Annotated in this window: 44 protein-coding genes and 1 rRNA gene; 28 read left to right on the plus strand and 17 right to left on the minus strand. The window is 38.4% G+C overall.

From position 1 onward, the window contains the following. Window positions 1-523: 523 nt before the first annotated feature. Window positions 524-853, plus strand: a complete 330-nt coding sequence (locus ACVYAD_RS23540; protein WP_349661327.1) for a YuiB family protein — start codon at window positions 524-526, stop codon at window positions 851-853. A gap of 249 nt (window positions 854-1,102) precedes the next feature. Here ACVYAD_RS23540 and ACVYAD_RS23545 read toward each other — a convergent pair whose 3' ends face one another. Next, window positions 1,103-1,585 carry a divergent PAP2 family protein gene (locus ACVYAD_RS23545; protein WP_323648097.1) on the minus strand — a complete coding sequence of 161 codons (483 nt, stop codon included), beginning with the start codon at window positions 1,583-1,585 and terminating at the stop codon, window positions 1,103-1,105. Between the two features lie 113 nt (window positions 1,586-1,698). Between ACVYAD_RS23545 and ACVYAD_RS23550 the strand changes: the two genes are divergently transcribed. The 7 genes from ACVYAD_RS23550 (at window position 1,699) to cysI (ending at window position 9,325) form a co-directional block, all read left to right on the plus strand. Beyond that, window positions 1,699-3,207, plus strand: a complete 1,509-nt coding sequence (locus ACVYAD_RS23550; RefSeq protein WP_476428134.1) for a leucyl aminopeptidase — start codon at window positions 1,699-1,701, stop codon at window positions 3,205-3,207. 67 nt (window positions 3,208-3,274) lie between these two features. Further along, window positions 3,275-3,481 (plus strand): uroporphyrin-III methyltransferase, encoded by a 207-nt coding sequence (locus ACVYAD_RS23555; protein ID WP_197144264.1) that lies wholly within the window; start codon window positions 3,275-3,277, stop codon window positions 3,479-3,481. A gap of 272 nt (window positions 3,482-3,753) precedes the next feature. Continuing rightward, window positions 3,754-4,530: a uroporphyrinogen-III C-methyltransferase gene (cobA, locus tag ACVYAD_RS23560; protein WP_349661325.1), complete on the plus strand. Its 777-nt coding sequence runs from the start codon at window positions 3,754-3,756 to the stop codon at window positions 4,528-4,530. Between the two features lie 12 nt (window positions 4,531-4,542). Continuing rightward, window positions 4,543-5,283 (plus strand): sirohydrochlorin chelatase, encoded by a 741-nt coding sequence (locus ACVYAD_RS23565; RefSeq protein ID WP_349661324.1) that lies wholly within the window; start codon window positions 4,543-4,545, stop codon window positions 5,281-5,283. After that, window positions 5,283-5,432 carry a YezD family protein gene (locus ACVYAD_RS23570; protein ID WP_079561519.1) on the plus strand — a complete coding sequence of 50 codons (150 nt, stop codon included), beginning with the start codon at window positions 5,283-5,285 and terminating at the stop codon, window positions 5,430-5,432. Before ACVYAD_RS23565 ends, ACVYAD_RS23570 begins: the two co-directional genes overlap by 1 nt. Window positions 5,433-5,704: 272 nt before the next feature. Then, on the plus strand, window positions 5,705-7,492 hold the full coding sequence (locus ACVYAD_RS23575) for an assimilatory sulfite reductase (NADPH) flavoprotein subunit (RefSeq protein ID WP_476428135.1): 1,788 nt from the start codon (window positions 5,705-5,707) through the stop codon (window positions 7,490-7,492). A 111-nt stretch (window positions 7,493-7,603) separates the two neighbouring features. Then, complete coding sequence (gene cysI, locus ACVYAD_RS23580) at window positions 7,604-9,325, plus strand: assimilatory sulfite reductase (NADPH) hemoprotein subunit (RefSeq protein WP_476428136.1); 1,722 nt, start codon at window positions 7,604-7,606, stop codon at window positions 9,323-9,325. A 426-nt stretch (window positions 9,326-9,751) separates the two neighbouring features. On the opposite strand, the gene ACVYAD_RS23585 is transcribed toward cysI, so the two are convergent. From ACVYAD_RS23585 to ACVYAD_RS23600, 4 genes are read right to left on the minus strand one after another with little or no spacing between them, the layout of a single operon-like run. Further along, window positions 9,752-10,822 (minus strand): sulfate/molybdate ABC transporter ATP-binding protein, encoded by a 1,071-nt coding sequence (locus ACVYAD_RS23585; protein WP_476428137.1) that lies wholly within the window; start codon window positions 10,820-10,822, stop codon window positions 9,752-9,754. Between the two features lie 16 nt (window positions 10,823-10,838). Next, window positions 10,839-11,714: a sulfate ABC transporter permease subunit CysW gene (gene cysW, locus ACVYAD_RS23590; RefSeq protein WP_476428138.1), complete on the minus strand. Its 876-nt coding sequence runs from the start codon at window positions 11,712-11,714 to the stop codon at window positions 10,839-10,841. A 9-nt stretch (window positions 11,715-11,723) separates the two neighbouring features. After that, entirely contained in the window at window positions 11,724-12,557 is an 834-nt protein-coding gene (gene cysT, locus ACVYAD_RS23595) for a sulfate ABC transporter permease subunit CysT (RefSeq protein ID WP_386830618.1), read from the minus strand. An 11-nt stretch (window positions 12,558-12,568) separates the two neighbouring features. After that, the gene (locus tag ACVYAD_RS23600) at window positions 12,569-13,618 is read right to left on the minus strand and encodes a sulfate ABC transporter substrate-binding protein (protein WP_476428139.1); all 1,050 of its coding nucleotides are present in this window, start codon (window positions 13,616-13,618) and stop codon (window positions 12,569-12,571) included. Between the two features lie 740 nt (window positions 13,619-14,358). Here ACVYAD_RS23600 and ACVYAD_RS23605 point away from each other — a divergent pair. From ACVYAD_RS23605 to ACVYAD_RS23625, 5 genes are all read left to right on the plus strand, one after another. Continuing rightward, entirely contained in the window at window positions 14,359-15,060 is a 702-nt protein-coding gene (locus ACVYAD_RS23605) for a phosphoadenylyl-sulfate reductase (RefSeq protein WP_476428140.1), read from the plus strand. A 12-nt stretch (window positions 15,061-15,072) separates the two neighbouring features. After that, a complete protein-coding gene (locus ACVYAD_RS23610; protein WP_476428141.1) occupies window positions 15,073-16,137 on the plus strand; it encodes an inorganic phosphate transporter in 1,065 nt (354 codons plus the stop codon). A 322-nt stretch (window positions 16,138-16,459) separates the two neighbouring features. Next, window positions 16,460-17,599: a sulfate adenylyltransferase gene (sat, locus tag ACVYAD_RS23615; protein WP_476428142.1), complete on the plus strand. Its 1,140-nt coding sequence runs from the start codon at window positions 16,460-16,462 to the stop codon at window positions 17,597-17,599. After that, entirely contained in the window at window positions 17,596-18,189 is a 594-nt protein-coding gene (cysC, locus tag ACVYAD_RS23620) for an adenylyl-sulfate kinase (RefSeq protein WP_476428143.1), read from the plus strand. The genes sat and cysC overlap by 4 nt, the downstream gene beginning before the upstream one ends. 175 nt (window positions 18,190-18,364) lie before the next feature. Beyond that, window positions 18,365-18,835 (plus strand): GNAT family N-acetyltransferase, encoded by a 471-nt coding sequence (locus ACVYAD_RS23625; protein ID WP_349661313.1) that lies wholly within the window; start codon window positions 18,365-18,367, stop codon window positions 18,833-18,835. A 45-nt stretch (window positions 18,836-18,880) separates the two neighbouring features. Here the strand turns inward: ACVYAD_RS23625 and mnhG are convergent, their stop codons facing one another. The 7 genes from mnhG to ACVYAD_RS23660 are packed head-to-tail and all read right to left on the minus strand — an operon-like array spanning window position 18,881 to window position 24,639. Beyond that, window positions 18,881-19,249 carry a monovalent cation/H(+) antiporter subunit G gene (gene mnhG / locus ACVYAD_RS23630; RefSeq protein ID WP_386830608.1) on the minus strand — a complete coding sequence of 123 codons (369 nt, stop codon included), beginning with the start codon at window positions 19,247-19,249 and terminating at the stop codon, window positions 18,881-18,883. Beyond that, window positions 19,233-19,514, minus strand: coding sequence for a Na(+)/H(+) antiporter subunit F1 (locus ACVYAD_RS23635; protein ID WP_079561532.1), 282 nt, complete (start codon window positions 19,512-19,514; stop codon window positions 19,233-19,235). Before ACVYAD_RS23635 ends, mnhG begins: the two co-directional genes overlap by 17 nt. Beyond that, window positions 19,511-19,990 (minus strand): Na+/H+ antiporter subunit E, encoded by a 480-nt coding sequence (locus tag ACVYAD_RS23640; RefSeq protein WP_349661311.1) that lies wholly within the window; start codon window positions 19,988-19,990, stop codon window positions 19,511-19,513. The genes ACVYAD_RS23635 and ACVYAD_RS23640 overlap by 4 nt, the downstream gene beginning before the upstream one ends. Before the next feature lie 4 nt (window positions 19,991-19,994). Next, window positions 19,995-21,482: a Na+/H+ antiporter subunit D gene (locus ACVYAD_RS23645; RefSeq protein WP_349661310.1), complete on the minus strand. Its 1,488-nt coding sequence runs from the start codon at window positions 21,480-21,482 to the stop codon at window positions 19,995-19,997. Beyond that, the gene (locus ACVYAD_RS23650; RefSeq protein ID WP_053593262.1) at window positions 21,475-21,816 is read right to left on the minus strand and encodes a Na(+)/H(+) antiporter subunit C; all 342 of its coding nucleotides are present in this window, start codon (window positions 21,814-21,816) and stop codon (window positions 21,475-21,477) included. The genes ACVYAD_RS23645 and ACVYAD_RS23650 overlap by 8 nt, the downstream gene beginning before the upstream one ends. Beyond that, entirely contained in the window at window positions 21,816-22,238 is a 423-nt protein-coding gene (locus ACVYAD_RS23655) for a Na(+)/H(+) antiporter subunit B (RefSeq protein ID WP_049669152.1), read from the minus strand. Before ACVYAD_RS23655 ends, ACVYAD_RS23650 begins: the two co-directional genes overlap by 1 nt. Continuing rightward, window positions 22,225-24,639: a Na+/H+ antiporter subunit A gene (locus ACVYAD_RS23660; RefSeq protein WP_476428144.1), complete on the minus strand. Its 2,415-nt coding sequence runs from the start codon at window positions 24,637-24,639 to the stop codon at window positions 22,225-22,227. The genes ACVYAD_RS23655 and ACVYAD_RS23660 overlap by 14 nt, the downstream gene beginning before the upstream one ends. Before the next feature lie 154 nt (window positions 24,640-24,793). Here ACVYAD_RS23660 and ACVYAD_RS23665 point away from each other — a divergent pair, with 154 nt between their 5' ends. Continuing rightward, on the plus strand, window positions 24,794-25,357 hold the full coding sequence (locus tag ACVYAD_RS23665) for a DUF5366 family protein (protein ID WP_349661308.1): 564 nt from the start codon (window positions 24,794-24,796) through the stop codon (window positions 25,355-25,357). 605 nt (window positions 25,358-25,962) lie between these two features. On the opposite strand, the gene ACVYAD_RS23670 is transcribed toward ACVYAD_RS23665, so the two are convergent. Further along, complete coding sequence (locus ACVYAD_RS23670; protein WP_476428145.1) at window positions 25,963-27,813, minus strand: transglycosylase domain-containing protein; 1,851 nt, start codon at window positions 27,811-27,813, stop codon at window positions 25,963-25,965. 182 nt (window positions 27,814-27,995) lie between these two features. On the opposite strand from ACVYAD_RS23670, the gene ACVYAD_RS23675 reads away from it, so the two are divergent. From ACVYAD_RS23675 to ACVYAD_RS23685, 3 genes are all read left to right on the plus strand, one after another. Further along, window positions 27,996-28,511, plus strand: coding sequence for a hypothetical protein (locus ACVYAD_RS23675; protein WP_476428146.1), 516 nt, complete (start codon window positions 27,996-27,998; stop codon window positions 28,509-28,511). A 131-nt stretch (window positions 28,512-28,642) separates the two neighbouring features. Next, complete coding sequence (locus tag ACVYAD_RS23680; RefSeq protein ID WP_349661306.1) at window positions 28,643-29,230, plus strand: peptidylprolyl isomerase; 588 nt, start codon at window positions 28,643-28,645, stop codon at window positions 29,228-29,230. 22 nt (window positions 29,231-29,252) lie between these two features. Beyond that, on the plus strand, window positions 29,253-29,465 hold the full coding sequence (locus ACVYAD_RS23685) for a hypothetical protein (RefSeq protein WP_476428147.1): 213 nt from the start codon (window positions 29,253-29,255) through the stop codon (window positions 29,463-29,465). Between the two features lie 258 nt (window positions 29,466-29,723). Here ACVYAD_RS23685 and ACVYAD_RS23690 read toward each other — a convergent pair whose 3' ends face one another. Next, window positions 29,724-30,893: a MalY/PatB family protein gene (locus ACVYAD_RS23690; protein ID WP_476428148.1), complete on the minus strand. Its 1,170-nt coding sequence runs from the start codon at window positions 30,891-30,893 to the stop codon at window positions 29,724-29,726. A gap of 72 nt (window positions 30,894-30,965) precedes the next feature. On the opposite strand from ACVYAD_RS23690, the gene ACVYAD_RS23695 reads away from it, so the two are divergent. The 5 genes from ACVYAD_RS23695 (at window position 30,966) to yugI (ending at window position 34,275) form a co-directional block, all read left to right on the plus strand. Continuing rightward, complete coding sequence (locus tag ACVYAD_RS23695) at window positions 30,966-31,226, plus strand: DUF1871 family protein (RefSeq protein WP_079561543.1); 261 nt, start codon at window positions 30,966-30,968, stop codon at window positions 31,224-31,226. Between the two features lie 256 nt (window positions 31,227-31,482). After that, a complete protein-coding gene (locus tag ACVYAD_RS23700) occupies window positions 31,483-31,611 on the plus strand; it encodes a hypothetical protein (protein ID WP_476428149.1) in 129 nt (42 codons plus the stop codon). 13 nt (window positions 31,612-31,624) lie between these two features. Beyond that, window positions 31,625-32,173: an RNA polymerase sigma factor gene (locus ACVYAD_RS23705; RefSeq protein WP_476428150.1), complete on the plus strand. Its 549-nt coding sequence runs from the start codon at window positions 31,625-31,627 to the stop codon at window positions 32,171-32,173. Continuing rightward, the gene (locus ACVYAD_RS23710; protein WP_476428151.1) at window positions 32,166-33,809 is read left to right on the plus strand and encodes a hypothetical protein; all 1,644 of its coding nucleotides are present in this window, start codon (window positions 32,166-32,168) and stop codon (window positions 33,807-33,809) included. Before ACVYAD_RS23705 ends, ACVYAD_RS23710 begins: the two co-directional genes overlap by 8 nt. A gap of 88 nt (window positions 33,810-33,897) precedes the next feature. Beyond that, window positions 33,898-34,275 (plus strand): S1 domain-containing post-transcriptional regulator GSP13, encoded by a 378-nt coding sequence (yugI, locus tag ACVYAD_RS23715; protein WP_349661300.1) that lies wholly within the window; start codon window positions 33,898-33,900, stop codon window positions 34,273-34,275. Between the two features lie 73 nt (window positions 34,276-34,348). Here yugI and ACVYAD_RS23720 read toward each other — a convergent pair whose 3' ends face one another. Further along, window positions 34,349-35,659, minus strand: a complete 1,311-nt coding sequence (locus ACVYAD_RS23720) for an AAA-type ATPase lid domain-containing protein (protein ID WP_476428152.1) — start codon at window positions 35,657-35,659, stop codon at window positions 34,349-34,351. 337 nt (window positions 35,660-35,996) lie between these two features. Between ACVYAD_RS23720 and pruA the strand changes: the two genes are divergently transcribed. The 4 genes from pruA to ACVYAD_RS23740 all read left to right on the plus strand — a co-directional run bounded on the left by pruA (window position 35,997) and on the right by ACVYAD_RS23740 (window position 41,810). Beyond that, complete coding sequence (gene pruA, locus ACVYAD_RS23725; RefSeq protein WP_349661298.1) at window positions 35,997-37,541, plus strand: L-glutamate gamma-semialdehyde dehydrogenase; 1,545 nt, start codon at window positions 35,997-35,999, stop codon at window positions 37,539-37,541. Window positions 37,542-37,835: 294 nt separating this feature from the next. After that, on the plus strand, window positions 37,836-39,029 hold the full coding sequence (locus ACVYAD_RS23730) for an ornithine--oxo-acid transaminase (protein ID WP_476428153.1): 1,194 nt from the start codon (window positions 37,836-37,838) through the stop codon (window positions 39,027-39,029). A gap of 83 nt (window positions 39,030-39,112) precedes the next feature. Next, on the plus strand, window positions 39,113-40,357 hold the full coding sequence (locus ACVYAD_RS23735; protein ID WP_197144309.1) for a Glu/Leu/Phe/Val family dehydrogenase: 1,245 nt from the start codon (window positions 39,113-39,115) through the stop codon (window positions 40,355-40,357). Window positions 40,358-40,646: 289 nt separating this feature from the next. Next, on the plus strand, window positions 40,647-41,810 hold the full coding sequence (locus tag ACVYAD_RS23740) for an iron-containing alcohol dehydrogenase (RefSeq protein WP_476428154.1): 1,164 nt from the start codon (window positions 40,647-40,649) through the stop codon (window positions 41,808-41,810). A gap of 173 nt (window positions 41,811-41,983) precedes the next feature. Here ACVYAD_RS23740 and ACVYAD_RS23745 read toward each other — a convergent pair whose 3' ends face one another. Together ACVYAD_RS23745 and ACVYAD_RS23750 are read right to left on the minus strand one after the other, a co-directional pair. Then, window positions 41,984-42,979, minus strand: a complete 996-nt coding sequence (locus tag ACVYAD_RS23745; RefSeq protein WP_349661295.1) for a cation diffusion facilitator family transporter — start codon at window positions 42,977-42,979, stop codon at window positions 41,984-41,986. Window positions 42,980-42,994: 15 nt separating this feature from the next. Next, complete coding sequence (locus ACVYAD_RS23750) at window positions 42,995-43,714, minus strand: MgtC/SapB family protein (protein WP_476428155.1); 720 nt, start codon at window positions 43,712-43,714, stop codon at window positions 42,995-42,997. Between the two features lie 331 nt (window positions 43,715-44,045). On the opposite strand from ACVYAD_RS23750, the gene ACVYAD_RS23755 reads away from it, so the two are divergent. Together ACVYAD_RS23755 and ACVYAD_RS23760 are read left to right on the plus strand one after the other, a co-directional pair. Further along, the gene (locus ACVYAD_RS23755; protein ID WP_476428156.1) at window positions 44,046-44,945 is read left to right on the plus strand and encodes a DMT family transporter; all 900 of its coding nucleotides are present in this window, start codon (window positions 44,046-44,048) and stop codon (window positions 44,943-44,945) included. Between the two features lie 284 nt (window positions 44,946-45,229). Then, a 16S ribosomal RNA gene (locus ACVYAD_RS23760) occupies window positions 45,230-45,431 on the plus strand; the annotation flags it as partial.

Raw genomic sequence — 45,431 nt, forward strand, 5'->3', positions numbered from 1 at the left:
AAAACATTTGCCGCTGCCGCTTCGCTTTCGCGCAGATAAAACATTTGCCGCTGCCGCTTCGCTTTCGCGCAGATAAAACATTTGCCGCTGCCGCTTCGCTTTCGCGCAGATAAAACATTTGCCGCTGTCGCTTCGCTTTCGCACAGAAAACATCCGTTTCGCTGCAGGGGCTCGGGCCAACAGATGTTTTTTGCGCGAAAGCGTAGTGCTAACGTAGCGGCAGTAGCAGGATGTTCACAGGATGTGATGCTTTTAGTCTTCGTTCCTCTATATCGCTAATCCCCAAGGAGTCGCCCAGTCGGAACGAAGATTAACTAATATACATAGCAAAAGTTAGTTACCCCAAAATTGGCGATATTTTTGCTACTTCGCAAACACACCTTGCCACGAGAGGCGTCTCTGTAATGGAATATACTTAGTGATTGTCCTAAATATGACGAACAAGCGAAATCAAGGATATGTTCATTGAAAGCGTTGTAGTAATCATGTAAACTAATGAGAGGAAAACGGAGGTTATACATACATGGATGGTCCAGTTTCATTAGTACAGTTAATCATTTCAATTTTGTTATTTTTCGTTATGTTCTTTGGTATTGGATTTTTATTGAATATGCTTCTACGAATGACATGGTTAATGGCAATCGTGTATCCAATTGTTGTTATTTTTATTGTCGATGATGTAAGCTTTTTAGATTATATTTTCAAGCCAGGTTCTGCATTTCCAGCACTTTTAGATAAGTTACAAGCATTGCACCTTGTTGATGTGTCCATTTTATCGGGTGGCTTTGTTGGTTCAATTGTTGCGGGAATTGTCATGATTTATTTACGTAAAAGCGGTTATCGAATGTTTTAACTACTTTCAGCAGATGTCTAAACACCAGCTGAAAGTAGTTAAAGCCTCCGGCGGATGTCACGGAATCGGAAATGAGTGCTTTGTGCAAGCACAAAGCCGATTCCGGACGCAATTATGCCGAGGCATAATTGATCTTCTTTCAGCAGATGCTTGGGCATCTGCTGATTTTTTATTGAATTTTTCCGATAAATCACAAAAATGTTCCGATAAATAAAAAAACACAGCCTCGGCATGAGGATGTGTCTATTTTTACAAAATAAACTGGTATGTGATGATGGCGATAAAGATTCCAGTTAATGCTCCAAAAAATACCTCGCTCCGTTTATGGCCTAGTAATGTTTTTAGCTCCTCCATTTTTTCTTGGCCATCCATTTGCGGCCATTTTTTTAAATCATGAAGCAGTGTTTCAAAGTCCTTTCGTAGTTGATTTAATACTGCTGCATGTTGACCTGCCTGGAAACGTACTCCACTCGCATCATACATGACGATAAATGAAAACATAGCGGCTACGGCAAAAATTGGGGAATCTAATCCTGTTTCATAGGCTATAGAGGTTGTTAGTCCTGTTACGGAAGCGGAGTGTGAACTAGGCATACCCCCGGTGGAAGTAAATAATCCCCAGTCAATCTTTCGAGTCATTAAAAAATGAATAGGGATTTTTACAAACTGTGCGAAGAGAACAGCAAAAAGGGCAACGAGTAAAGGGGTATTTTGAAGTAAACTCATGATCATCACAACCTTCACTTATAATTGCTTTTATTATAACATTCATTATTTTCTAAAAGCCAAATATTACGCGTTTTCTGAAATTTAGGTATAATAGAATACTGAATGGAGGAATGTACATGCATATTGTAAAAGAAGCAAAAACATTTGAAACGATTTCTACTGAAGTGTTAGTAGTAGGCGTCCCTAAACATCGTGAACAAATGCAGGAATGGGCAAGCTTTTCATCATTTTATGGAGAATCTATTGATGCGTGGATTAGTGCAGGGGATGTATCTACTGCGTTAAAAAAAATGACGAAATTGCCATTTTTGAAGAGCCACGCAAATCTTAAACGCATTTTATTTGTTGGTTTAGATGACCGTAAAGACTTAACAGAAGGCGATATTCGTGCAGCATTTGGGTTGCTTGGGAAGGAACTAAGGGACTTAAAGGTTAAAGAATATTCCATTTGGCTTGAATCGTTTACGACAGAGTCGATTACTGTAACAGATGTTGCATTTTTAGCTGGTGAAGGAACTGGTCTTGGTTATTATGCAATTCCTCATTATAAAACAACATCAAATGAAGTAGATAAACGTATTGACGCGATTCATCTTGTAACTACTGCTAATGATTTAGATGAAGTGGTGGCAAGCTTTGAGGTTGGCGCTATTTATGCAAATGCTGTAAGCGAAGCACGTAGCTTAATTAATTTACCACCAAACTTACTGACAGCGACAGACTTAGCCAATTACGCAGAGTCTCTTGCGGTCGATTACAATTTTGAAGTGGAAATTTTAGATAAAGCACAATTAGAGGAGCTTGGAATGGGCGGTATTTTATGTGTCAATCAAGGCTCCCATGAAGAACCTCGTTTAATAACATTAAAATATAAAGCGACTGAAGATTTTGATGATCCAATTGGTCTTGTTGGCAAAGGGGTTACGTATGATACAGGTGGCTATTCCTTAAAGCCAAAAGATTCAATGGTAGGCATGAAGGGCGATATGGGCGGTGCTGCAGCTGTGCTAGGTGCTATGAAAATTATCGGTGAACTACGTCCTAACAAAAATGTCTTAGCTGTTATTGGCTCTACCGATAATATGGTATCTGAAACAGCATTTAAGCCAGATGATGTCATCACGACGTATAGTGGTAAGACGGTCGAAGTGTTAAATACCGATGCGGAAGGACGCTTAGTATTGGCAGACGCTACTACATATGCTAAACAACAAGGAGCTACTTCCCTGATTGATGTTGCAACGTTAACAGGTGGAGTGATTACAGCACTTGGTATGGATAAAACAGGTGCACTTTCTAATGATGATGAATTCTTTGCAGCTTTCATGGAAGCTGCACTGGAGACAGATGAATTTGTGTGGCGTATGCCTTTAACAGAAAATGATAAGAAACGAATTCGTAAATCAGACGTCGCTGATTTAAATAATTCTCCTGGTCGTGATGGTCACATGATTTTTGGCGGAGGCTTTGTTGGTGAGTTTGTTGGTGATACACCATGGATTCACTTAGATATTGCAGGAACGTCCGATGCGATGGCTGTACATGACTTAGGTCCAAAAGGTGGTACAGGTGTAATGGTACGTACACTAGCAAATTTTGTGCAACGTTTAGGAGAAGAAAAATAGAATAGGCGATGGACGTGTGATATATGCATCCCCCTACATACGATAGAGTAAAAAAGGGAGGAAGCTTATGACATTCTTCGGAGGTTATCCAGGAGGTGGCTTTTGGCCAATCGGTGGGCCATTTTTGGGAGGTTTTTTAGGAAGTTTTCTTGGATCACAGTTTGGCCCATCTCCATTTTATCCGCCTTTCTATCGCCCATTTCCACCGTTTTACCGACCAGGTCCACCATTTTTCCGACCAGGTCCACCGTTTGGAGGGCATCGTAGATATTAATTCAAATAAAATAGATCTCAAAAAACCAGATGTCAGTAAGCGACACCTGGTTTTTTCTTTAATAGATTAAATAAATATCTTATTCTAGGTATTAAATAAAGTGTTGACAGAATATACTAAATTATTTATTATTCTTATTGTATTAGTAAGAATTAAATATGTAGCTGACTAGTAAACTAGAGGCTCTTATTATTCACAGGCATTGCTTTTGCCTATGGATAATTTGAGTCTTTTTTTTATCTCTAAGAAAAGAGGGAAGGGAGTGAAATCAAATGGGGAAAGTTTTTATAGTGGGTGCTGGACCTGGTGATGTTGATCTTATCACAGTAAAAGGATTAAGGTGTATCGAATGTGCTGATGTCATCCTGTATGACAGACTCATTAATAAGACCCTACTATCCTATGCTAAACAAGAGGCTAAACTCATCTTTTGCGGTAAGCTACCTCAGCAGCACGCCATGATTCAAGAGCAAATTAATCAAGCACTTGTCAGCTATGCACAGCAAGGATTGATTGTGACGAGATTAAAGGGAGGGGATCCATTCGTTTTTGGAAGAGGAGCTGAGGAAGCAGAGGTGCTAGCACAGCATAATATTCCATTTGAAATAGTGCCTGGCATCACTTCAGGGATAGCGGCACCGGCATATGCGGGAATTCCTGTTACACATCGTGACCTAGGCTCAAGTTTTGCGATGGTCACTGGGCATATGAGAGAGGGCAAGGATGATGGAATCCAATGGGAAAGTCTTGTAAAAGGGATTGATACGATTGCTATTTATATGGGGGTCGGTAACCTTCCCTATATCCGTCAGCAGCTGCTCAAGTATGGGCGAGATAAGGAAACCCCAGTAGCACTCATCCATTGGGGTACATTTTCTCAACAAAAAACAGTCACGGGAACTTTAGCTAATATTGAAGACCTAGTCCAGCGAGAAAATATACAAAATCCAAGCATAATTGTAGTAGGAAAAGTTGTTACTTTGAGGGAAACAATTCAATGGTTTGAGCAAAACATTCCGCAGCCACAGTTAGCAGAAGTTTCTGTGTAAGGATGTGGGTTCATGCAAGCCATTTTATATATCGCTCATGGAAGTAGAGTAAAGGCGGGAGTGGAGCAAGCCGTTACCTTTCTAAAGAGCGTACAACAAGAGATTGAAATACCGATTCAAGAAATTAGTTTTTTAGAACTCGCGACTCCGACAATTGCTGAAGGGATCGCAAGCTGTATTAACCAAGGGGCTACAGCTATAGCGATCGTACCTATTTTATTGCTTGCCGCTCAGCATGCAAAGCACGATATTCCAAGTGAGATTGACAAAGCAAAAAAACAGCATCCGCAAGTGCGATTTACATACGGTGAACCACTTGGTGTCCATGAATTATTAATTGATACATTACAGACTAGAATTTTAGAAGCAAGGTGCCCGTCTAACGATGCAAGTGTTTTACTTATAGGTCGCGGGAGTAGTGATCCTGCAGTACAGAGTGATTTAGCCAACATTGCAACAAGATTACGTGATAAATACGCTTATGAAGCTGTAGACACGTGCTTTCTATATGGAATGGGTCCTACTTTTGAAGATTGGTTACAACAAGAGCAGAATAGGGACAATCAAGTATTTATAGTGCCGTATTTGTTGTTTACTGGGATTTTGCGCCAAAGCATAACAAGGCGATTACAAGATTATGGGAATCAGAACGTTGTTTTATGTGAAAGTTTAGGCTATGACGACAATGTAAGGGCAGTTTTAGTGGAACGTATTTATCAATTATTAAAATTTACTAAGAAAGGTGTTTTGTAATGGTAGATAAAAGGACTGAAAATGTAAATCTAGCATTAGATAATGTACGCCAAATTTTAAATACTGTGAACCACGGATCAATTACATTGATTGTGCAAAATTCCTATGTGGTTCAAATTGAAAAGAAGGAAAAAATACGACTTCGATAATTTTAACTTTTAACAGCGGGTGTCCAAACAACTGTACCAGCCGCTACGCTTTCGGTACAAAAGACATCCGCTGATATAAAGGAACTCAGTCTAAGAACGCCACATCCAGCGACAATTTATTTGTGTGAAAACGAAGCGACAGCAATAGGGTTATATCTGTGCGAAAGCGAAACATCAACATACGACTGAGTGACCAATATCATGCCGAGGCATAATTTAGCAAGACAAATTATCAACAGAAGAAAATGATACGAATACGTGAGGTGGCAAAGTTGAAACTGCAAGTAGTAAATAGTCCATTTAATGAGGAGCAGGTAAAGCTGTTAAATGAGCTGCTCCCAAAACTAACAGGAGAACAGAGGATATGGTTAAATGGCTTTTTAAGTGCACCACTAGTAACTATCGATCCTGTTGTCGAAGAAGTATCTCCGATAGTAAAAACAATCACCAAAACAGTAACGATTTTATATGGTTCACAAACTGGAAATAGTCAGGGGTTAGCTGAAAAATATGCCTCAGCTTTGAAAGATAATGATGTGGACGTAACAATTTCGTCGTTAGCAACATTTAAACCAAATAATTTAAAAAAGGTAACAAATCTTTTACTCATTGTTAGCACACATGGAGAAGGGGATCCACCTGACCAAGCGATACAGTTCTACGAATTTTTGCATAGCAAACGAGCTCCTAAGTTAGAGCAGCTTTATTATTCAGTGCTAGCCTTAGGCGATAGCTCCTATGAATTTTTCTGTAAAACAGGAAAGGATTTTGATGAACAGTTTGCAAAGTTAGGAGCAACTCGAATCGTACCTCGCACAGATTGTGATGTGGATTATGATGTCGAGGCAGCACGTTGGTTCTCAGCTGTTCAGCAGGAGCTGCTGCAACAGACAGATGTAGCTGATATAACGACTACACAAAATAAAACAGCACAAGGAGACACTACATATTCTCGTAAAAATCCGTTTTATGCTGAAGTACTTGAAAACATTAATTTAAATGGCAGAGGATCAAATAAAGAAACACGTCATATTGAATTATCCATCGAAGGTGCAAATTTTTATTTTGAACCAGGAGATAGTATCGGTATTCAACCGGAAAATGATGAAAGATTAGTCGATGCTTTAATCACAGCGTTACAGTTTGATCCACAAACTGAGGTAAACGTCTTTGAAGAAACACTGCCATTAAAGGATGTATTGCAAACAAAACTAGAAATTACAGTGTTATCTAAGCCATTGTTAAAAAAAATTGGTGCCTATACGGTCCATCAGGAATTTACAAAGCTATTAGAGGACTCTAATTCTTGGAAGGACTATGCAAAAGGAAGAGATTTACTTGACGTTGTGGAAGACTTTGCACCATTTACATGGGATGCGCAGCAATTTGTAGATTTACTACGTAAAATTCCAGCACGTCTATATTCTATTGCTAGTAGTCAAAAAGCAAATAGTGAAGAGGTACATTTAACAATTGGGAAAGTAAGCTATAAGACGAATGGACGTCAACGTCTTGGCGTTTGCTCCGGAAGCGTAGCAGAACGTATTCAAATTGGTGACACATTACCGGTATATGTTCATAAAAATCCGAACTTTAAACTACCAGAGCATGAGGATACACCGATTATTATGATTGGTGCTGGAACAGGTGTTGCCCCGTACCGTGCATTTTTAGAGGAGCGTGAGGAATTAGGAATCGGAGGGAAAGCTTGGCTAATTTTTGGTGATCAACACTTTGTCACAGACTTTCTTTATCAAACAGATTGGCAAGGTTGGCTTTCTTCAGGCACACTAAGTCAATTGCATGTCGCTTTCTCACGTGATACAGATAGAAAAATATATGTTCAACATAAAATTGAGGAAAATGCTTTCGCTTTTTATGAATGGCTAGAGCAAGGAGCTGTCATTTACGTCTGTGGCGATAAAGAGTCGATGGCGGCTGATGTTGATGCAACAATTCGTCGCGTTATTGAACAACAGGGACAAAAAACGCCAGAGGAAGCTAAAGCCTTTGTCAATGAGCTAAAACAGCAGAAACGCTATCAACGTGACGTTTATTAACTTCTATCGACAAGTGTTTTATGTAGCGACAGCTACAAGTGTTTTCTGCGCGAAAGCGAAGCGACAGCGGCAATTATGCCGAGGCATAATTGATTAAAGGAGCGATAACAAATGACAGGGAAAATTATTTTACCTCCACAACCGGGGAAGCCTAGTGATGTAGAGCGTATTAAAAACGATAGTAATTATCTACGCGGAACATTAGAGCGTACGATGAACGATCCATTAAGTTCAGGTATTCCAGAGGATGATAACCGTCTAATGAAATTCCATGGTAGTTACTTACAAGACGACCGTGATCTTCGGAATGAACGCCAGCGCCAAAAGCTTGAGCCTGCCTACCAATTTATGGTGCGTGTCCGTACACCGGGCGGAGCAGCAACTTCAGCACAATGGCTAGTAATGGATGAAATGGCGAGAAAGTATGGTAATGGCTCCTTAAAATTAACGACACGTCAGGCATTTCAAGTGCACGGCATTTTAAAATGGAATGTTAAAAAATATATGCAGGAAATTAATGAGGTGTTATTAGATTCTCTTGCAGCCTGTGGAGATGTCAATCGTAATGTGATGTGTAATGTGAATCCAAATCAATCCGCATTACATGAGGAAATTTATAATTGGTCTGCCAAATTAAGTGAGCATTTACTACCTAGAACACGAGCTTACCATGAACTATGGCTAGATGGCGAAAAGGTAGTTGATAGTCAGGAAGAAGAAGTTGAACCTATATATGGTGCGCAATATTTGCCACGGAAATTTAAAATTGGTATTGCGATTCCGCCAAGTAATGATGTGGACGTATTCTCACAAGATATAGGGCTGATTGCAATTGTGGAGGAGGATAGGCTAGTAGGCTTTAACGTAGCTGTTGGTGGAGGAATGGGCATGACACATGGCGATCATGAAACATACCCACAGCTTGCTCGCATAATTGGCTTTATCACACCTGATAAACTACTGGAAACAGCGGAGAAAATTATTACGATTCAGCGCGATTATGGGAATCGTTCGGTTCGTAAAAATGCACGTTTTAAATATACAATTGATGCAAGAGGACTTGAGTGGTTTAACGAAGAACTAACTCGTCGTCTAGGTTGGACTATTCAAGAGGCCCGTCCATTTACGTTTAATCGCACGGGTGATGAGTTTGGTTGGATTAAAGGGGCAGAAGGTCAATGGCATTATACATTATTTATTCAAAATGGTCGTATTAAGGACTTTGAAAATTATGAGCTGTTAACAGGATTACGTGAAATTGCGAAAGTGCATTCAGGTGATTTTCGCTTAACGCCAAACCAAAATTTAATGATTAGTAATGTGACGCCGCAAAAGAAGAAAAAAATTGCTGCTATTATTGAGCAATATAACCTTACAGATGGAGCGCACTATTCTGCATTGCGCCGAAATTCGATTGCTTGCGTATCATTACCAACATGTGGTTTAGCTATGGCAGAAGCCGAGCGTTACCTGCCTTCTCTAATTACAAAAATAGAAACAATTATTGAAGAAGCGGGCTTAAACGATACAGAAATCGTTATTCGCATGTCAGGCTGTCCGAATGGTTGCTCGCGTGCAGCAATGGCCGAGATTGGGTTTATCGGTAAAGGTCCAGGGAAATATAATATGTATTTAGGAGCAAGTTTTACTGGTGAGCGTCTCAATAAAATATATCGTGAAAATATAGGTGAGGAGGAGATATTAGCGGAGCTTCGACCAATCCTGCTCCACTATACGAAGGAACGTCTAGATGGTGAGCATTTCGGTGATTTTGTTATTCGTACGGGTTATGTAACAGCTGTGTACGACGGACGAGATTTTCATCATAAATAAAATAATGACCCTGTAGCAAACTTTCTCTGCTACAGGGCTTATGTTGTTTAAAAACTAGAGTGTTAAAAATTAAGGTGTCATATAAAATAAAATAAGTCTCTTCTACAAAACGAGTGGTTGATACATTGCTGAAGTTCCGTTCTATCACTATACATGCCAGAAGATACACTCTATGTGAAGTGGTTGATTGGAGTGGAGACTGGGCGACTCCTTGGGGATCAGCATCACAGATGAGACCCTGGAGCGAGCAACGTGAGTGAAGCGGCTCATCGGACGCCCCCAGGAAAGCGCCCAGTCGGAACGGAAATCAACCCCTCGTTTTGCAGGAGAGCCATACTATATTTAGTGGGGCATCTAAATTTCAATGACATAATAGTTTTTTAATAACATGAGCCGTGTAGCAAAGAAATTTGCTACACGGCTTTTTTAAATGGAAAAGTCTTCGGGGATAAAGACTTTTAATTGTTTTGGTTTGACAAATACATGGTCACCAACCTTAAGCTGAAGATTAGTAAATTGTTCTTTAGTCAGTTCTGCCTCTAAAAATTCATCCATATCTTCACGATGTAGCTCAACCTGCACGATAGGTCCGAGCAAATGAATATGGCTTACTTTGACGGGGACAGTACCAGATACATTTGTTTTCTCAATATGAATATCATGGGGACGTACATAGCCTACTGCATGATCCTCTGTGTGTACCTGTACGTCAGGTACATCAATCGCAAATTCACCATGTAGGAGCTTCCCATTATGTAACCGTCCTTTAAAGAGATTCACATTACCTAAAAAATCATAAACAAAAGGGCTCTTTGGATTTGTGTATACGTCGTCTGGGCTACCAATTTGCTCTATCTTGCCGTTGTTCATCACGACAATTCGGTCTGCAACATCAAGTGCCTCTTCCTGATCGTGTGTGACAAAAATACTTGTAATATGAAAATCATCGTGAAGCTTTCGAAGCCAACGACGCAATTCCTTGCGCACTTTAGCATCCAATGCTCCAAAAGGTTCATCTAATAAGAGCACCTTGGGCTCCACGGCCAGAGCTCTGGCAAGTGCGACTCGCTGACGTTGCCCACCCGAAAGCTGTGTTGGATAACGATCAGAAAAATTTTCTAGTTTGACGAGTCTTAGAAGCTCCATCACTTTGTTCTTTATTTCTAATTTAGATGGTCTTGTTTGACGAGGACGTACTTTAAGACCGTAAGCGACATTATCAAAAACTGTCATATGGCGAAAAAGTGCATAATGCTGGAACACAAAGCCAACATTGCGCTCCTTTGGATGGCGATCGATCATCGATTGGCCGTCAAATAAAATCTCTCCAACATCTGACGTTTCAAGCCCAGCAATAACTCGTAGTAAAGAAGTTTTGCCAGAACCAGATGGGCCGAGAAGGGCAACCAGTTCACCTGATTGAATATGAAGAGAAACATCTTCTAAAGCTTGAAAGGAACCGAATTTTTTCGATACATTTTTAATGTGGATACTCATGCTGACAATACCTCCTTTAAGTAGATTTTGATTTCCAAGCAACAATATCTTTAACGATAAGTGTAATAATAGCGATCACGCTCATCAGTGAAGCAACGGCAAAAGCTGCTGCAAATTGATACTCATTGTATAAAATTTCAATATGAAGAGGCATTGTATTTGTCATTCCACGAATATGCCCTGATACAACAGAAACAGCGCCAAATTCACCGATTGCCCGAGCATTACAAAGTATAAGGCCATACAATAAGCCCCATTTGATATTTGGCAATGTCACATACCAAAATGTTTTAAAACCATTAGCACCAAGTGAAATGGACGCCTCTTCTTCGGAAGTACCTTGTGTCTGCATAAGAGGAATGAGCTCCCGCGCAACAAAGGGCAATGTGACAAAGATAGTAGCTAGGACAATACCAGGTAGTGCAAAAACAATTTTTATGTCATGCTCAAATAGCAAATCCCCAAATAGCCCCTGTGAGCCAAATAACAAAATAAACACTAAACCTGCAATAACGGGAGATACTGCAAAAGGAAGATCGACGATTGTAAGTAATAGATTTTTCCCTTTAAAGTTGAACTTTGTTAAAGCCCAAGCAGCCATAACGCCAAAGATTGCATTTAATGGTACGGCAATCGCGACGACAGTTAAGGTTAACTTAATAGCTGCCAATGCATCTGGATGTGTGATAGCTGCTACATATACGTCGACTCCTTTTTGAAAGGCAGTGAAAAAAATGGATACTAGTGGAAGCACAATGAAAAATGCTAAAAAAGCTAGCGCAATAAATGTTAGCGTATATCGGACAAAACGTGGCTCTTGTAAGGCAGCAGACTTTGTCACTGCATTATTTTTTTCAGGAGCAACTTGCTGAATAAATGTAGACTGTCCCATAAATACCTCCTAATGTACAAAGCGACGATTTGCCAACCATTGTATTAAATTAATGCTAAATAATAGGATGAAGGACGTGACAAGCATCACCACTGCAATAGCAGTTGCACCAGCATAGTCATATTGCTCGAGCTTAGTCATAATGATTAATGGCGTAATTTCAGTCTTCATCGGCATATTACCTGCGATAAAAACAACAGAGCCATACTCTCCTAGTGCACGTGCAAAGGCTAATGAAAATCCTGTTAAAATGGCAGGAGCAAGCTCTGGAAAAATCACTTTACGAAAGGTTTGTAGACGAGTCGCTCCAAGGCTTGCAGAGGCTTCCTCAACCTCAACGCTAATATTTTGTAAGACAGGCTGCACAGTACGAACGACAAATGGTAGCCCGATAAATGTAAGGGCAATGATAATGCCGAGTGGCGTAAAGGCAATTTTAAAATTAAAAAATTGACCAATCCAACCATTTGGCGCATAGAGTGACGTTAAGGCAATTCCAGCTACAGCAGTTGGCAAAGCAAATGGTAAATCGACAAGTCCATCGATGATTCGTTTAAACGGAAAGCGGTAGCGTACAAGCACCCATGCAATGATTGTGCCAAAAATAACATTTAATAAACCAGCAGCGAGTGCAGTACTGAAACTTACCTTATAGGAAGCGACTGCACGAGGAGCGGTCACAATATGAACAAACTCCGCCCAGCTTAAGGACATTGTATGAATAAAAATCATCGATAGCGGCAATAAGACTAGCAAGCTAACATATAGCATCGTATAGCCCAAGGAAAGGTGGAAACCTGGAATAATGCGGCGTGTTTTTTTATTAACAGTTAAACTACTCATCACATGCCTCCTTATTGAGGTACATAAATTTCATCGAATGTACCACCATCTTTAAAATGCTTCGTTTGGGCTTCTCCCCAACCACCGAAATCATCGATTGAAACGAGTTCAAGTTTTGGGAATTGCTCTTGATAATTTGCTAGAATTTTTTCATTTCGTGGTCGATAGTAATTTTTTGCAGCAATTTCTTGGCCACGCTCACTATATAAATGCTTTAAATAAGCCTCTGCTACTTCGCGTGTACCTTTTTTATCAACGATTTTGTCAACGATTGCCACAGGTGGCTCAGCTAAAATACTTAAAGAAGGTGTAATGATATCAAACTCGTCACCCAATTCATGGAGCGATAAATATGCTTCATTTTCCCATGCAATTAAGACGTCACCAATTTTACGTTCAACAAATGTTGTTGTAGCACCGCGTGCACCAGAATCCAGTACTTCTACATTGCTATATAGAGCTTTCATAAATTCTTTTATTTTTGCCTCATCATTTTTATATAATTTCCCTGCATAGGCCCAAGCGGCTAAATAATTCCACCGTGCACCACCAGATGTTTTAGGATTTGGTGTAATGACAGATACATCGTCATTTGTTAAATCACCCCAGTCTTTAATGCCCTTTGGATTGCCTTTGCGTACTAAAAAGACAATAGTTGATGTATAAGGAGTAGAGTTATTTTCAAATTCTGTTTGCCAATCTTTATTTAATAGGTCTCGAGCTTGTGCAATCTCATCAATATCGTAAGCTAGTGCTAGTGTAACAACATCTGCCTCTAGACCATCAATTACAGCTCGCCCCTGTTTACCAGAGCCCCCATGTGATTGTTTTATCGTTACATCTTGACCGGTTTCATCCTTCCATTTTTTTATAAAATCTTTGTTGAATTCCTCGTAAAGCTCACGTGTTGGATCATAGGATACATTTAATAGTTCTACAGATTTTTTTGTATCCTGAGCACCTATATCTTTTTCAGAAGAGCTGCTACCACAACCTGTTAATGTTAGAGCTAATGCAGAGATAAGTACTAACGATTGGAAAAGATGTTTCCTTTTTTTCATAAAATTACGCTCCTTTTTGATTTAGGAAATACAAAAGACCATCTACCAGAACGAATAATAATCGTCTTAAGTAGATGGCCTTCAGATCCTCTGATCAGCATTTTTATATTGGTTTGATTCAAAGCTTAGTTATACATTAAACATATATTTCCTATTAGTCAACAAGGAATTAAAAATACTTCTTTTGATTATCATCATATGCAAGAGTACAGTATAAAAATTTGGGCTCATTGAAATGAATTATTTGTAAAAAACCTAGTTGACTACTAGGTGTGCTTTAGTATATATTTGGTAATAAGAAAAATGATTGTAGAACGTGGTAGCCAATACTAGTGAACAATCAATCAATTATGCCTCGGCATAATTGCGTCCGGAATCGGCTTTGTGCTTAGTCCTGCACGAGGGCCGACACGATGTCGGTCATTTCGGTAATGCCACAGGACGTGGCGTTTTTACCGATGCAGGTCAGTTAGCCGTTATCGCATGGATGCGATGATTTTAGGCTAACATCCTTTGCGAACTCCTTTCCCATCCGCCGGAGGCTTTAACTTATTTCAGCGGATTTTTGGATACCGCTGAAAAGTGACTTAAAACTGCATTCATCTCACCACCTATATAGGTGGGAAACTTCTACTGAAAGAAGTTAAATAGCTGGCTAGTCAAACTAGAGGCGTTTTAACGAAGACATGTCTATATATGTCTTTCGTTAGAACGCCTTTTTTCGTTAAGAGGGGGATTATATGTTAACATATGCAACTTGGCATGAGCCAACATTGAATTTTCAGGTAGACGAAACCTATAAGGCTGCACTAGAGGTTTTACAGTGGAGTTACGCTGAATATGGCGAGGATATCGTCTATGCATGTAGCTTTGGGATTGAGGGAATTGTCTTAATTGACCTTATTTCAAAGGTAAAGCCCGATGCTACGATTATCTTTTTAGATACAGATGTTCATTTTAAGGAAACATATGAAACGATTGATAAAGTAAAAGAAAAATATCCGAAGCTGAACATTATTATGCAAAAACCAGAACTTACTCTCGAACAACAAGCAGCTCAATATGGTGATGAATTATGGAGTTCCAATCCAAATAAATGCTGTGAAATTCGCAAGATTGTGCCGTTACATGGAGCGTTGGCGGGCGCAAAGGCTTGGATATCAGGGTTACGTCGTGAGCAATCACCAACCCGGCAAAATACGAACTTTATCAATCGTGACGATAAGTTTCAATCCATTAAAATTTGTCCACTTATTCATTGGACTTGGAAGGATGTCTGGCGCTATGTCTCAAAGCATAGTTTACCGTACAATCCATTGCATGACAGAGGCTATCCAAGCGTCGGCTGCCAGCACTGTACAAAACCGGCATTTACAATGGATGATTTACGTTCAGGCAGATGGCAAGGGTCTGGTAAAACGGAGTGTGGATTACATGAATAAAGGAGTTTTACCATGCTTGAATATATAGCAATAGCGATTAGTTTATTTTTTGCGATGAACATAGGTGCTAGTGGAGCGGCAGCCTCAATGGGAGTTGCTTACGGAGCAGGTGCCATCAAAAAAGCTTGGCAAGCATTGCTCATTTGCTCAGTTGGTGTTTTTTTGGGGGCAGTCCTTGGAGGTGGAGAGGTAGTAAAAACAATCAGCTCCGGCATAATGCCGCAGGAGTACATTACAGTAAAGATTGTCATTATTATTTTGATTTCTGCGACAAGCTCACTATTTCTCGCCAATCTTTTAGGCATCCCATTATCGACAAGTGAAGTGACAGTAGGAGCAGTTGTAGGTGTAGGGATCGCCTACAAAGTGTTATATATTAAATCATTGCTCGTCATCATATCATTTTGGGTAATAGTGCCAATCATAGCGTTTATCATTGCATTTGTCTTTGGGAAGTGGCTGTATAAATTAAGTGTTAAGGGTTGGTTAAAAGATCATTCAATATTAACGATCCTACTTGTGTTCGCTGGATTTTTCGAAGCGTTTTCAGCAGGGATGAATAACGTAGCAAATGCAGTTGGACCTCTCGTTGGTGCAGGAATGATGAGTGTAACAACAGGAATATTGCTTGGTGGGGCATTTGTAGCGCTTGGTGCCATGCTACTTGGAAAACGAGTGCTTGAAACAAACGGGAAAAAAATTATGCGCTTTGAGAAAGCAGAAGGGATACTAATATCGAGTACAGGTGCATTACTAGTCGGTATAAGCTCTATCTTTGGACTTCCCGTGCCGTTAACACAAGTAACATCCTCTTCAATTATCGGTATGGGGATGGCCAAAAACGGGAAACAAATTTTTCATAAGCATATTGTGAAAAAAATAATCCGCATTTGGATTGTTTCTCCAATTCTTTCTTTAGCCATCTCCTATTTTTTAGTACAGCTATTCTTAGAGAAAGATTTCTATATCATCGTACTAATTGGCAGTGTTATTGTTGGAACGCTTGGTGTCATTAGCTTAATGCGAACAATGCGTGAAGAAGAGCGCTCAATATACGATGCTGGTGAAGGAATTTAAATACCCGAATTACTTTTGGATCAACTGGGGCCAAGACCACTTTTAAAGAGGAGTTGTTCAAATCAGAGGTGACCCTGACCACTTGTAAGGAAGCCGGTCAATTCAGAAGAATTCCCAATCATTTATTATGGGCTGATAAAATGATTTTTTTGTTGATATTTTACTAATGTATGTCCATTTTAACTGATTGTAGCGCAGGGCTACTCGACTCCCGTGGGAAAGCCAGAGCCTTCTAATTAATTATAGTGGATAAAAATGGTCAATCAACACGCTTGATTAAATATAAAACTGAGTAATTCAATAAAATTAGGAGGAGATTTTTATGAGTTTACAACCACATGGTGGACTATTAGTGCAAGCCTTTAATCCAGAAAAGGATATAACGCATATAAATAAAGTTATTGAGCTTGATGCCATTTCACTTAGTGATTTAGAGCTAATTGCTATTGGCGGTTACAGTCCGGTTGAAGGCTTTTTAACGCAGGAAGATTATGAATCAGTTGTTGAACATACACGTTTAGCGTCAGGCGTGGTATGGAGTATTCCGATTACATTACCTGTAGTAAAGGATGTAGCTGCAACATTGCAGAAGGGTGATGAGGCAAAATTAGTATATGGTGATGTTGTTTATGGCGTTATTGAAGTTGCTGACATTTATGAGCCAAATAAACGGAAAGAGGCATTGTTAATATACGGCACCGAGGATTTGGAGCATCCTGGTGTTAAAAAGTTGCATGAACGTCCAAGTATTTATGTGGGCGGAAAAATTACATTAGTAAAACGTCTAGAGCAAAAGTTCCCAGCCTATTCATTTGATCCGTTTGAAACACGTCAGCTTTTTGCAGAAAGGGGCTGGAAAACAATTGTTGGCTTCCAAACACGGAATCCTGTACATCGAGCACATGAATATATTCAAAAGGCTGCACTTGAAACAATTGATGGGTTATTTTTAAATCCACTAGTTGGGGAAACGAAATCAGATGATGTTTCAGCAGCAATTCGCATGGAAAGCTACGAAGTTTTACTGAAAAATTATTATCCTGAAAATCGTGTGCAATTAGGGGTGTTTCCAGCTGCCATGCGTTATGCAGGACCAAGGGAAGCTATTTTCCATGCACTTGTACGAAAAAATTATGGCTGTACACACTTTATCGTTGGGCGTGATCATGCAGGTGTTGGCGATTACTATGGTACATACGATGCACAAAAAATCTTTGAACAATTTACGGAAGATGAATTAGGAATTATTCCATTAAAATTTGAGCATAGCTTCTATTGCAATAAATGTGAGGGGATGGCAACGACGAAAACTTGTCCACATGAAAGCTCAGCGCATGTCATTTTATCGGGTACTAAGGTTCGTGAAATGTTGCGTAATGGCGAAGTGCCTCCAGGTACATTTAGTCGTCAAGAGGTTGTAGATGTACTAATTAAAGGAATGCGTCAGGAGGTTATAAAGTGAGTTCAAACATCGTTTGGCACGAAGCGTCTATTACGAAAGAGGAGCGTCGTACACAAAACAAGCATAAAAGCTTTATTTTATGGTTTACAGGTTTATCAGCATCCGGAAAATCCTCTGTGGCGAATGCATTTGCACGCCGACTCTTTGAACGTGGCAATCAAGCATTTGTCTTAGATGGTGATAATGTTCGCCATGGCTTAAATAAGGATTTAGGATTTGATGAAGCTGGTCGAAAGGAAAATATAAGACGTATTGGAGAGGTATCTAAGCTTTTTGTAGAAAATGGACAAATTGTTCTAACTGCTTTTATTTCACCTTACCGAGAAGATCGTCAAGTTGTCCGTGAGCTTGTGGAAGCTGGGGAATTTATAGAGGTGTATGTGAAGTGTTCTGTTGAAACGTGTGAAAAGCGTGATCCAAAAGGTCTTTATAAAAAAGCACGTAATGCGGAAATTCCTAATTTTACTGGGATTAGTGCTCCTTATGAAGAACCGGAAATTCCAGAAATTATTTTAGACACAGAACTCCATTCTATCGAAAAATGCGTAGAACAGCTCACAGATATATTAACTTCAAAAGGATATATTTAGGATTACAATCATACGTTATAGTGATGAGTTTATATTTTATAAATTTCTTTTTATAAAGAATCTGCTTACTTTTGAGGTGGCAGATTTTTTATATGAGAAATTCTCCTGTTTTAATCGAATTATTCCATATATTGTGAGATGATTAAATCATCAAACGTTATAGGAGATGAAAGAAATGAGCATACATATTCAACTATTAACTAAGGATGTTGTAAACCAGAAATTATTAAATGAAATATTGGAACTATGGAATGAAAATGCCATAGAAACGGCAGATTGTGAATTAGGGGAGAGTGAAAGGAAGGCAATTCAAGAACAGCTAGAACAATATATTGAATCAAAATATGGGGCCATTTATATAGCAACGAATGAAAATAATGAAATGATTGGTTTTGGATTGGCATCGATCAAAAAAGATTTTATTTACGATATGAACTATGGTCAAATAGACGAAGTTTATGTGGTACCAGTATATAGAAGACAGAAGATTGCTAAACGTCTAGTAGATGATTTAGTGAATTGGTTTAATGACGAACATGATACTACTGTAGTAAATGTTTATGTAGATTTAGAAAATGACTTAGCATTAAACTTTTGGGAAGGTATTGGTTTAGAAAAGGAATTTTTTATGCTATCAAACAATTAAAAAAGTGGCCAATGAAGTCTATTCATTGCCACTTTTTTTGTAAAGTTATTTAATGCCTTGTTCCTTTTTCATTCGATCAATTTCAGGACCAAGCTCGTCGTGTACTGTGCCTTTCCAAGGCTTTACACCAGCGATGTATGAGGAGCGAGTCATAATATGTCCTCCAACAGGACCTGTGATGAACAGGAACAGTATACCAAGCAAAATGCGGGGGTTAAAGTGATCTTCAATGAGCCAGAAGTGAAAGAATACGCCAATAAGTACGCACATGACACCGAGCGTTGCGCTTTTTGAAGCAGCGTGAGCACGTGTGTACAAATCAGGTAAACGGACAAGACCAATGGCAGTCACGACAATAAATAGCACCCCGATAGAAATGAAAAAGATAACTAAACTATTAGCGAGTATTGTCACGTTTAATGATATCTCCTTTCTCTATGAATTTAGAGAAAGCAACCGTACCGATAAACGATAAGATCGCTAACAATAATATAATCTCCAGAAAGAAGCTTGTTTCAACCAATACTGAAAACAGTCCAATTAGCGAGATGACTGATACACCTAATGAATCCAATGCTACCACACGGTCGGATGCAGAAGGTCCTTTTACCATTCGATAAATAACTGCAACCATCGATAAGCAAATCACCACAATTGCAGTAATAATAAACGTTGTCATGATTTACTCACCTCCAAAATCGCTTTCTCAAATGAATCCCGAATTGCAGTAATTGCTTCATCGACATCACTCATGTCTATAGCATGTACATACAACGTTTTTGCATCATCTGATACGTGCACTACTACAGTACCAGGTGTTAACGTAATGAGACTCGATAATAATGTAATTTCCCATTCTTGTGTTAAAACAGTAGGATAGGCAAAGAACGCAGGCTGCATATCCAACTTTGGCTTTAAGACCACTCGAAGCACTTGTATATTCGCTAACACTAACTCTTTTAAAAAGAGTAAAGTCAGTTTAATGATTGCCCATATGCGGTAGACGTAAAGACGGGTTGTAAAAAATCTACGCATAATAATGAGTAATACAATACCGAGAATGAACCCAATGATAAAGCCTGTTGCTGTGTAATTAGAAGAAAGGAACATCCAAACAAAGGCAAGCATAACATTTAAAATAATTTGAAATGCCATATCACTAATCCTCCTTCAATACAGCATCTATATAAATAGATGGATCACTTAATAGTTTTGCTGCATCGTCCATAAATGGGGTAATCCATTCAGAACCAACACCATAGGCTACGGTAATGAGCACTAGAATAACAGTAGGTACGAATAATGTATGATAGACTTTTTTATCGACAGTACCTGTCGTTTCTTTTTCCTCACCCCAAAAGGCATAAAGGAAAATACGAATAACTGACAATAACACGAGAAGTGACGAAGCTAAAATAAAAATACTGCTCCATTTACTGCCTGCTTCAAAGCCTCCCTGAGCAATTAACAGCTTTCCGACGAAGCCGCTAAGTGGGGGAATCCCTGCTAAACCAAATGCTGCAATTAAATAGAACCAACCGAGGGCAGGATATTTATTCATAAGACCGCCCATTTTTCGTAAATCAGATGTGCCCGTAATGTAAATCACTATACCTATCAACATAAAGAGCGCTGCTTTTATAAGCATGTCATGAATTAAATAGAACATGGCACCTTTTAGGGCGATTTCATTCATTTGAGATACACCGAATAAAATAACACCTACAGCAATGACGATATTATAGATAATGATAAGCTTCACATCGTGATAGGCAAGAGCACCGATACAGCCCGCAATAATTGTTGCAACTGCTAATGCCATTAGTAGATCATGCGTATATGATAAATCATGAACGAAGAACAATGTATATGTTCGAGTAATCGCGTAAATGCCAACCTTTGTTAATAGTGCACCAAATAGCGTTAGCACTGGTATTGGAGCTGCCGCATAAGAAGTTGGAAGCCAGAAGTATAGAGGGAAAATAGCCGCTTTTAACCCAAATACCATTAAAAATAGTACAGCTATAACCGTAACAATACCTGGCTGATTAATGTCAGCAATTTTTACTGCAATATCTGCCATGTTTAATGTACCTACTACTGAGTATAGGAAGGCAACTGTTATAACAAATAATGCAGATGAAATAACATTAATTAAAATATATTTAATGGAACCTTTAAGCTGTCCTTTTTCGCCCCCAAGAACGATGAGCAAATAAGAGGCCATTAACAATACCTCGAAGAATACGAAAAGGTTAAAAATATCGCCTGTCGTAAATGCCCCGTTAACCCCAGTTAAAATAAACATGATTCCAGGATAATAGAAGAAGCGTTCACGTTCCTTAGTGATGGAACCAAAGCCATACCAAACAACAAAGATGGCAATCAGTAGCGTTGTTGTGACAAGTAGTGCGGACACCATATCTGAAACCATCGTTATACCATACGGCACAGGCCAGTCACCGAACGTCACCTTTTGAATACCATCATTCTTCACCTTTATAAGCAGTGAAATGGCTGATATAAGTGCAAGTCCTATTCCTAGTAATGCGAATGAACGTTGGTATTTTAAATTTTTTTGCCCAAACATTAAAATCATGCCGAAGAAAAACGGGATGATGATGGGCAGTAGAAGGAAGTTATTCATCCTCATCACTTCCTCTCATTAAGCTTATATCATCTGTCTCGAGTTCTTGGTAAGAACGGTAAGCAAGTACAAGGAAGAAAGCAGTTACCCCAAAGCTAATAACAATCGCAGTTAAAATAAGCGCTTGTGGTAATGGGTCTGCAAAAGTTTTTGCCCCTTCCTTTAAAACAGGTGGTGCTTCTCCACCAAGCCCGCCCATCGTTAAAATGAGAAGATGAGCACCATGACTTAAAAGACCTGTCCCGATAATAATACGCAATAAGCTTTTGGATAAGATTAAATAAACCGCTGCCATAAACAAAAAGCCAATGACAAACGCCATAATTATTTCCATTATTCATCCTCCCCAATCGTTTGAATAATGGTCATCGTAACGCCGACAACAACCAAATAGACACCGCTATCAAAAAGCATAGCCGTGTGTAATGACTGTTTGCCTAGAAGCGGTAAATCGAAATAATCAAAGAAATGTGTGAAAAATGGTTTACCTACAAACATTGGAAAAGCGGCTGTTGCTAGGGCTAGAAGTAAGCCAATTGCAGTTAAATACGTATAATTTATTGGTAAAACTTTACGAACCGTATTTAAATCAAAGGCAAGGACTAAAAGTACGATAGCACTCGATGTTAAAAGTCCACCGACGAAGCCGCCCCCAGGTGTGTAATGACCAGCAAGGAAGATATGAATGGAGAAGAAGAAAATAATGAAGAATACAATTTTTGTTGTAAATTGTATAATGACATCATTTGTTTTCATGCGATTTCTCCTTTCTATTCATGCGTAGCTTAATCATTGCTAAAATGGCCATTCCGGCAATTCCTAGCACTGTAATTTCAAATAATGTATCAAAGCCACGGTAGTCTACTAAAATTACATTGACAATGTTTCCACCGCCAGCTTCTGAATAAACTGTTTCCTCATAATACTTCGAAATCGTAGGAATCAATTTTTGTGAATGTGCAGACAGTGCTATAAGCGTAACCATAACACCGACAGCAATGGAAACAATTGCACGATTCAATTGGAATCTCATGCGCTCTTCTCGTTTTCCAAGCTTCGGTAGATGATAAAACGCTAGTAAAAATAGCGCTACAGAAATCGTTTCAATGACAAGTTGTGTTAATGCTAAATCAGGAGCATTAAAAATAACGAAGAACAATGCTACTGTGTAGCCGACAGCACCAAGGCCTATAATCGCTGTTAAGCGTGACTTTGCCAGAATTGTAATAGCTGTTCCAATGACTAATACTACGACTAAAATGATTTCGTAAGGACGAATAGGTGCAGTATCTTGGAAGGAGACTGTAAAGGCCTTCTTCACAAATAAAGAACCTATGACAATCGCTGCAATACTACTAAACATATATAGCAGGTAATGACGCATAGAGCCCGTCATATATAGACGTGATACACGATTTAACCCTACGTCTAGTCCAAGCATTATTTTGTCGTATGCATTATTCAATGTTAAAGATCGTGGGAATTTTTGATAAATACCCTGCCATTTCGGTAATGATACAAACAATAGAACCCCAATAATTACTATGCCAAATGTCATGATTAATTCAGGTGTAATTTCACCATGCCAAGCCGCCACGTGAATATTAATATCCTTTGGTGAATCATATAAGAATGGCTGAATAGCTTGTACTGCTGGCTTTACAAAAGTATCCCCTACTAGGTTCGGAATAAAGAATATTGTTACCACTAATGCTGCTAAAATCATCGGTGAAATCAGCATGCCAATCGGTGCCTCATGTGGTTTATGAGGTAATTTCTCTGGTGTATATTTACCAGTAAATGTTCTAAAAACAAAATAGAAGCTGTAGACAAATGTGAAAATACTAGCAACCCAAGCGACAATCGGGAAGAGTGCTCCCCATGTGTCAAAGCCAAAAAATTCAAAATTTTGCAGTGCAAGCATTGCTGTTAAAAACATTTCCTTACTTAAGAAGCCGTTAAATGGCGGTAGACCGGCCATTGATAAGCTTCCGATTGCCGCAACTGTAAAGCTAAGCGGCATAATACTCATTAAGCCACCAAGCTTACGAATATCACGTGTACCTGTTTCATGATCGACAATACCTGCAATCATGAATAAGCTTCCTTTAAATGTTGCATGGTTGATCAGGTGGAAGATCGCCGCAAAAGCAGCAAATTTAATCGTATCTGTTGCCCCATTGCCATGAAATGCTAAGGCACTAGCTCCGAGCAATGACATAATAAGGCCAAGCTGACTCACTGTAGAGAACGCAAGGATTCCTTTTAAATCTGTTTGTTTCACAGCAAAGAACGAACCCCAGAATAGCGTTAAAATACCTACGCCTGTAACGAGCCATACCCAAAGCTCAGAAACTGCGAAAATTGGTGTAAAGCGTGCAACTAAATAAATACCTGCCTTTACCATTGTTGCAGAGTGAAGGTATGCACTTACTGGTGTTGGCGCTTCCATTGCATCTGGTAACCAAATGTAGAATGGGAATTGTGCAGATTTTGTAAATGCGCCTAAAAGTATTAAAACGAGTGACCAAGTGAACATTGGATGCTGCACTAAATTAGGTGCCATGACAATAAGTTCACGGATTGAATACGTTCCCCCCATTAAATACAGAAGGATGAATCCCCCTAACATCATTAAGCCGCCGCCGACTGTAATCATCATTGATTTAAGTGCACCAAAGCGAGATGCATCACGAGAATACCAGTAGCCAATTAGTAAAAATGACGAAATGGATGTTAGCTCCCAAAAGAAGTACAAAGAAATTAAATGATCTGACTGTACTACTCCTAGCATTGCGGTCATAAATAGTAATAAGTAAACATAAAAATTATGTAATCTTTCTTTATGTTTGTCTAAGTAAAAAATAGAGTAAAGTACGACTAACGAGCCAATTCCGGTAATTAGTAATGAGAATAGCAAGCTAAGTCCGTCTAAATAAGAAACGACGGAAATATCAAGCGATGGAATCCAAGGAAGCTCTTCAAGAAAAACTTTACCATCTGCTACTTTTGCGATATATGAAGCGTAAATAATCGCGAGTGTAGCAGGGACTGCAAGAACAAACCAGCCTGTGTGAATATTTTTAATGCGTTTATATAAAAATGGCACAAATATTGCAGCAAGCATTGGAATGAAAATATAAAGTACTTGTAACAAAAAAATCCTCCTTTATGCAAGTAAGTAGGTTAATTATAACGCACTTTTTGTATGAATGCATATGCACTCATAGGATTTAGCTTGCGATAGTGGAAGAATTTTGGATATATTATAAATAAGAAGTTATCAATAAAAATAGAGGAAAAAATTTTTTATGAAAAACCCTTATATTTATGGTTATCTACCATTAATCACGATTTTGTTATTTAGTTTGACGTTTGGTATGTATGCTGTAAGTGAATCATTGCAAGTTTTTCATGCAATTGGTGTATATTCTGGCATGCGGGAGTTTTTATCCGATTTCGAGCTTCGTGTTTTTTTACTAATTGTCTTTGCGGGAATCTTTTTTATGTTATTTTCAGCATTAAAATTAGTAGGGGAAACTATTCATGAGCTTGGAATGTTATTTTTCTCAAAAGATAATGATGGTGCGACAGTTCATCAAGCGCGAGGCGGATACATCATATTATTAGTTGGTGCAATATGTTCAGCTTTCGCTATTCAATTTATTTACGTTTTAGTAGGTATTTTTGTCTTAACCGTTTTTATCTACTTTATTTACCTTATCTATAAAATGAGTCAGTTTATGTCGATGGGTGGAACGATTGGCTTACTAGTATTTGAGCTATTTATGTGGACAATACTATTATCGCTAATAATTTATGTTGTTTTAAAATTGTATAATGGCATCTTGGCAAGCTTACCGTTTGCACATTAAATGGGATCATCACTAAAACGTGTGGTTGATTTCCGTTCCGACTGGGCGCTTTGTTGCTGTCGCTTCGCTTTCGCACAGTTAAAACATTTGTTGTTGCTGTCGCTTCGCTTTCGCACAGATAAAACATTTGTTGTTGCTGTCGCTACGCTTTCGCACAGATAAAACATTTGTTGTTGCTGTCGCTACGCTTTCGCACAGATAAAACATTTGCTGCCGCTACGTTAGCACTACGCTTTCGCACAGAGCAAAGCTTCCTGGGGGCGTCCGATGAGCCGCTTCACTCGCGCTCCAGGGTCTCGGGCCAACAGATGTTTTTTGCGCGAAAGCGAAGCGGCAGCAGCACCGATGTTGGTCACGAAGGCGTTATCACAGGATGTGATGCTTTTAGCCTTCGTTCCTCTATTGCTAATCTCCAAGGAGTCGCCCAGCCTCCACTACAATCAACTTATTTACACAGTAGATGTTTTAACAAAAGTCATCCATAACTTTTGGTGATGAACCATTAAATTTAAAATTACATAGAAACGTTAAAGCAATGAAAGGAGCGGCCCAGAGTGATGAATTTCACTTAGGGCTGCTCCTTTTCATTGAGGATTTATGACTATTTACTGTAGTAAAACATTAAATAGTTGATGGTGAATCTTATAGTCTTCTAATCTTTCCATAGATTGTGGCTTATCATAACCCAGCCAAACTGCTGCTGTGTATTCATCGTTTAATCCTGCAAGCCAGTAGTCGCGATAGTTGTTAGTTGTTCCTGTTTTCGCACCGATATAGTTACTTCTACTATAAACGCCTTGTCCTGTACCTCGAGTAACAACATCTGAAAGGATTGAACGCATATTCTTAATAGTTTTCGGTGACCAAATTTGATCGCGTGCTGGATCCCAGCTGTAAAGCTCCGTTCCATCAGCCGCTGTTACTTTACGGATGCTATGGGCCTGCACGTATGAGCCATCTATAAAGCTTGTATAAGCGTCTGCTAGCTCAAGTGCTGTAACACCATACGTTAAGCCTCCCAAGGAGACAGCGTAATTATGGTCTTTTGCCACGATGGAGCGGAAGTTAAAGCGATCTAAATAACTAAATGCTGTATCAATTCCGATTGTGTTCAACAGACGGAGAGCCGATGTATTGTAGCTATATTGAAATGCTACTCGAATGGGTACATCACCGTATTTAAAGCCGCCATAGTTTTGTGGACAAAATGAACCGACACAATAACTGCCACCACTCACTATAGAATCAGGTGTATGTGCTGTCGTTTCAAAGAAAGGTGCATATACCGCTAATGGCTTAAAGGCAGAGCCTGGCTGACGCGTTCCTTGAAAGGCTCGATGATAACCAAACTTTTCATAGTTTTTCCCTGCATAAAGACTAACTACTTCACGGGATTTATTATCAATAACTGCTCCGGCTGCTTGTAATTTGCCTGAGCCTAGAATGGCCGTCATCTTTTTCTCATCATTTGCTTGTTTGTCTGGATTAAGCGCTGTATAAATCGTTAATCCATTTTGAAATAATGTTTTGAGTCGATTGTCTAGCTGCGCTTTGATTTTTTTCTTTTCTTCTTCGCTTTGTGTTTTTGCAAGACGATCCGCATAGCCTTCTTTTTCTGCAACTAACCATTTAAGCTCTTGTAGGACGTAAGTGCTGTACATAGGGTAGCTTTGCGCTTTATTCTTTACATTTAATGTTATCGTTTCAGCTTTATGTGTATTAGCATCTTCTTTTGTAATAGCGCCGCTCGTTGCGAGTGTATCTAATAACCGCTCTTGTCTCGCTTTTGTTTTATCAAAATTTTTTAAAGGATTATAAAGTGAGGGATTATTTGGAATAGCCGCAATAAATGCAATTTCAGCTATAGATAATTCTTGGAGTGGTTTTTGAAAATAATAGGTAGCTGCTCCGCCAATTCCATAAACTTGATTGCTAAAATAGGCTTCATTTAGATACATCGTTAAAATTGCGTCTTTATCAAATTCTTTCTCAAGCTCATAGGAATAAAATACTTCTGTTAATTTTCGCTCATATGTTTTTTCATCGGATAAATAACGCATACGAACGAGTTGTTGTGTAATAGTGCTGGCACCTTGAGACGTTGAATTTGTGCTTGAGTTAGCAACAACTGCACGAACGATAGCACTGAAGTCAAAGCCGATATGCTCATAAAAATGAGCGTCCTCACTAGCGATGAAAATTTCCTGGGCAATTTTAGGGATTTCTTGTAGTGTTAGAGGTTGCCTCCATTCGACATATTCCTCGCTAAATGTATTGCCGTTTTGATCAATAAGTGTTACTGGAAGCTGTGGTTGAACTTCCGGTAAGTGAATAGCGCTAGCAATTTGCTTCTCATGCGCTTTTGCCGCATGGATTTCCGTCCTAATATTTGTACTAATCCACCAAAGGACAGGTAAGGATAGTAAAATGATAATAAAACCAAAAGCCTTTTTCATGTGTGCCTCCACTCTAAATATGAGTCACTCAAAAGAATAACATATTTTGGATGGTTTCCAAATACTCGTTCCGACCTATTTGCACTTTATCAAAAACCTTGGCTAGCAGTATGAACAACTCTTCGTATGTTTAAATACGATAATAAATTTTCATAAAGTAAGTTCGTCATCATAACGTGGGGGTGATTTCCGTTCGGCTGGGCGCTTTGTTGTTGCTGTCGCTACGCTTTCGCACAGATAAAACATTGTTGTTGCTGACGCTACGCTTTCGCACAGATAAAACATTGTTGCTGACGCTACGCTTTCGCACAGATAAAACATTGTTGTTGCTGACGCTACGCTTTCGCACAGATAAAACATTGTTGTTGCTGACGCTACGCTTTCGCACAGATAAAACATTGTTGTTGCTGACGCTACGCTTTCGCACAGATAAAACATTGTTGCTGACGCTACGCTTTCGCACAGATAAAACATTGTTGTTGCTGACGCTTCGCTTTTGCACAGAAAACACCCGCTACGCTGCAGGGTCTCGGGCCAATAGGATGTTGGTCACGAAGGCGTTATCACAGGACGTGATGTTTTTAGCCTTCGTTCCTCAACTTGCTCGCTCTAGTGTCTCACCTATTACACCGTCCATAAGGAGGCGCCAAGTCGGAACGGAAATCAACCCCAGACTTTGCTTATTAGCCAAAAAATAAAAGTGCAAAAAATCGTCAATACTTTGGTGAAGAAAACCATTAAGAAGTATGTTAGACTAAAATGAGGTCAGAAATGATAGTATTATCATTTTCATTGAAACTGAAATTTTACTTTTAAAGGAGAGACTTCAATGTTTCCACAATTAACAACAGAAGTACTTGAAGGCGAAGTACTTGTAGAAATGAAAACAACATTAGGTGCCATCAAAATTAAATTATTCCCTGAGCATGCACCGAAAACGGTTGAAAACTTCTTAGGCCATGCAAAATCTGGTTACTACGACGGCATCATTTTCCACCGTGTAATCCAAGACTTCATGATTCAAGGTGGTGACCCAACTGGTACAGGTATGGGCGGTGAATCAATCTGGGGTAACTCTTTCGAGGATGAATTCTCTGATAGCGTATTTAATCTTCGTGGTGCACTTTCAATGGCAAATGCGGGTCCAAACACAAATGGTTCACAATTCTTTATCGTACAAATGAAGCACCTTCCAAGTGATATGCTTCGTCAATTACAAGGTGCTGGCTTCCCAGAAGAGATTATTGAAGCATATGCTCAAAATGGTGGTACTCCTTGGTTAGACCATAAACATACAGTGTTTGGTCATGTTGTTGAAGGTATGGACATCGTTGACAAAATTGCAGACGTAGAAAAAGACATGCGCGATAAACCAGTAGAAGATGTGAAAATCGAGTCAATTACAGTTTTTGAATAATAATTGTAAGGACGTGTAAAACATGAAACATTTAATGTATCAATTTTTATATTTCCCAGAAGATAAATCAGGCTATGTTCCTGCAGCTTTTGAATTTTTAATAATGCTTATATTATGTATTGTTGTCTTTACCGTTTTCCGTAAAATTTCTAAGAAACAAGAAATGAAATCAAAGGAACTCGAAACACGTATTCTTTCAGAGAAAAATAATACAAACAATCAGCAAAATATTTAACTTCTTTCATTGGGTGTCCAAACACCCAAATGAAAGAAGTTAAGCCTCCAGACGCAATTATGCCGAGGCATAATTGATTGTACCAGATGCCTCGCAGCCATTAAGGATTGCGAGGCATCATATTTTCTCATTAATCCCATGTTAAAATTTTATCTTCGCTCCATTCTTCAAAAACTTAAACTCCATATGAGATATAATTCTAAACAAAAAAGGATACCTCAAAAAAACCTTGAGATATCCTTTGCTATTTATTTCCTATTACTGAAGTACTTGCTTAAAGCGCTGAACACCGTCTTTCACTGTCTCAAATGAGCAAGCAACGTTCATACGAAGGAATCCGCGACCCTCTTCGCCATATTTTGTACCTGGCTCTAATGCTAGTTTGCCATGTTCAAGCAATCGTTGCATGAATTCATTTTCATCAAGTTCTAATTCTCGATAATCAATCCAAAGTAAATAAGTGCCTTGAGGTTTTGTAATATGGATTCCAGGTAATTGTTCTAATTCGGCAATCACATAGTCCATATTAGCTGAAATGTAAGGTAGCATTTCGTTTAACCATGGCGAACCTTCTGTATAAGCGGCTTGAAGTGCCACAGCGGCAAAAGTATTTAATGAGCCTTGCCCGCTAGCCATATGAACTGCTTCTAGTAACATTCTCTTTTTCTTATCTGTCACGATCATATAGGCAACTTGAATCCCAGCTAGGTTAAATGTTTTTGTCGGCGCCATACATGTAATAATGCGATCAATTTCATCGCCAGCGATTTTTGCTAATGGCGTATGTTTTGAGCCATCTAACATTAAATCAGAATGAATTTCATCGGAAATAATTACTATATCATATTTTGCACATAATCGTACAATTTCCTTTAATGTAGCTTCATCCCATACATACCCACCGGGATTATGTGGATTACACAATATGTAGGCTTTCACATTTTGAGCAAGTGCTTGCTCAAAGGCTACAAAGTCATAGACATATGTCCCGTCTTTTTCTACTAAAGGACAATTAACAACCTCTCGGCCATTGCTTTTTGGGATGTTATAGAATGGTGGGTAAACAGGTGATGAAATAAGTACTTTATCTCCTGGATTAGTAAATGCCATAATACTATCGGCTAAAGCAGCGACAACACCATTACAGAAAACAATGGATTCTTTTTCAATGTGCCAATCATGTTGAGTATTTTGCCAGTCTACGATTGCCTGTACGGCTTCATCGCTAACAAAGCTATAGCCAAAAACAGTCTTTTCAGCATGCTCTTGCAGCGCCTTTGATACAGCTAATGGCGCAGCAAAATCCATATCAGCTACCCACATTGGGAGTATGCCTGAAGCATCTTGTAGCCCATATACGTTTTCCATTGCGTCCCATTTTACAGAGTTTGTACAACGACGGTTAATAGTTTGATCAAAAATAGACAAGCAAATCACTCTTTTCTTTTTTATTTACTATGGTATCATACGAGTATGATAAAAGGATAATAGGTGAGTATTTTGGAAAATATAAAAATGAATCAAGCAGCCGTACATCTGCTAGAGGAGTGGGATCCATTCCACTTAGGTCCAGATCATTATGATACTGAAACCGCAGATGTTGTAGCAGCATTGCAAGGTATCGACGATCCATCTGTTCTTGCAAAGGTTATTCAAGAAACATATGAGCATTCGTTTGAAGAATGGATTCCGTATGAAGATTGTGTAGCCATTTCATACAAACTTATTGCGATAAAATTTGAAGCAAAATGCATTATTTAACTTCTTAAAAAGTTGAAAATACCTGAGTGACCAATATTGTATTGGTAACTTCTGGTGGATGCACAATTATGTTTTTGCTTTTCTATAGAAAACGAGGTTGTCTTTTAATTATGAGACAACCTCGTTTTTTTAGCTATAAAAATAAAGCTCTTTTAAACATTAGTAAAATCCCCTGGATGAACATAATTATTATCGCCATTGTTAAAAGTCTACAAGTCGAAAATAAAGCGATCTAAAATTTTTACATCAGGATAAAATGCCGAATGATAGTGCACTTGGATTTTCTACCCGCGAAGTACAAGGGAATCAACCACACGGTATGATGGGAATCCAAAATATATTTAAATATGTAACAATTGGGAGTGGTGGTTCGTTACATATGTAAAGGGGGGATGACTGTGACAGAAACCGAATTAATAGAACGGGCTCAGCAAGGAGACAAAGGCGCCTATATAGAGCTAATCCGAATACATCAACGAACAGTTGAAAAGTTTGCTTTTCAATGCGGCGTACATAGTAATGATTTAGCAGATGTTTCACAGGAGGTATTTGTGAAGCTCTATCGTTTTTTACATCAATTTAAGCAGGATCGTTTTACGACGTGGCTCTATAAAATCACATTGAATGCAACGCGTGATTATTATCGCAGAGAACAACGAGAGCAAGCAAAGGAAGAAAGACTAAGTGCACAGCAACAAATACCCGAATCTTCAGCAGAAAAGCATGTCCTTAATTTTGAAGAGGATAGGCTATTACATAATGCTATTAATGAACTCGATGAAAAATATCGTTATCCACTTATATTATTTTATTTCCATGAGTTAAAGTATGAGGAGATAGCAGAGGTACTAAATATTTCGTTATCAACAGTCAAAGTTCGTATATTACGTGCAAAGGAAAAGCTCAAAGCGGTGATCATGCAGGAGGGGAGTGTTGAAAATGGATGATAAACAGTTTGAAAAACGAATGGAGCTTCTAAAAAAATCCTATGATCGCATGGAACCACAGTTAGATCCAGAAACCGTTTTCGCACAAATTGAGGCAGAAGATGCAACACAACAATCGCAAGAAAAAGTAATAACAAAAAAGCCCCCTTCAAGATGGCAAAAGCCGGCTGTCTGGATAGCATGCATGGCAAGTGTACTTTTAGTAGGTGTTCTCGTTTCGTCGTATGTGATTAATCAATCAGAAAACGCAAATAGTGAAGATGATCTTTCTCAGGAAGATACACAGGAAGCTGGAACTAAAAAATGGGTCGAGAATATTACTAAAAAGTATAATAGTAAAAAAGAACAAATAAGAAGAGAGTTAAAAGTTTCTATTGATGAACTAAATGCCTTTGAATTTATTAAAAATGCTGATGCTAAGTTAGACTTTTACACAAGAAACAATTTACATTTACTCATTAATGATAACCAGTATTTAGAAAATGCAGAAGAAAGTGTTCTTAATGAATTGATGACACCTAGGAGAGCTTTAGAAGCTATTAATGGACGGGAAAAATTATCTTTTGATGAATCATTTGAGATTTATCACTTATATGAAAAAACGGTCCTGGAACTTGAAGGTTTTTATAGTAATCTTCTTGTGCAATATGAACCTCTCTCAAAGAAGGAAGTGGATAACAATCAATATCCATCAGATTTAAATGCAATTATTGAAGCTGCGAACAATCAATTTATGGAACTGAAAGTAGATGATCAAGGTTCGTTTTATTTTAAGGCTAATCCGATTAATGGTGAATTTGCACAGGATTCTATTCAGCAATTACATCCTGATATTTTTGGTTACTTCGAGTATTTAGAAAAGGGGCATTTATTATTAGCAGATGATTTAAGGTATACGCGGGAAGAAACGGCTAAATCTTTGAAAATAATGGAGCGCTCGTTACTAGCGGATATAAACTCAGGTTCATCTACTTATGAGGTTCTAAGACAAAGCTATAAAAATACATGGTTGGTATTGTTGAAAGGAACGGAAACCTATCCTGCTTTAACAAAGGATGGGAAACCAAATCAAGATTATATGAATTTCTTACAAAAAGTAGCTGATGGGAAGTACGGGGAAGTTATGAAAAAAACAGCTTCAACAATTTTGATTGAGCTACTACAGAACAATCACTCAGATACTTTAGCTCAGTTAACAGTCTACGATATTTGGACAATGATATTGCAAAATCAAGAAACAGAAGGATTTGTTAATAATAGTGATTTTACTATTGTAAGTATTGATGAATCAGAGATAAAGAGTATATATGAGCAGTATAAAAAAAGTGATACTGAAACATTTATCGATCAACTACGACCATTGAATTTGGTTTCTCTTTTTTTATATGCAAAAACTATAGGGGATGAATCTTTGCAAAAAGCTATCTTAATGCCTGAAGCAAATATTAATACAAGTGTGTTAGACAAAGTTAAAAGTTTGGATATTTTTAGTCAATTAGGGGAATATGATGGTATTTATCCAATGGTTGCTGTTCGTGTTTCAGGAGAGTATCAGGATATGTACGGTAGACAAATTTTTATTAAATTATCGAAAAACAAAGAAGGTAATTATCGCATATCAGGGATCGCTGATTGATGGGATGATTTTTTGCCCCACTTATTTACGTATGTTATAATTTATGGTGATATATACGTAGCAAACAAAAAGAAAGTGGGCAAAGTTTATGGAAAAAAAATATGAATTAGGAGACGTGTTGAACGGAAAAGTTACAGGTATACAGCCGTACGGTGCATTTGTTGCGCTTGATGAAGATACACAAGGCCTTGTACATATTTCCGAAATTACGTACGGCTTTGTGAAGGACGTTAGTGAATTTTTATCAGTTGGGCAAGAGGTAGAAGTGAAGATACTTGAAATCGATGAAGATGCTGAAAAAATTAGTTTATCGATTCGTGCTTTGCAGGAGCGCCCGGCTACATTGCGTAAAAAAGATGCGCCACCACGTAAATCATTGCAGGACCGTGTAGATGAATCGGATGCGAATGGTTTTAATTCCTTAAAAGATAAATTACAAGACTGGATCGAGCAGTCAGGACAATAACTGTCTATTAATGCGAGATGAAAAAACGAGGGTGCTTTCAAATATGAAGGTATCCTCGTTTTTTAGTATTTAATTATAGCGAATTTTTTATTTTTCGAATTCGGTACTGTAGGTTTTGACGACTCATGCCAAGTGCAGTAGCGGCCTTTGTAATATTGCCTTCATATAAATTTAAGACGTTTTGCACATAATAGGATTCGGCTTCACGTAAATAAGCATCGAGCGGCATAACATCATTCTGTTGCTGGAACATAAAAAATTCCGGCTCGTGATTAGATACGCCTTGCTGCTGTACTTTGAAGCGGAAATGCATTGGTAATAAATCTGAGGTAACTGTTGATTCAGTAGTCATAAATGACACCGTTTCATCTAGTAATAGCTCAAGCTCCTTTAAATTTCCTGGCCAATCATATTGCAAAAATAAATCCTGTACATCAGGTGATAATTCCGTGACATTTGAAGCAAATCGTTCTTGATGGCGGTTAAAGTAATCATCTACGAATGGAAGAATATCTTCTTTTCGATCTGTTAAATTAGGAATGGAAATGGCCATTGTTGCAAAGAAATAATACAGTGATTTTGACAGTTTATTTTCTGCAATTAATGTAATGGGATCACTTCCTACACTGCCAATGAGCATGTATTTTGACTGTGGAAGAGACTGTAATACCTCTAATAGTTGCTCTTGAATATCTAGACTTAAAAAATCAATGCGTTCAAAGAAAAAAGTGTATGGCTTGTCATCCTGTAAGAGCTCCTGTAATTTATCTAAAACAGATTGAGCAGAGCGACGACTCACTAGAGTTACAAATGCTTCAGGGTCAGTCGAAGCTGCATGATGTATACCTTCTGCTACTAAATCTTTTCCTGTACCTGATTCACCAATTAATAGTACTGGCAATTTCACAGCTGCTGCTTTCTTGGCATTTGCGATAACTTGTCGCATCGAATCAGAAACAGCTGTTATCATATCGAATGTTAAAGGTTCACCATATCGACGAAGAGGCTGATAAACTAGCTTTTCGAGTGATGTAATGTCCCGAGCAAATTCGATAGCTCCAATTAGTTTATTTTCAACATATAGTGGAAAAGTATCGTTAATCGTTGTTATTTCATGACCATTTTTATTCCAGTATGTTTGTTTTACATTTACTTCTTTTTTACCTGTTTGTAACACACGCATTAAAGTACTTTCGTGCTGGCGGAAAGAAAACATCTCAATAACAGAACGATCGGCTAATTCATCAAAATGAAATCCCTCAATTTCTTTCATCTTCGTATTATAAATAATTGTTTTGCCAGAAAGGTCTACAGCATGTATACCAACAGTTACATTTGTTGCGATAAACTCATAAAAAGGGAGTAAAGGTTCGGAATTTTTCATAAAATGTGCACCTCAAAAATTTTTTACTTGAAATATGCAACGAAATTTTGCATTATAATAAGTGTAAGAATATTCTAAACGCAAAGATATTTTGCGTCAACGTTTTTTGCACGTATCAATTATGCCTCGGCATAATTGCGTCCGGATTCGGCTTTGTGCTTGCACAAAGAACTCCATTCCGAATTCCGTGACATCCGCCGGAGGCTTTAACTTCTTTCAGCGGGCGTTTGGACACCCGCTGAAAAGCAACTTAAAACTAGCATTGATCTCACCACCTTAGAGGTGGGAGACTTCGGCTGAAAAAAGTTAAAACACATCTCACGAGGGAGGATTTAGTATGATTTCATACAAACACGAACCATTCACAGATTTTACTCAAGAGGCAAATTACAACGCATATTTAGAAGCATTAAATAAAGTCGAAAGTTATTTAGGTCAAGACTACCCACTTATTATCGGTGGCGAACGTATTACGACAGAAGATAAAATCGTTTCATATAACCCTGCAAAGAAAACAGAAGTAATTGGTCGCGTATCAAAAGCAAACAAAGAACTAGCTGAAAAAGCGATGCAAGCTGCAGACGAAACTTTTAAAACTTGGAAAAAAGTAGATCCAGCTATTCGTGCAGACGTACTATTCAAAGCAGCGGCAATTATCCGTCGTCGTAAACATGAATTCTCTGCACTTTTAACAAAAGAAGCGGGTAAACCGTGGGCTGAAGCTGATGCAGATACTGCAGAAGCAATTGATTTCTTAGAATACTATGGCCGTCAAATGCTACGTATTAAAGAAGGTCAACCTGTAGAGAGCCGTCCTGGTGAATATAACCGTTATGACTATATTCCACTAGGTATTGGTATTGTTATTTCGCCATGGAACTTCCCATTCGCAATTATGGCAGGGACTACAGTTGCTGCTTTAGTAACAGGTAACACTGTATTATTAAAACCAGCTTCAACAACTCCTGTAGTTGCTTATAAATTTATCGAAGTGTTAGAGCAAGCTGGACTTCCAGCAGGTGCTGTGAACTTTGTACCAGGTTCTGGTGCAGAAGTAGGTGACTACTTAGTGGATCATCCGAAAACGCGCTTCATTAGCTTCACTGGATCTCGTGATGTAGGCTTACGTATTAACCAACGTGCATCTGTTTTAAATGATGGTCAAATTTGGATTAAACGTGTTATCGCTGAAATGGGCGGTAAAGACACAATCGTTGTTGATAAAGAAGCAGATTTAGAGCTTGCAGCACAATCTATCGTAAAATCAGCATTCGGCTTCTCTGGTCAAAAATGTTCAGCATGTTCTCGTGCTATTATCGTTGAAGATGTATATGACACAGTTGTTAATCGTGTAATTGAGCTTACTAACACGTTAACAGTTGGTGATCCAACAGACTTCAAAAACTTCATGGCAACAGTAATTGACCAAGCGGCATTCAATAAAGTGACAGAATACATTGAAATTGGTAAAGGAGAAGGTCGCCTTGTTGCAGGTGGTACAGCTGATGATTCAGTTGGTTACTTCATCCAACCAACAGTATTTGCAGACGTAGATCCTTCTGCACGTGTTATGAAAGAAGAAATTTTTGGTCCTGTTGTAGCAATCGCAAAGGCTAAAGATTTCGATCAAGCAATCGATATTGCAAACGATACTGAATACGGTTTAACTGGTGCGGTTATTACAAATAATCGTATGAACTTAGAAAAGGCTCGTGAAGATTTCCATGTAGGTAACTTATACTTCAACCGTGGTTGTACAGGTGCAATCGTAGGTTATCAACCATTTGGTGGCTTCAACATGTCAGGTACAGACTCAAAAGCAGGTGGCCCTGACTATCTACAACTTCACATGCAAGCAAAAACAACTTCAGAAATGCTATAACTTCTTTAGCAAACTGAAGAAGTATAGCCCTCGGTGTATGTCACGGATTCGGTTTTGTGTAAGCGCAAAACTGAATCTGACCGGGGCTAATAAGAGAATCTGCAAAACTCCTCCTAATAAAGTAGGCTGAGCAAGAACCGCAGACGATAATGGTATAGCGGCTTATCTAGGAGTAGCTAGGCAGATTCTTGTTTTTTATATTCAGAAAATGCGGAATTGTCCTATTAAATTTACTTATAGAAAAACATAGTCTTCCATAGATTTTTCATCATGAAAGTAAGGAGAGAATACTATATGACAAAAACAAAACTAGTTATTGAACAAACTCAAAATTTTGGTGCTGCAAACTATCACCCGCTACCGATCGTTATCTCAGAGGCTGAGGGTGCTTGGGTAAAAGATCCGGAAGGTAATAAATACTTAGATATGCTATCCGCATACTCTGCTGTAAACCAGGGTCATCGTCATCCGAAAATTATTGCTGCGTTAAAGGAACAAGCTGATAAAGTAACATTAACTTCTCGTGCGTTTTATAGTGAAAACCTTGGTGAATGGTATGAGCTTGTTGGTGAATTAACGAATAAACAGATGGTATTACCGATGAATACAGGTGCAGAAGCGGTAGAAACTGCATTTAAAGCGGCTCGTCGTTGGGCATATGATATAAAAGGTGTAGAAGATGGAAAAGCTGAAATTATTGCATGTAATGGTAACTTCCATGGTCGTACAATGCTTGCTGTATCTCTATCATCTGACGAAGAATATCGTCGTGGCTTCGGTCCAATGTTACCGAATGTTAAGTTAGTCGATTACGGTAATCTAGAAGCATTAAAAGCTGCCATTACTCCTAACACAGCAGCGTTTTTAATTGAACCAATCCAAGGTGAAGCAGGAATCGTTATTCCTCCAGAAGGTTTCTTAAAAGCTGCTCGTGAGCTATGTCGTGAAAACAATGTTTTATTCATTGCAGATGAAATCCAAGCTGGTTTAGCACGTACAGGTAAAATGTTCGCATGTGATTGGGAAGAAGTAGAACCTGATATGTACATTCTAGGGAAAGCTTTAGGTGGCGGTGTATTCCCAATTTCTTGTGTAGCTGCAAATCGTGAAATTTTAGGAGTTTTCAATCCAGGATCACACGGTTCAACTTTCGGCGGTAATCCTTTAGCATGTGCTGTATCTATTGCTTCAATTAAAGTATTACTAGATGAAAAATTAGCAGAGCGTTCACATCAACTTGGTGAATACTTTAAAGGGAAATTAAGAGATATTAATAACCCAGTTATTAAAGATGTTCGTGGTCGTGGTTTATTTATCGGAATGGAATTAACAGAGGCAGCACGTCCGTATTGTGAAAAGCTTAAAGAATTAGGTCTATTATGTAAAGAAACACATGATACTGTTATTCGATTTGCGCCACCACTTGTTATTTCTCAAGAAGATTTAGATTGGTCAATCGAACAAATTGAAAAAGTTTTTAATCTTTAACAAAATGTTCACATTTCAATTCGGAAGTATGTTACAATGATGCCGATATACTATCATTATAAAAACAAAGAGGCGATTTAATAATGTCTGAAAACTTAAATCTGTTCACATCAACTCAAGAAGTCATTCAAGAGGCTCTAAATAGACTTGGCTATGACGAAGCAATGTATGAATTGTTAAAAGAACCGCTTCGCATGCTCCAAGTGCGTATTCCTGTGAAAATGGATGATGGTACAACAAAAGTATTTACTGGTTACCGTGCACAACATAATGATGCTGTAGGACCAACTAAAGGTGGGGTTCGTTTCCATCCGGCCGTATCTGAGGAAGAAGTTAAAGCGCTTTCAATGTGGATGACATTGAAATGTGGTATCGTGGATCTGCCTTATGGCGGCGGTAAGGGCGGTGTCATCTGTGACCCTCGTCAAATGTCTATGGATGAAATTGAAAAATTAAGCCGTGGATATGTTCGTGCAGTTAGTCAAATCGTAGGACCAACAAAAGATATTCCTGCGCCAGACGTATTTACAAATGCACAAATTATGGCTTGGATGATGGATGAATACAGCCGTATGGATGAATTCAACTCACCAGGTTTCATTACAGGTAAGCCACTAGTACTTGGTGGTTCTCAAGGTCGTGACCGTGCAACTGCACAAGGCGTAACAATCGTTATTCAAGAAGCAGCGAAAAAACGTGGCATTGATATTAAAGGCGCACGCGTTGTTATTCAAGGCTTCGGTAACGCAGGTAGCTTCCTTGCGAAATTCATGCATGATTTAGGTGCAAAAGTAATCGGTATTTCTGATGCTTATGGTGCACTTCATGATCCAGAAGGTTTAGATATCGACTATTTATTAGATCGTCGTGATAGCTTCGGTACTGTAACAACATTATTTGAAAACACAATTTCAAACAAAGAATTATTAGAGCTTGATTGTGATATTCTAGTGCCAGCTGCTATCGAAAACCAAATTACTGCGGACAATGCAAACAACATTAAAGCAAACATCGTAGTAGAAGCAGCGAACGGTCCAACAACAGCTGAAGCAACTAGAATTTTAACTGATCGTGGTATTCTACTTGTACCAGACGTATTAGCATCTGCTGGTGGTGTAACAGTTTCTTACTTCGAATGGGTACAAAATAACCAAGGTTATTACTGGACAGAAGAAGAAGTTGAAGAACGTCTATACAAAAAAATGGTTGATGCGTTTGAAAACGTTTATACAACAGCGACAACACGTAACATTAACATGCGTTTAGCAGCTTATATGGTAGGTGTTCGCCGCACTGCAGAAGCTTCACGCTTCCGTGGATGGGTTTAATCAATATAATATGAAAGTCGAGTCATTCTTAATTGGATGACTCGTTTTTTGTATGCGTTCCTTTTTTGCATGAGGAAGAGGTTCTGCTTAGGTCGTATTTGGAGAACGTACATATTATGAAACCTTTGACATCTTATATGAAATCATTCGATAAGTTAGCTTGAGAGGCTAATAGGAGACAGACAGTTAGAACGTTTGAAGTGACAAATTGGAGCTAATATTTTGGTTTTAAATCTTTGCGTTCATTAACAGAAATATGAGAAAATCCAACTAGAAAGGGGCGAATTGAATGGATTCATTTACATTTTATAATCCGGTGAAGTTGCATTTTGGTGAAAATTCACTTGAAAAGCTATCAAAAGAGTTAACGCAGCAAGGTAAAAAGGTATTGGTTGTCTATGGTGGAGGTAGCATTAAGAAAAATGGTGTTTACAATGCTGTCATCGAGAAGTTACAAGAAGCAGATAAAACAATATTTGAACTAAGTGGTGTTGAGCCAAATCCACGTGTGGAAACAGCGAGACTTGGTATTGATCTTTGTAAAAAAGAAGGAATTGATCTAGTTCTAGCTGTTGGTGGCGGTTCCGTTATTGACTGTTCTAAGTTAATCGTCGCTGGGGCAAAATATGATGGCGATGCTTGGGACATTGTAAAACGTAAAGTATTTGTGCAGGACGCTTTGCCGCTTGGAACGGTATTAACGCTAGCAGCAACAGGTTCTGAAATGAACTCAGGCTCTGTCATTACAAATGCGGAGACAGAAGAAAAACTAAGCTGGGGCAGCCCTGCGGTTTTTCCGGAATTTTCAATTTTAAATCCAGCGTATACAGTGTCAGTACCAAAAAATCAGACAGTTTACGGTATCGTTGATATGATGTCGCATGTTATTGAGCAATATTTCCATAACACAACGAATACCCTGATTACAGATGAAATGTGCGAAGGAGTATTACGAACAGTTATTACTACAGCTCCTAAATTAATAGAAGATTTAGAGAATGTCCAGTTGCGTGAAACGATTTTATTAGCTGGAACAATAGGATTAAATGGATTCTTATCAATTGGTTCTCGAGGTGATTGGGCGTCACATAATATTGAGCACGCTGTATCTGCAGTATACGATATTCCGCACGCTGGCGGTTTAGCAATATTACAACCACATTGGATGCGTCTAAGTGTACCTGTGAATCCAGAACGTTTTGCGGGTATTGCAACACGAGTTTTCGGTGTCGACGCTGCAGGGAAGACTCCAGAAGAAGTAGCATACGAAGGGATTGATCGTTTATCGGCATTCTGGACTTCAATAGGAGCTCCGAGTCACCTTGCAGATTATGAAATCGATGATTCAAAATTCCATCAAATCGTAGAACATGCAATGCAAAATGGGCCATTTGGAAACTTCAATAAATTACAGGAAAAAGATGTGCGAGCTATTTTGCAAAACTCACTTTAATTGAAAACGGATAGGAGGCAACGTAGTTTTGATGTTCAGGCTTCCTTATAAAAAAATTGATGTCGCATTGCGTTGCTTAGAGACATCGTTCATTTGTATAAAAATAGCCAACTGCCTGAAACATGGCAATTGGCTATTTATCTTATTTAGAAAAATTATGCTGGATAATGATATTATTGTTTGGGTGTTGGGTGATCTGGTCTTTCACCAATATGCACCCAATTTTGTTTTCCGTCATCCTCATCATATAGAATGGCCACTTTTGATACGCCCTTCTGACTTAAAATGACCTCTGTTAAATGGTCGCGGACATCATCTAGGAAAGCAAGTGATAAGTTAGGGTCAGCTTCAGCAACTAATTCCACGTGTAAAAATTCACCTTCTTTAACGACCTCTAAACGAACAATATCTTTGATATTTGGGTCATCCATAACAAGATGAGCTATATGATTTAGCATTTCTTCGTCTGTTTCGCCAATAACGCCTCGTGCATTATCAAGGAAAACTTTTGCTACTACATAGAACATCATAAAGCCGATAATCATCGAAACGAGCCCTTCTATATTTGCCCAACCTGTAAAGTGCGCTATTAAAATAGCAGCGAAGGCTAACACGTTACCACCTGTAGCGACTAAGTCTTCCATAAACACTAATTTTGTTGCTGGTTTTGCGCGATTTAAATAAGGAAAAGCTTTAGGGATAGCTGTTAGTATTCCCACTTTTTCTTGCCCGGTCTCATGTAGTATTTCAACAGCAGCTTTCGCAAGAACTGATCCTTCTAAAACAATACCGATCAATAATACGCCAAGTGCAATGAGCATTCCTTTAGATTCTCCAGCTGGGTGTATAAAATGATGCCAGCCTTCTTTTACAGTTTCATAAGAAAGGATTGCCACGATTATAACAGCAAAAAGACAAACTAAATTTACAATTCGGCCAAAGCCTCCAGGAAATTGTTTTGTCGGTGCTTTTTTCGAAAGTGCTGAGCCGATATAAACAAATAATTGGTTTGCTGCATCCCCTAGTGAGTGCATCATTTCTGCAAACATGGCAACATTACCTGTAAAGAAGAAGGCGATGCCTTTAATAATTCCTAAAAAGGCATTGACAACTGCTGCCAACAAAGATGGTTTATTCCCGTTTTTTAATAGTTTTAATAGTTCTCCCACGAAAGAATCCTCCAACTAGTTTAAAATTTCCATTTCAATTTTTTCTATATAGGGTAGTGCTCGTAATGAACGATAAAATGACAGTAAGTTATCAGATACTATTAATGATAAACGTAAATCTAATTCGTGAAAAATATTATTATTATTTGGAACATCTTGAATGCGTATGTTTTCGATAATAATATTGTTTTCCTTTAGAAATTCTAGAAAGGACTCACTTTTTTCATCATTTTTAATCTGAACTTTCAATGATATCTCTCGCATACGAATTCTTTTTGGCCCTATTTTCATTAGAAACGGCGATAAAATCTCAATGCCGAAAACAATGATAATAACAGCTAAAGTAGCATCCATATAAAATCCTGCACCGACTGCAATCCCTATCCCAGCAGCTCCCCAAATCATTGCAGCGGTTGTTAAACCTGAGATACTATCATTCCCGCGCCTTAAAATAACACCTGCTCCAAGAAATCCAATTCCACTAACAACTTGGGCAGCCAAGCGTAGAGGATCCATTGTAATATTGATATCTGACCTTGGGGGTGTTGAGTAGGCGGTCTCGATCGAAATTATAGTTAATAAACAGCTAAAAGTGGCGATGACTAAGCTCGTTTTTAATCCTACAGGCTTCTTTTTTAATTCCCTTTCGATGCCGATTACTAAACTTAATGTGGCTGCAATTACTAATTTTATGCCAACTTCATATGTAATCATATTTCCAAATAAGGTTTCCATACGCAACCCTCCACAGATATTTCGTATTGCTAAGAGATATGCAAGGTGTCATTATTATATGTACATTACTTTTTTGTATTGTACATCACGATAGGAATGATGTATAAGTATTTTTTGTTTCTTTCAGCAATTGTTTTATGTGGCGAAAGTGAAACGTCAGCTACAAACGGTCTCGGTATCGAAAGTAGCTACAGAAAGTCTCCGACGTTATAGGTGATTAAATAGATGCTGGTATAAGTTAAAGTCTCAAGTAGATATCATGGATAGCACAAAGTCGTATCCAGACGTATTTATGTTTATGTCCGGTAAAAATGATTGGAGGTTGGATTTAATGGAGAAACCAAAAATTCACCCATACATTCCTATATTTATAGGTGTTATTTCTGTATCCTTATCTGCGATATTTGTAAAGTTAGCAAATGCAGAGGCAGGGGTTATTGCGTTTTACCGGATGTTGTTTTCGGTATTAATAATGGCTCCTCTGTTTTTTTGGAAGTACACTAATGAAGTAAAACAATTAAGAAGACGAGATTGGCTATTTTCTTCAGTTGCAGGCATATTTTTAGCGTTCCATTTTATTTTGTGGTTTGAATCACTCAATTACACTTCTGTAGCAAGTTCTACAGTTTTGGTTACACTACAGCCGTTGTTTGCATTTGTAGGTACATATTTTTTCTTCAAAGAGAGCATTACTCTAAAAACAATACTTGCAGGCGCGATTGCTATTGTTGGTAGTATTTTAATAAGTTGGGGAGATTTTAAACTTAGCGGTACTGCATTTTATGGAGACATGCTTGCACTTATTGCGTGTGCACTCGTTACTGCTTACTTTTTATTTGGACAAGATGTACGTAAGCGGTTATCTCTTGTGACATATACCATGCTTGTTTATGCTGTTAGTACAATTACGTTATTTATCTATGTTCTTATTAAAGGTGAATCGTTTGGTCCTTATCCAACTATGGACTGGATATGGTTTATTTTATTAGCGATCGTGCCTAATTTATTGGGTCATACTCTATTTAATTGGTCTATCAAATACGTTAGTACAAATGTAGTCTCTATTGCGATATTATTTGAACCAATTGGCGCGGCCATTTTAGCTCTTTTCATTTTTAAAGAGTATTTAATAGCTACACAAATTATTGGTGGATTAATTGTTATAGTAGGAATTCTATTGTTTGGGGTCGATGAGAAAAAGATTTTTAAACTTTTTTCAAAAAAAGCTTGATTTTTAAATTGCTATATTATATATTATTACTTGTCCTTAACAAGAAGGACGACTTGAAAAAAGATTTTTAAAAAGATTTTTAAAAAAGTTGTTGACTTCTTGTTGGAGATGAGTTATGATGATAAAGTTGCTGAAAACAACAGCGACAAAATGAACCTTGAAAACTGAACAAGCAAAACGTAATCAATAAAGTTTTTAGTAGCTAACCTTGAGTTAGTGAACGAAACAAAATTTTGGACATCAAACATGATGCCAGCAAAACAATTTGAGCTAATCAAATTTCTTTTATGGAGAGTTTGATCCTGGCTCAGGACGAACGCTGGCGGCGTGCCTAATACATGCAAGTCGAGCGAACAGATAAGGAGCTTGCTCCTTTGACGTTAGCGGCGGACGGGTGAGTAACACGTGGGCAACCTACCTTATAGTTTGGGATAACTCCGGGAAACCGGGGCTAATACCGAATAATCTATTTCACTTCATGGTGAA

The organism is Lysinibacillus sp. G1-3 (assembly GCF_056322905.1).

What these genes read in the sequence shown, in the direction of transcription:
- pruA (WP_349661298.1), top strand. Translation starts at nt 35,997, where the DNA reads ATGATTTCATACAAACACGAACCATTCACAGATTTTACTCAAGAGGCA.
- cysT (WP_386830618.1), bottom strand. Translation starts at nt 12,557, where the DNA reads ATGAGTAGTTTAACTGTTAATAAAAAAACACGCCGCATTATTCCAGGT.
- ACVYAD_RS23710 (WP_476428151.1), top strand. Translation starts at nt 32,166, where the DNA reads ATGGATGATAAACAGTTTGAAAAACGAATGGAGCTTCTAAAAAAATCC.
- ACVYAD_RS23640 (WP_349661311.1), bottom strand. Translation starts at nt 19,990, where the DNA reads ATGGCATTTCAAATTATTTTAAATGTTATGCTTGCCTTTGTTTGGATG.
- ACVYAD_RS23635 (WP_079561532.1), bottom strand. Translation starts at nt 19,514, where the DNA reads ATGACAACGTTTATTATTACTGCAATTGTGGTGATTTGCTTATCGATG.
- ACVYAD_RS23540 (WP_349661327.1), top strand. Translation starts at nt 524, where the DNA reads ATGGATGGTCCAGTTTCATTAGTACAGTTAATCATTTCAATTTTGTTA.
- cysW (WP_476428138.1), bottom strand. Translation starts at nt 11,714, where the DNA reads ATGGGACAGTCTACATTTATTCAGCAAGTTGCTCCTGAAAAAAATAAT.
- ACVYAD_RS23720 (WP_476428152.1), bottom strand. Translation starts at nt 35,659, where the DNA reads ATGAAAAATTCCGAACCTTTACTCCCTTTTTATGAGTTTATCGCAACA.
- ACVYAD_RS23600 (WP_476428139.1), bottom strand. Translation starts at nt 13,618, where the DNA reads ATGAAAAAAAGGAAACATCTTTTCCAATCGTTAGTACTTATCTCTGCA.
- ACVYAD_RS23545 (WP_323648097.1), bottom strand. Translation starts at nt 1,585, where the DNA reads ATGATCATGAGTTTACTTCAAAATACCCCTTTACTCGTTGCCCTTTTT.
- ACVYAD_RS23685 (WP_476428147.1), top strand. Translation starts at nt 29,253, where the DNA reads ATGAAACATTTAATGTATCAATTTTTATATTTCCCAGAAGATAAATCA.
- ACVYAD_RS23625 (WP_349661313.1), top strand. Translation starts at nt 18,365, where the DNA reads ATGAGCATACATATTCAACTATTAACTAAGGATGTTGTAAACCAGAAA.
- ACVYAD_RS23665 (WP_349661308.1), top strand. Translation starts at nt 24,794, where the DNA reads ATGAAAAACCCTTATATTTATGGTTATCTACCATTAATCACGATTTTG.
- ACVYAD_RS23645 (WP_349661310.1), bottom strand. Translation starts at nt 21,482, where the DNA reads ATGAATAACTTCCTTCTACTGCCCATCATCATCCCGTTTTTCTTCGGC.
- sat (WP_476428142.1), top strand. Translation starts at nt 16,460, where the DNA reads ATGAGTTTACAACCACATGGTGGACTATTAGTGCAAGCCTTTAATCCA.
- cysI (WP_476428136.1), top strand. Translation starts at nt 7,604, where the DNA reads ATGACAGGGAAAATTATTTTACCTCCACAACCGGGGAAGCCTAGTGAT.
- ACVYAD_RS23655 (WP_049669152.1), bottom strand. Translation starts at nt 22,238, where the DNA reads ATGAAAACAAATGATGTCATTATACAATTTACAACAAAAATTGTATTC.
- ACVYAD_RS23650 (WP_053593262.1), bottom strand. Translation starts at nt 21,816, where the DNA reads ATGGAAATAATTATGGCGTTTGTCATTGGCTTTTTGTTTATGGCAGCG.
- ACVYAD_RS23755 (WP_476428156.1), top strand. Translation starts at nt 44,046, where the DNA reads ATGGAGAAACCAAAAATTCACCCATACATTCCTATATTTATAGGTGTT.
- ACVYAD_RS23610 (WP_476428141.1), top strand. Translation starts at nt 15,073, where the DNA reads ATGCTTGAATATATAGCAATAGCGATTAGTTTATTTTTTGCGATGAAC.
- cobA (WP_349661325.1), top strand. Translation starts at nt 3,754, where the DNA reads ATGGGGAAAGTTTTTATAGTGGGTGCTGGACCTGGTGATGTTGATCTT.
- ACVYAD_RS23680 (WP_349661306.1), top strand. Translation starts at nt 28,643, where the DNA reads ATGTTTCCACAATTAACAACAGAAGTACTTGAAGGCGAAGTACTTGTA.
- ACVYAD_RS23750 (WP_476428155.1), bottom strand. Translation starts at nt 43,714, where the DNA reads ATGGAAACCTTATTTGGAAATATGATTACATATGAAGTTGGCATAAAA.
- ACVYAD_RS23585 (WP_476428137.1), bottom strand. Translation starts at nt 10,822, where the DNA reads ATGAGTATCCACATTAAAAATGTATCGAAAAAATTCGGTTCCTTTCAA.
- ACVYAD_RS23700 (WP_476428149.1), top strand. Translation starts at nt 31,483, where the DNA reads ATGCCGAATGATAGTGCACTTGGATTTTCTACCCGCGAAGTACAAGGG.
- ACVYAD_RS23730 (WP_476428153.1), top strand. Translation starts at nt 37,836, where the DNA reads ATGACAAAAACAAAACTAGTTATTGAACAAACTCAAAATTTTGGTGCT.
- ACVYAD_RS23555 (WP_197144264.1), top strand. Translation starts at nt 3,275, where the DNA reads ATGACATTCTTCGGAGGTTATCCAGGAGGTGGCTTTTGGCCAATCGGT.
- ACVYAD_RS23550 (WP_476428134.1), top strand. Translation starts at nt 1,699, where the DNA reads ATGCATATTGTAAAAGAAGCAAAAACATTTGAAACGATTTCTACTGAA.
- ACVYAD_RS23740 (WP_476428154.1), top strand. Translation starts at nt 40,647, where the DNA reads ATGGATTCATTTACATTTTATAATCCGGTGAAGTTGCATTTTGGTGAA.
- ACVYAD_RS23570 (WP_079561519.1), top strand. Translation starts at nt 5,283, where the DNA reads ATGGTAGATAAAAGGACTGAAAATGTAAATCTAGCATTAGATAATGTA.
- ACVYAD_RS23670 (WP_476428145.1), bottom strand. Translation starts at nt 27,813, where the DNA reads ATGAAAAAGGCTTTTGGTTTTATTATCATTTTACTATCCTTACCTGTC.
- yugI (WP_349661300.1), top strand. Translation starts at nt 33,898, where the DNA reads ATGGAAAAAAAATATGAATTAGGAGACGTGTTGAACGGAAAAGTTACA.
- ACVYAD_RS23735 (WP_197144309.1), top strand. Translation starts at nt 39,113, where the DNA reads ATGTCTGAAAACTTAAATCTGTTCACATCAACTCAAGAAGTCATTCAA.
- ACVYAD_RS23605 (WP_476428140.1), top strand. Translation starts at nt 14,359, where the DNA reads ATGTTAACATATGCAACTTGGCATGAGCCAACATTGAATTTTCAGGTA.
- ACVYAD_RS23565 (WP_349661324.1), top strand. Translation starts at nt 4,543, where the DNA reads ATGCAAGCCATTTTATATATCGCTCATGGAAGTAGAGTAAAGGCGGGA.